We start from the raw sequence: 48,926 nt of genomic DNA, 5'->3' as shown, positions 1-48,926 counted from the left end.
GGGGGCCCCGCGGGCCCCCCCCCCCCCCCCCCCCCCCCGCCCCCTCCCCGCGGGGCGGGGTTTGGGGGCGGGGGCCCCCCCCCCGGGGGGGGGGGGGGGGGGGCGGGGCGGCGCCCGGTGCCCGGCGGAGCCGGGTTCCCTGGGGCTCCGCCCCAGACCCCGCGCCTCAAACGCCGGCGAGGCTGGAATGCCGCCGGAAGGGGCTCGGCGCAGCCGGGCGGGGTCACCAGCCCTGGAGGGGTGGGGAGACGCCCGTCGGCGGTTCGGCCCAGGGGTGGGTCAGGGAGGCCCACACCGCGAAGGCCACCGCGGCGGCGAACAGTACGGCCCAGCCGAACCTCCGCAGCGCCCGCCGCCTCCGCAGCAGCCGCCCGCCCCGAGCCGCGGCACCGGCCGCCAGCCCCGTCGGCACCGGCGGGTACGGGCCCTGCAGGAGCCGCTTGACCTGGGCTTCCTTCCGGTCCGGGATCCCACTCACGCCGCCCCCCGGTTCCGCAGCGCCTCCACGGCCCGGTTGCACAGCACCCGCACCCGCTCCACCGGCATGCCGAGCTGCGCCGCCGTGACCTCCTCCGCGACCCCTTCGTAGAGCCGGAGGACGAGGACGAGCCGCTCCGGCGGGCTCAGCCGGGCGAGCAGGCCGGCGCCGCCGTGGTGGCGCCAGCCGGTCCGGGCGAAGGCGGCGCACAGTTCCTGGCGGGTGAAGTCGTACGGATCGTCCCCGCGCAGCCGCCGCCAGTTCGCGTACGTCCGGGCCAGCGCGCCCGCCAGTAGCCGCCGGGCCGACTCCGGTTCACCGGTGAGCAGGACCGCGACATGCAGGAGACGCCCGGCCGCACCCGCGACGAAGGCTTCGAACTCCGCGTAGGAGCCCGCCTGTTGATCAACTACCCGCATGGTCCACATAGTGCGGGCAGCGGGGCCGCCCAGGTCAAGAGGACGGACGGACTCCGCTCACGAGGCGGGGCCGGCTTCGGCCACCGCCGCCATGAGCTCCGACAGCGACAGGTTGAAGCGCGTCAGCAGACCGGTGAAGGATTCCCGCTCGCCCTCGCTCCAGCCCTCCGTCACCCGAGCCATCAGCTCGCGCCGCGAGGAGCGGACCTCCTCCAACCGGGCCAGCCCCCGCGGGGACAGCGCGAGCACCACGGCCCGCCCGTCCTCGGGGTGCGAGGTCCGCTTGACCAGACCGCCGTCGACCAGCGGCGCGACCTGCCGGGTCACCGTGGAGGAGTCGATCCCCATGCCGCCGGCGAGTGCCTTCACGCCCATCGGGCCTTCCAGGTCGAGCCGGTTGAGCAGCAGGTAGGCGGCGCGGTCCATCGAGTTGCGGGCCTGGCCCACACCGCCCAGACGGGTCTGCTCGGCACGGCGGGCGAAGACCGCCACCTGGTGCTGGAGCGCGTCGAGGAGACCGGCTCCGGCGGGCGCGTCGGGCGCCGCGGGCAGATCGGAATTGGCCGGGGTGGAAGGCATGGCCGTGGGCTCTCTTCGCGTGGGTCCGACAAGGTTGGGGGACAGAGTACGCGGCCGTGCGGCGGCTCGTACGCCTCGTACGAGAACTGATACGGCCGGTTCGGGCCGCCGCCCCGCAGGTGTCCCGGATGGCGAGATATCGCCCCTCCCGCGCGCCCTGCGAGACTGGCGGCATGAACTACCGCGTGCCCCAGCCCGTCCCCCAGGTCATCCTCGACGACATCCGGGGGGCTCAGAAGATGCTCTCCGGCGTCTCCCGGGTCACCGCCATGGAGGGCAGCCGGCACCTGTCCGCACTGACCGGCTCCCCGGTCCACCTCAAGTGCGAGAACCTCCAGCGCACCGGCTCCTTCAAGCTGCGCGGCGCCTACGTGCGCATCGCCGGCCTGCGCCCCGAGCAGCGGGCCGCCGGCGTCGTCGCCGCGAGCGCGGGCAACCACGCGCAGGGCGTGGCGCTGGCCTCCTCCCTCCTCGGGGTCCGCTCGACCGTGTTCATGCCGGTCGGGGCGCCGCTGCCGAAGGTGGCCGCGACCCAGGACTACGGCGCCGACGTGCGGCTGCACGGGCAGGTCGTCGACGAGACCTTCCTGGCCGCCCAGGAGTACGCGGACCGCACCGGCGCGGTGTTCATCCACCCCTTCGACCACCGCGACATCATCGCGGGCCAGGGAACCGTCGGCCTGGAGATCCTGGAGCAGTGCCCGGAGGTGCGGACCATCCTCGTCGGGATCGGCGGCGGCGGTCTCGCGGCCGGTGTCGCGGTCGCCGTGAAGGCGCTGCGGCCGGACGTGCGGGTCATCGGGGTGCAGGCGGCGGGCGCGGCCGCGTACCCGCCCTCGCTCAAGGCCGGGCACCCGATCTCGATCGAGGAACCGATGACGATGGCCGACGGGATCAAGGTCGGCCGCCCCGGCGACGTCCCCTTCAACATCATCGCCGAACTCGTCGACGATGTGCGGACGGTATCCGAGGACGCCCTCTCCAGTGCCCTGCTGCTGTGCCTGGAGCGGGCCAAGCTGGTGGTCGAACCGGCCGGGTGCAGTCCGGTCGCGGCCCTGCTCGCCGAGCCCGAACTGTACGGCGGTGGACCGGTGGTGGCCGTCCTGTCCGGCGGGAACGTCGATCCGCTGCTGCTCCAGCGGATCCTGCGCCATGGCATGGCGGCGGCGGGCCGGTACCTGTCCCTGCGACTGCGCGTGGCCGACCGACCGGGTGCCCTGGCCGGGCTCCTCGCGGTGTTGTCAGTGGTGGATGCGAACGTGTTGGACGTGAGCCATGTGCGGACGGACCCGCGGCTGGGGCTCACGGAGGTGGAGGTGGAACTGCACCTGGAGACGAAGGGCCCGGAGCACTGCGCGGAAGTCGCGCGTTCCCTGCACGGCGCGGGATACAAGGTGATGAGCTAGAGAAGGCACCGAGCTCACCGTCTCCCCGCCTGCCGCTCCGGCCGGACACATCCCCCGTTCGGCCGAGCAGGACCCGCCCGGCGCCCATAGGGTTTGCGTAGAAATGCCCTGAATATCCTGATTCTACTGGCCCGATTCACTGGGAGAATCCATATGCCAGGCGCTATCTACGCCGAAGGTCTGGTCAAGACCTTCGGCGATGTACGGGCTCTCGACGGCGTGGACCTCGATGTCCCCGAAGGCACCGTCCTGGGTCTGCTCGGCCCGAACGGCGCGGGCAAGACCACGGCCGTACGCGTCCTGACCACCCTCCTGCGGCCCGACAGCGGCAAGGCCGTCGTCGCCGGCATGGACGTCCTCAAGCATCCCAACGAAGTCCGCCGCGCCATCGGTCTGTCCGGCCAGTTCGCGGCCGTCGACGAGTACCTGACCGGCCGCGAGAACCTCCAGATGGTCGGCCAGCTCTACCAGATGAAGGCCAAGGCGGCCAAAGCGCGGGCCACCGAACTCCTCGAACGCTTCAACCTCTCCGACGCCGCCGACCGTACGGCGAAGACCTACTCCGGCGGTATGCGCAGGCGCCTGGACCTCGCGGCCGCCCTCGTCGTCAGCCCGCCCGTGATGTTCATGGACGAGCCGACCACCGGACTCGACCCCCGTAACCGCCAGCAACTGTGGGGCATCATCCAGGAACTGGTCGCCGGCGGCACCACCTTGCTGCTGACCACCCAGTACCTGGAGGAGGCCGACCACCTCGCGCACGACATCTGCGTGGTCGACCACGGCAAGGTCATCGCCCGCGGCACCTCCGACCAGCTCAAGGCCCGCACCGGCGGCGAGCGCGTGGAGGTCGTCGTCCACGAGCGGCAACACATTCCCACCGCCCGCGAGGTGCTCGCCGGCTTCGGCAAGGGCGAGACCACCGTCGAGGAACACACCCGCAAGCTGACCGTGCCCGTGTCGGGCGGCGCCAAGCTGCTCGCCGAGGTCATCCGCGAACTCGACGGCCGGGGCATCGAGATCGACGACATCGGCCTGCGCCGCCCCACCCTCGACGACGTGTTCATCTCCCTGACCGGGCACGCGGCCGAGAAGGCCGTGGAGGACAACGACGACGCGCCGGCAGGTCCCGGGGCCAAGGGTCGCAAGGCGGCCCGGAAGGAGGCGGCGAAGTGACCCTCACGTCCCCCGACCTGGGCACCTCCCCGAACGGCGAACTCGCGGCGCCCCGTCCGCGCGGCGGAGTCGTCCAGAGCGTCAACGACTCCCTCGTGATCGCCAAGCGGAACGTCATCCGGCTCAGCCGGATCCCCGAGATGGTGATCTTCGGGCTGATCCAGCCGGTCATGTTCGTGGTGCTGTTCAGCTTCGTCTTCGGCGGCTCGATGATGATCGGCGGCTCGACCAGCGCCAGCGACTACCGGAACTTCCTGATGGCCGGGATCTTCGCCCAGACCGTCACCTTCGCCACGGCGGGCGCGGGCGCGGGCATCGCGGACGACATGCACAAGGGCCTGATCGACCGCTTCCGATCGCTGCCCATGGCCCGCGGCGCCGTCCTGACCGGCCGCACCCTGGCCGACCTGATGCAGACCGCGCTGACCATGGTGGTGCTGGCGATCGTCGCCCTCCTCGTCGGTTGGCGCACCCACACGAGCGCCGGCGAGGTGCTGGCCGGCTTCGGTCTGCTGCTCCTGCTCGGGTACGCCTTCTCCTGGATCGGCGCCCTGATCGGGCTGTCCGTACGGACCCCGGAGGCCGCCACCTCGGGCGGGCTGATCTGGCTGTTCCCCGTCACGTTCATCTCCAACGCGTTCGTCCCCACGGAGAACATGGCGAGCTGGCTCCAGCCCATCGCCGAATGGAACCCCTTCAGCGCCACCGTCCAGGCCTGCCGCGAACTCTTCGGCAACCCGGGCGTGTCCCCGTCCGACGCCTGGCCGATGGTCCACCCCGTCTGGGCCTCACTGATCTGGTCGGCCTTGATCATCTTGGTGTTCCGCACCCTCGCGGTCCGCAAGTACCGCGGAGCGGACGGCTGAGGCCCGCGGCCCCGTACCGATCAGGAACGCGCGATGCCCGGCCGGAAGGGTCCGGCCGGGCATCGCGTGGTCTGTCAGGAAGAAAACGGTGACCGAGGGTGATCAGCCGGTGAAGGGCTTGACGTCCAGGATCTTGACCGAGGCCTTCTTGCCGTTCGGCAGCTCGTACTCGGCGTCCTCGCCGATCGCCTTGCCCATGACGCCGCTGCCCAGCGGGGACTGGGGGGAGTACGTCTCGAAGTCCGAGGACGCGTACTCGCGCGAGGCCAGCAGGAACTCCATGGTGTCGTCCTCGTCGCCGTCGAAGGCGATCTTGACGAGCGTGCCGGGGGCCACCACGCCGTCGGACGCGGGCGCGGTGCCGACCTTGGCGTTCTCCAGGAGCTGCGTGAGCTGGCGGACCCGCAGCTCCTGCTTGCCCTGCTCCTCCTTCGCCGCGTGGTAGCCACCGTTCTCACGCAGGTCGCCCTCCTCGCGGGCGGCTGCGATCTTCGTGGCGATCTCCGTGCGGGCGGGACCAGAGAGGTAGTCCAGCTCCGCCTTCAGCTGGTCGTACGCCGCCTGGGTCAGCCAGGTGACGCTTTCGCTCGTCTGGGTCACGGGTGCTCCTCGTCGGTACAGGGGACTACTGCCGCCAGCGGCGGACGAAACCACGAGCCTAACAATTCGGGAAGAAAAGAGGGAGGACCCCACAGGCTCATTGCCTCGCGGGGCGCGACTTCAATCCTTTTCGGACCTCAGTGGGCGGAAGGCGCCGGCCGGCACCCGACCAGCTCGATCATCGCGGCCCTGCCGGTGGTCTTCAGGGTGACGAGCTCGTCCACCCGCGACGAGCCCTGCGCGAAGGTGAAATCGGCGCGACCCACCTCGGCGTGCTCCTTGTCCTGGGAGCTCAGGGAGCAGACACCGGTGACCGAGGACTCCTTGCGGACCTCCAGGTGCACCTTCACCTCGGTGTCCGAAATCACCTGGAACTTGATCACCTCGGCGCTCACGCTCTGTCCCGCGACGTAGTCCCAACCGATCCAGCCGACCACGCCCAGCAGCACCGCACCCAGCGCCGATCCGATGATCTTGAGCTTCCGGTCCGCACGCTCGTCCGCCGACCGGCCGTACCGGCCCTCGGGCAGTCCCTCGCGCACCGCGCTCATGATCGTTCCTCTCGCCGGGGACGGCTTGGTCACCCCTGGAATTTTCCGCCCCCCAGTTCGGTCACTATAGGAGCTGAGTGTCGCGCCGAATCGCAGAGGATCCTGTTTTGACCGAGCAGCTTCGACTGATGGCCGTCCACGCCCACCCCGACGACGAGTCGAGCAAGGGCGCGGCCACCATGGCCAAGTACGTGTCCGAGGGGGTTCCCGTGCTGGTCGTCACCTGCACCGGTGGCGAGCGCGGCTCGGTCCTGAACCCCAAGCTCCAGGGCGACAAGTACATCGAGGAGAACATCCACGAGGTACGCGCCAAGGAGATGGACGAGGCGCGCGACATCCTCGGCGTCGAGCAGGAGTGGCTCGGCTACGTCGACTCCGGCCTCCCCGAGGGCGACCCGCTGCCCCCGCTGCCCGAGGGCTGCTTCGCGCTCGCGGACGTCCACGAGGCCGCCGGCGAGCTGGTGAAGAAGATCCGTGCCTTCAAGCCGCAGGTCGTCACCACCTACGACGAGAACGGGGGCTACCCGCACCCCGACCACATCATGACCCACACGATCTCCATGCTGGCCTTCGACAGCGCGGCCGACACCGAGAAGTACCCGGAGAGCGAGTACGGCCCGGCCTACCAGCCGCAGAAGCTCTACTACAACCAGGGCTTCAACAAGCCGCGCACCATCGCCCTCCACGAGGCGCTGCTCGCGCGCGGCCTGGAGTCCCCCTACGGGGAGTGGCTGGAGCGGTGGAAGGAGTTCGAGCGCAAGGAGCGGAACCTGACCACCCACGTGCCCTGCGCCGACTTCTTCGAGATCCGTGACAAGGCCCTCATCGCGCACGCCACGCAGATCGACCCGGACGGCGGCTGGTTCCGCGTCCCGATGGACATCCAGAAGGAGGTCTGGCCCACCGAGGAGTACGAGCTGGCGAAGTCGCTCGTCGACACTTCCCTCCCCGAGTCCGACCTCTTCGCGGGCATCCGGGAGAATGCGTAGCTATGAGCGCTACGCAGGCAGCACTGACCCAGCTCCTTCCGCTGGCGGGTGACACCTTCGACAAGAACAAGGTGACGCCCGGCCTCCTCGGCTTCGTCGTCTTCGCGGCCCTCGCCGTCGGCGTGTGGGCCCTGATGAAGTCCATGAACCGGCACATGGGCCGGGTGAACTTCGAGGAGGCCCCGGATCCCGCGGCCCCGGCCGCCCCCGGCACGGACGGCACCCGGGCCCCGTAAGGCGGCTCAGGGACCGGAGCCGGGTCCGGTACGCCCGGCGCCCGTAGGACCCTCGCGCGCGTGCGCCGGCGCCCCGGCCGGGAGAATCGGCGGGGCGGCGGCCGAGGGGGGCGCGGGCCCGACGGTCCGGGCCCCGTGGCCGAGGCGCGGGCCGCCGACCGGGCCCGGGTCGCCTCAGGCCCGCGGGACCCCCATGACCTCCCGCGAGTGCAGGTTCGGCACCAGGCCGAGCCGCCACGCCTGCCAGCCCTCCGCCGGATCCACGCCCCGGCCCAGGATCACCCCGTACGTCTCCAGGCAGTCCTCCAGCCGGCCGTCCCGCGCCGGATGCGGCGCCTGCGCGAGGCGCCCCAGCTCCGCCCGCGCCTCCTCCGGCGCCGCCGGCACCGCGTACGGCAGCATCGTGCACCGCAGGAACCGCGCCCAGTCCTCCCCGCGCCGGTCCCCGTACGCGATGAACAGCCGCACCGCCTCCTCGCACAGCCCCAGCGACTGCGACAGCCGGCCGTTGCCCGCGTCGATCACCGCCAGCTCCAGGCACGTCCACGCCTCGCCGTGCGCCAGACCGATCCGCCGGAAGTCCGCCCGCGCGTCCACCAGCAGTTGACGGGCGAAGCCGGAGTTGCGCAGGTTCCCCGTCTGGGCCGCCCGCTGGTCCCGCGTCACCCGACCCGAATGGTGGCGGGCGTAGGCCAGCCCGTACACGTCCCGCATCCGCGAGAACATCGTCCGCGCCCGCTCCAGCTCCCGTACCGCCTCGTCGCGCTCGCCGCCCACCTCCAGTGCCTGCCCGAGGTAGTACTGCGTCCACGCCTCGCCGCGCGCGTCCTCCGCCTCCCGGTGCCGGGCCAGCGCCTCCCGCAGCCCGTCCACCGCCGGTCCCGGATCACCGTCCACCACCCGGGCCCGGCCCAGCTGCGTCAGCGCCCAGGCCTCACCGCGGTCGTCGCGGGTACGCCCGTACAGGTCCAGGGCCCGTCGCAGCTCCACCTCCGCCGGCTCCACGTCCCCGAACCGCAGGTGCACCTGCCCCAGCTGGAAATGCGCCCACGCCTCCCCGTGCACGCTCTCGCTCTCCCGGTGCAAGGCCAGCGAGGTCTCCAGCAGCCGCGCCGCCTCCGCCAGCCGTGCCCGGTCCCGCTCCACCGCCGCCAGCGCGTGCAGGCCCCAGGCCCGGTCACCCGCCAGCTCCGGCGGCTCCTGCAGCTCCAGCGCCTCCCGGATCCGTACCGCCGCCTCCGGAAGATTGCCCTGGTGGTGCAGCGTGATCCCGAGCGAGATCAGGGCCATCGCCGCCGCGGCCTCCTGATCGGCCTCCATGTACTGGTCCACCACCGAGGCCAGCGTGGTGCGGGCCTTGTCCAGCTCGCCCAGCTGACGCGCCGCGATACCGGTACGCCACTGCACCGACCGCACCAGCCGCCCCTGCTGCCCCTTCAACCCGTTCTGACCCGCCGCGACCACCTGCGTCAGCTCGTCGATCTCACCCAGCCGGTACAGGTCCCCGCGCAACAGACAGAAATCGCACAGCGCGCCCAGCAGATCCAGCACCGCCTGCTGGTCCACGCCCTCCGAATGCCGCAGCGCCGCCGTGATGAAGCTCGACTCGTCGTCCAGCCAGCGCAGCGCCGCGTCCAGCGAGGCGAACCCGTGCACCCCGAACTGGTTCGCCCGCGTCGACATCTTCCCGTCGACCATCCGGATCACCGCGTCCGCCAGCCCCGCGTAGACGCGGATCAGCCGCTCGTGCGCCGCCACGGCCTGCGCCCGGTCCTCGTCCTCCGCCGCCCGCGCCGCCGCGTACGAGCGCACCGCGTCGTGCATCCGGAACCGCTGGCCGCGCACCCGCTCGATCAGCCCGGCCTCCCACAGCTCCTCCAGCGTGCGCAGCGCCGCCGCCTCCGGTACGTCCCCCAGCGCGGCCGCCGCCGCGCCGCCCAGCGAGGCCCGCCCGGCCAGCGGCAGCCGCCGCAGCAACCGCCGGGCGGGCTCGGCCAGCCGCGCGTCCGCCGTCCGCAGCGCCGCCTCCACCGGGTGTGCGGCCGTGCCGTCCGTCAGGGCCCGGCCCTCGCGCGCCGGCGGAGCCAGCAGCCGCAGCGCGAGCGGGAGCCCGCCGCTCAGCTCCACCACGGCGGCCAGGTCCTCCTCGGCCCCGTCCGCGGTGCCCGCCGCGGTGCCCGCCGGTCCCGCCCACGCCGTCCGGAGCAGCTCCGTCGACTCCTCCCGCGCCAACCGCTCCACCGGCAGCTGGTACACCCAGGCCGCCAGGTCGGCCGGCAGCTCCAACGGCTCCCGCGCCGTCACCAGCACCAGGCTCTCGGAACGCTCCGGGACCAGCAGTCGGACCTGCGCCGCGTCCACCGCGTCGTCGAGCAGCACCGTCACCGGCAGTCCCTGCAGATGCTGGTGGTACAGCTCGCCCAGCCGCCGTACCTGCTGCTCCGCCGACGCGCCCTCACGGAACAGCAGCTGCTCGCGCGGCGCACCGAGCCGGTTCATCAGGTGCAACAGCGCCTCCCGCGTGGCCAGCGGCGCGTCCCCGAACGCCTCCCCGGCCGAACCGCCCCGCAGGTCCACCAGGCACGCGCCCCGGAACTGGTCCCGCAGCGCGTGCGCCGCCCGCAGCGCCAGCGTCGTACGCCCCACCCCCGGCTCGCCGTGCAGCACCACCACCACCGGGCGGGTCTCCGTACTCGCCCGCGCCGCCTGCACCCACTGAGCGATCCGCGTCAGCTCCGACCGCCGCCCCGCGAACCCCTCCGCCGGAGCCGGCAGCTGCCCGAAGGAATGCTCGAGCGCGTTGCGCCGCCGCGCCTCCGCACTGCGGTCCGCACCCCGCAACCGCGGAGCCGGGCGCGCCGTCGTCGGCCGGGCCACGGGCCGGGCCGCCCGGGCCGCCGCGGCCACCGCACGCTGCTGCTCCAGGAACGGCCGTATCCCGCGCACCTCCAGCGCCGACAGCCACTGCAGCCTCAACTGCTCGGGACCGCCCGGCCGGCCCCGTTCCCCGGCCCGCCGGTTCGCGGCCGGCAGGTGCAGCGCAGTCACCTTCACCACCGTCGCCACCGCCCCGGAGATCCCCACCACGGCCCCCGCGGTCAGCGCCGTCCCGGCCGCGACACCCAGCGACAGGTCCGCGCCCACGGCGGCGGCCGCGGCCACCGCCGTCACCAGCAACGCCGTGGAGGGATTGCCCCGCCGGAAGGCCTCACCGAGCGACTGGTCCCCGGCCGCCGCCTCGTCCAGAGCCCTTACGTACGCCTCGTACTCGGGCGCCGCACTCGCGGCGAGCGCGTCCAGCGCCTCCCGGCCCCGAGCCAGCAGCGTCGCCCGGTCGATGCCCGCACCCGTGCCCTGCCGCGCCGTGTCGTCCACGGCCCGCTCCAACAGCCGCTCGGCCTCACCGCGATGGCTGTCCCGCATCGGCATCCCCCTCAGAGAGCTCCGGCAACGAGCCCCAAGTGTCCTGCGGGACTCCGCCGAGCGCGAGGGAATCTGAGCTAGTTCAGAGGGAAGTGCGCACTCTCTCCTACAGTCGGGTCGAAATCAGTCAACTGGCATATCCGGAGGGCAATATGACAGCACGTCGCTCACGTACCGCTCTGGCCTCGACCCTGTGCGCGACGGTACTGCTGTCGGCGTCGACCGGTTGCGAACCCCCGCCACCCGCAAGGGGGTTCGTGGCGCGCCACGAAAAACCGGACGAAGCCGACCGCGCCGACGCCGACCTGATCGAGCGCCGCGACCTCCTCCGGCTCGTCACCGCGGACCTCGACGCCTACCTCGACGTCCCCCACCGGATCACGATCGTCGCCCGCTCCTGCGGGGGCGAGGGCAGCGGCTACGACCCCGAGACCCATCGGATCGAGCTCTGCTACGACGACCTGACGGAGGATCGGGAACGGTTCGAGGCAGCCGACGGCCGGCCGGCGGACGAACCCCTCTCCGAGATCGTCCGGGAGACCCTCCACCACGAGGCGGGCCACGCCCTCATCGACGCCCTCGACCTCCCGGTCCGCGACCAGGGCCGAGCCGAGGAGGACGCCGCCGACCGCTTCGCCCAGCTGATGCTCCTGCGCGCCCCGGACGGCGACCACGCCCTGCTGACCGCGGCCCGCGCCTACGACCTCGCGGCGGCCGCCGACCCCACCCCGGACCCCGACGACGAACACGCCCCGGACCCGGCCCGCGCCGAATCCCACCGCTGCGCGGCCTACGGCGCGGCCCCCGCCCGCCACCCGGACTTCGCGACACCGGCCCGCGTGAACTGCCCCCGCACCTGGGCCACCACCCGCGACACCTGGACCGCCGACCTGACCCCGCTGCTGCGGAAGTGACCGACGGCCAGGTGACAAGGCGCACGCGGGACGGTGCGGCAGGATGGGCCCCATGCCGAACCGCCTCGCGAACGAGACCTCCCCCTACCTCCTCCAGCACGCCGACAACCCTGTCGACTGGTGGCCGTGGTCGCCCGAGGCCTTCGCCCAGGCGCGAGAGCGCGGGGTGCCCGTGCACCTCAGCGTCGGCTACGCGAGCTGCCACTGGTGTCACGTGCTCGCCGGCGAGAGCTTCGAGGACGAACCGACCGCCGCCTTCATGAACGAGCACTTCGTCAACATCAAGGTGGACCGCGAGGAGCGCCCGGACGTCGACGCCGTCTACATGGAAGCCGTGCAGGCGGCCACCGGTCAGGGCGGGTGGCCCATGACCGTCTTCATGACCGCCGACGCCGAGCCCTTCTACTTCGGCACCTACTTCCCGCCAGAGCCCCGGCAGGGCATGCCCTCCTTCATGCAGGTGCTCGAAGGCGTACGGGCCGCCTGGGTGGGGCGCCCCGAGGAGGTCGCCGAGGTCGCGCGGCGGATCGTACGGGACCTGGCCGGGCGGGAGTTGGACTACGGCAAGGCCGGGACGCCCGGACCCGAGGAATTGGCCAAGGCCTTGCTCGGGCTGACCCGGGAGTACGACGCCGCGCACGGCGGATTCGGCGGCGCGCCGAAGTTCCCGCCGTCCATGGTCCTGGAGTTCCTGCTGCGCCACCACGCGCGCACCGGGTCCGAGGGCGCCCTCCAGATGGCCGCGGACACCTGCGAGGCGATGGCCCGCGGCGGGATCTACGACCAGCTCGGAGGCGGTTTCGCGCGGTACTCCGTGGACCGCGAGTGGCGCGTTCCGCACTTCGAGAAGATGCTCTACGACAACGCGCTGCTGTGCCGGGTCTACGCCCACCTGTGGCGCGCCACCGGGTCCGACCTCGCACGCCGGGTCGCGCTGGAGACCGCAGACTTCATGGTCCGGGAGCTGCGCACCGACCAGGGCGGGTTCGCCTCCGCGCTCGATGCCGACAGCGAGGACCCGCTGACCGGGGAGCACGTCGAGGGGGCCTACTACGCCTGGACGCCCGCCCAGCTGCGCGAGGTGCTCGGCGAGGCCGACGGGAATCTGGCCGCCGGGTACTTCGGGGTGACCGAGGAGGGGACCTTCGAGCACGGGACGTCCGTGTTGCAGCTGCCCCAGGACGGGCCCGCGGTGGAGGCGGGCCGGCTCGCCGGGATCAAGGAGCGGCTGCTGGCGGCCCGGGGGCGGCGGCCCGCGCCGGGGCGGGACGACAAGATCGTCGCCGCGTGGAACGGGCTGGCGATCGCCGCGCTCGCCGAGTGCGGGGCGTACTTCGAGCGGCCCGACCTGGTGGAGCGGGCGACCGAGGCCGCGGATCTGCTGGTACGCGTGCACATGGACGGCCGGGCGCGGCTGTCGCGCACCAGCAGGGACGGCCAGGTCGGCACCAACGACGGGGTGTTGGAGGACTACGGCGACGTGGCGGAGGGCTTCCTCGCGCTGGCGTCCGTGACCGGCGAGGGGGTCTGGCTGGAGTTCGCCGGATTCCTCGTCGACCTGGTCCTGGACCGGTTCACCGCCGAGGACGGGTCGCTGTACGACACGGCGCACGACGCCGAGAAGCTCATCCGCAGGCCGCAGGATCCGACGGACACGGCCGCCCCCTCGGGGTGGACGGCCGCCGCCGGCGCGCTGCTCTCGTACGCGGCGCACACCGGATCGCAGGCGCACCGTACGGCGGCGGAGCAGGCGCTCGGGGTGGTGCACGCGCTCGGGCCGCGGGTGCCGCGTTTCATCGGACACGGGCTGTCGGTGGCCGAGGCGCTCCTGGACGGGCCGCGCGAGGTGGCGGTCGTGGGCCGTCCCGAGGATCCGGAGCTGGCGCTGCTGCACCGGACCGCGTTGCTGGGGACGGCTCCCGGGGCGGTGGTGGCGGCCGGTCTTCCGCGCGCGGCGGACGGTGGTGGCGGTGAGTTCCCGCTGCTCGCCGAGCGCACGCTCGTGAACGACCTGCCGACGGCGTACGTGTGTCGCCATTTCGTCTGCGCGCGGCCCACGACGGATCCGGTCGAGCTGGCGGAGCAGTTGGGTGCCGCCCGCCCCTGACGCCGGACCGGGCGGCACGACGGGACCCCGCCCCGGCGGGTTCCGGTCGACTCAGTGCTGGTAGGCGGCGAGCGAGATGCCGACGTAGTGGGCCACGAAGGCCGCGAGGGTCAGCGAGTGGAAGACCTCGTGGAAGCCGAAGAAGCGGGGGGAGGGGTTCGGGCGCTTCATGCCGTAGATGACCCCGCCCACGCTGTAGAGCAGGCCGCCGACGATCACCAGGACCAGGACGGCGATCCCGCCGGTGCGCATGAAGTCGGGCAGGAAGAAGACCGCCGCCCAGCCCATGGCGATGTAGCAAGGGGTGTACAGCCAGCGCGGGGCGCCCACCCAGAAGACCCGGAAGGCGATGCCGGCGGCCGCCGCGATCCACACCGCCCACAGCAGGGTCCGCCCGGTGGAGGGCGGGAGCAGTAGGACGGTCAGCGGGGTGTAGGTACCCGCGATGATCAGGAAGATGTTGGCGTGGTCGAGCCGCCGCAGGATGGCCTCGCCGCGCGGCCCCCAGGTGCCGCGGTGGTAGACCGCGCTGACGCCGAAGAGCAGGCAGGCCGTGAGGATGTAGACGCCGCAGGCGACCCGCGCCCGGGTGGAGTCGGTGAACGCCATCAGCGCCAGGCCCGCGACGACCACGGCGGGGAACATTCCGAGGTGCAGCCAGCCGCGCAGCAGCGGCTTCTCCTCCAGGGCGGTCTCGGCCGCCTCCAGAGCTTCGACGACCGGTGTGGCCTCGGCGGCCGGGACGGCTGCGGCATCAGAAGTCATGCGCGCCATGCTACCTACGGGTCCGTAGGTTTCCGTCAGTGGTCTTTACGGAAGATTGACGGACGTGGCAATGCTCACGTGAGAGGCCCTCTGGACATATGCGCACATCCACCGGATGATCAGATGAGTGCGGTCGACACCGGATGAGCGGAGCGCGAAGCGTCCGGGTCGCAGCCCCCACGGGGCCTACACCAAACAAACCCCTCAACAAGGAGCAATCGTGGCGCGCGACAACGCGGCTCCCACCATCCCGACGACTCACCAGGAGCTCATCTCCTGGGTGGACGAGATCGCAGCCCTCACGCAGCCGGACCGTGTCGTCTGGTGCGACGGCTCCGAAGCCGAGTACGAGCGCCTGTGCGAGGAGCTCGTCACCAAGGGAACGTTCAAGAAGCTCGACGAGACGAAGCGCCCGAACTCCTACTACGCCGCCTCCGACCCCTCCGACGTCGCGCGCGTCGAGGACCGTACCTTCATCTGCTCCGAGAAGGAGGAGGACGCGGGCCCGACGAACCACTGGAAGGCTCCTTCCGAGATGAAGGAGATGTTCTCCGGCGAGAAGGGCATCTTCCGCGGCTCCATGAAGGGCCGGACGATGTACGTCGTCCCGTTCTGCATGGGCCCCCTCGGCTCCGAGCTCTCCGCGATCGGCGTCGAGATCACCGACTCCGCCTACGTCGCCGTCGCCATGCGCACCATGACCCGCATGGGCAAGGCCGTCCTCGACGAGCTCGGCACCGACGGGTTCTTCGTCAAGGCCGTCCACACCCTCGGCGCTCCGCTCGCCGAGGGCGAGGCCGACGTGCCGTGGCCCTGCAACACCACCAAGTACATCTCGCACTTCCCGGAGACCCGCGAGATCTGGTCCTACGGATCCGGCTACGGCGGCAACGCCCTCCTCGGCAAGAAGTGCTACGCCCTGCGCATCGCGTCCGTCATGGCCCGCGACGAGGGCTGGCTCGCCGAGCACATGCTGATTCTCAAGCTCACCCCGCCGGCCGGCGAGGGCGAGACCAAATACGTCGCGGCCGCCTTCCCGTCCGCGTGCGGCAAGACCAACCTGGCCATGCTGGAGCCCACGATCTCCGGCTGGACCGTCGAGACCATCGGCGACGACATCGCCTGGATGCGCTTCGGCGAGGACGGTCGCCTCTACGCGATCAACCCCGAGGCCGGCTTCTTCGGCGTCGCGCCCGGCACCGGCGAGCACACCAACGCCAACGCCATGAAGACCATGTACGCGAACACCGTCTTCACCAACGTCGCGCTCACCGACGACGGCGACGTGTGGTGGGAGGGCATGACCGAAGAGGCGCCCGCGCACCTCGTCGACTGGAAGGGCAACGACTGGACTCCGGCCTCGGAGACCCCGGCCGCCCACCCCAACGCCCGCTTCGCCGTCCCGGCCTCCCAGTGCCCGACGATCGCCCCCGAGTGGGAGGACCCCAAGGGCGTCCCGATCTCCGCGATCCTCTTCGGCGGCCGCCGCGCCTCCGCCGTGCCGCTGGTCACCGAGTCCTTCGACTGGAACCACGGCGTCTTCATCGGCTCGAACATCGCCTCCGAGAAGACCGCCGCCGCCGAGGGCAAGGTCGGCGAACTGCGCCGCGACCCCTTCGCCATGCTGCCGTTCTGCGGCTACAACATGGGCGACTACATGGGTCACTGGGTCAAGGTCGGCGCCGACAAGGACCAGGCCAAGCTCCCGAAGATCTACTACGTCAACTGGTTCCGCAAGAACGACGCGGGCAAGTTCGTGTGGCCCGGCTTCGGCGAGAACAGCCGCGTCCTGAAGTGGATCGTCGGCCGCCTCGACGGCACCGCCGAAGGCGTCGAGACCCCCATCGGCATCCTGCCGACCAAGGACTCCCTCGACCTCGACGGCCTGGACCTCCCGGCCGAGGACCTCGACTTCCTCCTCACCGTCGACAAGGAGGTCTGGCGCGAGGAGGCCGCCTTGGTCCCCGAGCACCTCAACACCTACGGCGACCACACTCCCAAGGAGCTGTGGGACCAGTACCACGCACTCGTGGAGCGCCTGGGCTGAGCCAGGACGCGCCCTGAAGAAGGGCCATCGAACGTGGGAGCCCCCGACCAAGCGGCGCCCACCGCTGTGGGAGCCCCCGACCAAGCGGCGCCCACCGCAGCACATGACCGACCTCAGGAGCGTCCGCGCTCCTCCAGGTAGGCCGTGTGCGTCTGCTGACGGCGGACCTCCGCTTCGCGGAGGTCCGCCGTCACTCTTTCCGCCTCCGCGTACAGCAGGTCCAACTGACGCTCCAGGTGGCGCTCCGGGGACTCCCCGCCCGGAGTCAGCCGACTCCACCAACGCGTCCGGCCGTACGTGTCCACACACTCCGGAACGTCCCGCCGGATCGCCCGGGACAGCGCGTGCACCGCCTCCGGCTCGCCGGCCAGGACCTCCGCCACCCAACCCGGCTCCAGCAAGGCCCCGTACAGCTCCGACAGCCCGGCCCACCGGCCTTCCGCCGCCGCCGGCAACTCCACCTCGCCCAGGTACGCACCGAGCCGCGCGAAGTCCGCGCGCAGCGCGCCGATCTCCTCGCTCGGGTCGAAGGGCGGCGGCGCCACCCGCTCCGGCGGGGCGATCAACGCGCCCGCCCCGTACAGCCCGGCGATCACCAGCGGCCAGTACGCGCCCGCCACCCCGGCCAGGGTCAGTCCCAGCCCGACCACCCCGCAGGCGGATCCCGTCAGGTTCTTGCGCGACTCCAGATATCCGAGCATCCGGCGCGCCCTATTGGTAGCCACGGATCTCCTCGAAGGCTCCGGCCGGCGAACGGTTCCCGCCGGTGGCGTCGAAGAGCCGCCCGCCGGTCAGTTCGGTGATGTGGGTGAGCTCCTTGCGGTCCGAGTCCCCGAACAGCACCGCGAAGACCGGCGTCCGCTTCTGCGCGGGCGGCAGGGCCGCGTAGAAGGAGTCGAAGTGCGCGGCCCCGACCCCCTCGGTGTTCTCGCCGTCCGTCATCAGCACGACGGAGGTGAACGCGTCCGCGCCGCCCTTGCCCAGGTGCTGGTACGCCGCCTCCAGACTGTCGTAGATCGCCGTACCCCCGTCCGGCTCCAGCGAGGCCACGTCCCCCCGGATCGCGTCCAGGGCCGGCCCCGGATCGCCGGGTTCGACGACGTGCGTCCGCACCTTCTTCACCTTGGACCCGAAGGGCAGCAACGTCACCTCCTCACGGTCGCGGAACCGCTGCCCGGTACCCGAACTCCCCGAACCCGTCAGATCGGACAGCGCCGCCTTCAGCCGCCCGATCCGGTCCTCCTCCTCCATCGAACCCGAGGTGTCCAGCACGTACACCGTCCGCGAGGGCCGACGCAGCTCGTTCTCGTAACCGGCCAACAGCCCGTCCGCCACCGAACGCGAGCCCGGGAAGGGCAGCTCGCGCCGCTTCTCCGCGTCCAGCCCGGCGGCCGGCGCCACCCCGGCCGCGACCGGGCGGCGGAAGGTCTGCTCGGTGATCGCCTTCTGCGCCTCCGGGCCCCGCAGGTACTCCGTCAGCGCCCGGCCCGAATCCCGCGCCCCGGCCGGGGCCGAGGTCAACAGCGTCAGCGGATAGTGGGCGGTGACCACACCGTCGCGCGGCCGTATCACCGTCAACGGAGCCCCGGCCCCCTTCACGTCCCGGTTCATCGACAGCAGCACCGACTCGTAGTTCACCAGCGCGTCCACGTCCCCGCGCTTGGCATACGCGGACACCAGCCAGCCCGAGGAGCCCGAGGTCAGCTGCTGCCCGGCGAAGAACTCCTTCAGCCGAGGCGTCGCCGCCCGCACGTCCGCGTCGGTCAGCGCCGCCTGCGCGCCCGACAGCCCGGAGGCCACCGACACCAGCGCCGAGAAACCGGAGTTGGACCGCACCGGATCCGTCATCCCGTACGTCAGCTTCCCGGCGGCCACGGCCTCGTGCACCGCCGGCCAGGTGACCTCCCCGGGCTGCCAGCCGAGCCGGGCCAAGGCCTCCGGCCGGACGCCGAGCGCGACCGGCGAGGACATCACCGGGGTCTCGCTGGAGAGCTTCCCGGCCGCCTCCGGCCGCAGCCGCAGGTAGTCGTTGGAGGAGAGCCAGACCGCGTCGTACGTGCCGTCCGCCGCCCCCGAGGCGACCTGCTCGGCGGCGTCCAAGGTCCCCGACCAGGTCAGCTCGACGCTGACGCCGGTGGCGGCCTTCGCGGCCTTCAGGATCGGCTCCATGTCACCGAGCTCGCTGGAGGCCAACACCCGCAGGTGACCCTCCCTGTACTTCGACTCCGTGGGCTCGGCGGGCCCGTCGGCGGTGCAGCCCGTGACGGCCATCAGCCCGGCGAGGGCGAAGCCGATCCAGCACCGCCCGCGCAGGCCCCGCCCGCGCGCGGCGCTCACGGCGCACCGCCTTCCAGGACAACCGCACCGCGGGTCCGCGCGAGGTGCGCCGAGGCGCTCTGCAGCTCACCGGCCAGCGACTCCACCGTCGCCGCCATGTTCTGCGTCGCCTGCACCTTGAACGTGTCGATCGCGTCCAGCGTCCGGTAGATCTGCGCGAAGGCGGTCCGCAGCGTCTCGACGCCCACCGCCGGATCGGCCGCGATCCGCTGGATCTCGCCGCTCTGCGCGGACAGCATCTCCGCGTTGCCCCGGATCAGCTCCTCGGTCGTCCCCCTCAGGGCGTCGACCTGCTCGATCACCTTGCGCTGGTGGTCGAGGGCCGAGGCCAGCATCACGGCGATCCGCAGCGCCGACACGGTGGTGGTGGCGGCCCGGTCCACCCCCTTGATCAGCTCGTCGTTGTTGCGCCGGACCACATCCATCGTCAGGTAGCCCTGCGCGCAGACGGCCAGCTGCGTCAGCAGGTCCTGGTGCTTCTGCCGGACCGGGAAGAGTACGTCCGCGCGCAGCGCGTCGGCCGCACCAGGATCGATGTGCTCCGCCTCGGCGATCCGCTGCTCGACGGCGCTGTCCAGGGCCTCGGTCAGGACCGCGTACTCCTGGAGCCTGCCCATGGTCTCCCACAGGCGGGAGCGTTCGGTGTGCAGCGCCGCGTTGTCGCGGCGCAGTTCGTCCTGGCCGCCGCGCAGCGAGCCCACGATCCTGTTGAGGGTGGCCTGCGAGGAGGCGTACTTCGCCACGTGGTCGCGGAACCTGTTGCCGCCCGGCAGCTTCGCGAGCAGCTTGCGGGCCCCCTTGGCGGGCGTGTCCCGCGGGTCGAGGTCCTCGACCGTGCGCCGCAGCTCCACGAGGGAGCCGGCGACCCGGGCCTGGGCGTCGCCGCCGTCGGAGCCCAGTGAGCGTACGGCCCGCTCCAGCATCCGGTTGGACTGCTGGGCGGCGCTGCGGATGTCGCCGGAGCCGAGGCCGGTCATCTCGCCGATGCGCTGCGCGAACTCGGGGGAGCGGGCGTCGATCGCGGCGAGCGAGCCGACGTACTCCTCGGCCCGGCGGGCCATCTCCTCGCGGACGCCGTCCGGCAGCGGGACCAGCCCCGCGGCCTGCTCCTTGCGTACGGGGGCCACGGGCTCCGGCGGGCTCAGACGGAAGGGCGTGTCCTCGGGCGGTGTCAGCGTCATGGTGTGTCCCCCTGGCCCTTGGCGCGCTGGGCCAGCGCCATCAGGATCTTGACGGTGGGTGTGCCGACCTGGCGGATGCCGGTCAGCCCCGTGTTGAGGTAGGCGGTGTGCGGCGCCGTGGCGGCGGTGAACTCGGCCACGCCCTCCTGCGGGCGGAACCCGCGGAGCACGGCCAGTTCGCGCAGCTTCGGATCGGTGGCGAGGAGGGTGCCCAACTCCTTCGCCTTCTCGGTCAGCGGCACGAAGGTGTGCGCCGAGTTGACGGTGGTGTCCGGGTAGAGCACGACCATGTCGCCCGGGTCCTGCCTCTGCATCAGCAGCGAGGCCACCTGGGACTCGTACACCAGGATCAGCGGCTCGCCACTGCCGCTGATGAAGGCCCGGAAGGGGTCGTCGGTGCTGGGCTCCAGCGCGCCCTGGACGGAGATGAGCTTGTGCATCAGGGGCGCGGTGCGGGCGATGCCGGCGTCGTCGGCGACCACGGTGTCGCCGTTCGCCACGTTGGACGTGGCGGCGAGGAAGAGCGCGCCGGAATTGGAGGAGGCCGGGTCGGTGGTCTTGATGAACACCGTGCCGGTCAGCTCGGCGTGGGCCGCGGAGCCGGGCAGCTGCTGCCAGGTGCGGTCCTCGCCGGAGGCCTTGAGGAACGGACCCATGAGCAGGGTCCCGGAATTCTTGCCGGTCATCCTGGCGAGGCCGTTGGCGGCCAGCACCTCGGCGGCGCCCCGGCGGGCGATGACGACGAGGGGGGAGAAGAACGGCTTGGTCTCCTGGACCCCCTTGAGGCCGGCGGCGGCCGCGACCTCCTTGGCGGGTTCACTGCTGCTGGGGAAGGCGAAGTCGAATTCCTTGAGGGCGAGTTGGTCCATCGCCCAGGAGCCCGAGGTCTCCGTCCGAACGGTGTAGCCCTTGGCTGCAAGGGCCTTGACGACATCGGGGTCGCGGAAGAATTCGGACTTCTCCGAGCCGATGACGCCACGCACGGTCTTCGTTGCCGTGGTTTCTGGGTGATCCTGCCCCTGGAACGCGACGACGTAGAGCACGCCGCCGATCAGGAGGAGGCCCAGGACGATTCCTAGGATGCGTCTCACGGGTGCAGCGTGCTCGCGGAAACCCACATTCCGCGCCAAGTCGGGTGAACGTCAGGTGTCCAGGCGGTCCCACTTCGAAATGCTGTGTGAGCCCTCGGGTGCTGGTGGGCGGGGCGGCGGGCCGGGAGGATCAGGGCATGGCTGTGAGCACGTTGAAATGGCAGGGCTGGCTGGTCGGCCTGGTGGCGGTGGCCGGGCTGCTGGTGTTCGCCCCGCTGGGTCTGTACGTGTGGGCGAGCGGCGGCGACCCGCCGCCGGCGCCGCCGAGGGCTGCGGTGGAGGACGTACGCGTCACCGGCTGCCGCATCGATCCGGCCAGCCGCCGGGTGGTGGCCGCGGTCGAGGCGACGGGGCGGGCCGAGGGCCCCGGCGCGTACGTGGTCACGGTGGAATTCCGCGACCGCGCCGAAGCGGACCCGCGGGGGCGGGCCGCGCAGGCGCTGGTGAAGATCCCGGGCGTGACCCCGGGCGCGACCGAGTACGGGGAAGCGGTCGGCCCGGTGTGGCCGGTGGCGACGGTGCCCTGGTGCGGGGTCGCCGGTGCGGAGTTCGCGCGGACTCCCTGAGCGGATGCCGTGCGCGGGGAGTCGCCACCGGTCCTCACCGTGCGGCGATCAGCCGTTCCTGTTCACCTTGATGACGACGGTGCTGCACACCTTGTCGGCGAAGGTCTGCTTCTTCTCGTCCCACAGCGGCCACAGGTAGCCGATGTAGCAGGCGGCGCCGTCGAGGATGTGGGCCAGCTTGCGGACGAACGCCATGCCGAAGCCGAGCGTGGCCCCGTCGAGCTCGCGGTGCACGCTGATGCCGACGATCTTCTTGCCGAGCGTCTGGCCGGTGGTGCCTTCCCTGTACAGCTGGAAGAAGAACATGCCGAGGAAGTACAGCATGCCGACCAGGCTGAGGACGCCGGCGACCGCGTCGCCCGACTCGTTGCCGGAGAACGCCACGCCGAGACCGGTCAGCGCGTACATCGGACCCGCGATGATCAGTCCGTCGAGCAGGGTCGCGCCCACGCGCAGACCCCAGTGGGCGAGCGGCGGCATCCCCATGCCCGGCATGCCCGGCGCGTGCATCCCCGGCGGCGGGTACGCGCCGTACGGCGACGGGGCCTGCTGCGGGTAGCCGTACTGCGGGGCCGCGCCCTGCGGCGGCTGCTGGGGGTAGCCGTACTGCGGGGGCACGCCCTGCGGGGCCTGCTGCGGGTGGCCCTGCGGAGGCTGCTGGCCGTAAGGGTTGTTCGGGTCGCCGAAGCTCATGGGCGAGTCTCTCCAGAATGCTCGAACGGGGACGAAGCGGAGTGGAGGAGATCGACCATGCGGAGCGGCCTCCCCCGTGCTGCCGCGATCTTTCAGCCATCATCGTGTTCGGAGCACGGGGTTCTGTCCAATTTCCGTCCCTGCCGCAGGCCCACGGGCAAGGAAGGTGGCACCCGATCCGGAGCCTCCGCGGCCCCGGACCGGGGCCGTCTAGAGGGCGCCTGCCAGGTCCGAGGAGTTCAGGGCGGCGGCGTGTGCGTCCATGCGCTCGGCGGCGAGGATCGCGACGGTGGTGTCGGCACGGGACGCGGCGACGAGGAGCGCGCGGGCGGCGAGGTCGTGCGCGCGCCGGTGCAGCACGGCGGTGTCCTCGGGGGAATGGCGCGGCGCACGGGTGGGCTGGTTGCCGCGCAGTCGCGCGACCTGGGCGGCGATCTCGGCGGCGCCCGCTTCGAGTCCGAGCTCGTCGGTGACGGCGAGCAGGGCCGAGAGATGACCGGCGAGCTGGATGTCCAGCGCTTCGCCACGGCTGCTGTGCGGGTAGTCGGCCGGAGTCGCGCCCATGCGGTGGACGACCGGCTTCGTGCGGATCGGCTCGTACATGAGGTGGCCTCCTGCGTGGTCAGGAGACCATCCTACATTGGATTGGTTCTAAAGTTGAGCTGGATCCTGCCGTTGAGGGGTGGGGGGGGGCGGGGGGGGGGCCCCCGGGGGCCCCCCCCCCCCCCCCCAACCGGGTGGTTGGGTGGGGGTTGGTTGCGCGTCCGGGGCCCGGGGCGGGCCGGGGGCGGGGGGGTGGGCGGGGGGGCCCGGGGGGGGGGGGCGGGGGGGGGGGGCGGGGGGCGCGCCCCCCCCCCCCCCCCCCCCCCCCCCCCCCCCCCCCACCGCTCCGCGACTACAACTGGTTGTAGCCGTCGAGGAAGTTGCCGATCCGGGTCACGGCGTCGGCCAGGTCCTTGGCGTTCGGGAGGGTCACGATCCGGAAGTGATCGGGCTCGGGCCAGTTGAAGCCCGTACCGTGCACCACCATGATCTTCTCGGCCCGCAGCAGGTCCAGGACCATCTGCCGGTCGTCCTTGATCTTGTAGACGGACGGGTCCAGCCGCGGGAAGGCGTACAGCGCACCCTTCGGCTTGACGCACGTGACGCCCGGGATCTGGGTGAGCAGGTCGTACGCGACGTTGCGCTGCTCCAGGATCCGCCCGCCGGGCAGGACCAGGTCCTCGATCGACTGCCGGCCGCCGAGCGCCGTGGCCACGGCGTACTGCGAGGGCATGTTCGCGCACAGGCGCATGTTCGCCAGGACCGTGAGGCCCTCGATGTAGCAGCCGGCGTGCTTCTTGGGGCCGCAGACCGCCATCCAGCCGGCCCGATAGCCGGCGACGCGGTAGTTCTTCGAGAGCCCGTTGAAGGTCAGCGTCAGCAGGTCGGGGGCGATGGCGGCGGTGTTGTGGTGCACGGCGCCGTCGTAGAGGATCCGGTCGTAGATCTCGTCCGAGCAGACGACCAGGTTGTGCCGGCGTGCGATGTCCGTGAGCCCGCGCAGCATCTCCTCGTCGTAGACGGCGCCGGTCGGGTTGTTCGGGTTGATGATGACGATCGCCTTGGTGCGATCGGTCACCTTGCGCTCGATGTCGGCGAGGTCGGGCATCCAGTCGGACTGCTCGTCGCAGCGGTAGTGCACGGCCGTGCCGCCGGCGAGGGACACCGAGGCGGTCCACAGCGGGTAGTCCGGTGCGGGGACCAGGACCTCGTCGCCGTCGTCGAGCAGGGCCTGCATCGACATCTGGATCAGCTCGGAGACGCCGTTGCCGAGGTAGATGTCCTCGACGTCCAGGTCGATGCCCTTGGTCTGGTAGTGCTGCATGACCGCGCGGCGCGCGGAGAGCAGCCCCTTCGCGTCACCGTAACCGTGGGCGGTGCCCAGGTTGCGGAGCATGTCCTCAAGGATCTCCGGAGGGCACTCGAAGCCGAAGGCCGCGGGGTTGCCCGTGTTGAGCTTGAGGATGCGATGACCTGCTGCTTCGAGCCGCATCGCCTCTTCGAGCACGGGGCCGCGGATCTCGTAACAGACATTGGCGAGTTTGGTTGACTGGATCACCTGCATGACGGGAGCTTACGGGCCCGGGTGCGAGCTTGACGTGTGTTTTCGAAGAGCGGTCCACGGGGTGGTTTGTCCCATTTCGGGCAATGGGTGGGTGGGGAAGTGGTCCCCCCTTGGAATCCGGGGCCGCGCCCGCGTTCCGACCTGCGGAACGGGTGCGGCGCGGGCCTCTGCGAGCACATGGTGTTGCGCTCGTCACCCCAGGTGGGCGGGTGGATCGGGAGCGACGGGGTAGGCCGCATGAGTACCCCGGATGAGTACGCGCACTCATGTGGCCCCCGACGCCTCGGTGGAGGCTGGGCGCATGAACCAGGGCGAGTGGAAGCCGGCGGACCACCGACGGCGAACCGAACGGGTGGGTGCGGTCGTCGTGGCCGTGGCCGGCGCGCTCATGGCGGCGGGAGCGCTCTTCGTCGCGTTCCTCCTGCTGGTGTACGTGTCCAGCGGCAACTGAGGGAGCGCGAGGCAGTGGTTTTCGTAGTCGGTGACATGGAGATCGCCACGGTCGGCACGGATGGCGACGACCGGGCGATCGAGTTCCTGGTCAGGCCGGAAGGAGTCCTGGAGGAGGCCCGCTTCGCGATCTTCCGCGAACACGACCAGGACTGGGAATCGGCCCGCCTCGCCATCGACCCCCACGCGGGCAGCGTCCCCCTGGCGGCGGTGGAATGGGCGGTGGAATTCGCCCGCGAGTACTTGTGAGGCGGGGCGGGGGTCGGCTGGGCGGGGCGGCTGGGCGGGGTGGGAAGGTCCGGCGGGGGTGTGGTGTGCGGGATCCTGCCGGGGCGGCATCAGGGGTGGGTATGGGGGTTTCCCGTCAGTCCCATCGTCCCTCCGGGTCGGGCCGGTCCCTCAAGGGCGCTCCCTGCGGTCGCGTCGCTTCGCGATGTCGCTGCGCTCCACCCTTGACCGACCGTCCCGCCCCGGAGAAACGAAAGACTGCCGGGAAGCCCCCAAAAGAACGAGCCGGTCGATCCTTTCAGGGGCGGGGACATCACAGAAGCCAAGGCAGGCCCGGGTGGGCGCGGTCCCGAGACGGGCCCGTGGAAAGCCCGCACGGGAGCGCCGGGGCGCGCCCGATCGCTACCCGCTCCTCATCCCTCAGCGTCCGACGACCGTCTGTGGCTGGACATAAGCTGCCCACGCCCCGCAGACGCTTCCCGTCCGAGGCGCCCGCAGGCTGACCGGGCCGGACATAGGCCGCCCAAGACCCATGGATGCTTCCTGTCCGGGGCGTCCGCAGGCTGACCGGGCCGGACATAGGCCGCCCCGGACCCTTGAACGCTTCTCGGTGACCGCGACCGACGCCGTCAGCCGCCGATGAGAGGGGCGGACGGCCGACAGCTCGGCCCATCGGTGGTGGATGCGGGTCAGCGCGAGCCCGGCACCACCAACCCACCCCCAAAGCGGCGCAATAAGGGCAAATCTTCGGCCGTCCGGACCGTCCACGCGCGCTGACCCGCATCCACCACGGAACAGCCGTGCTTCCACGCCCCTGCACCCCGGACGGTCGTCGGACGCCTCGCATGGGGAACGCCCCAGGGGCGTGGGCGGCCTATGTCCAGCCCAAGGCGGTCGTCGGACGCAGGTCGGGCAACGGACCGAGCTCGTGGGCGGCCTATGTCCAGCCCAAGACGGTCGTCGGACGCCGAGAGGTGAGGAGCGCGTAGCGATCGGACGCGCTTCCCCCGACACCGCGCGCTGCTCCCATGGGCCCCGTCTCGGGAACGCCCCCACGCCCGACCGGGTCGGACATCTCTGATCGCCCCGTCCCTATGACCTTGGACCGGCTCGTTCTTTTGGGGGCTTCTCGGCAGTCTTTCGTTTCTCCGGGGCGGGACGGTCGGTCAAGGGTGGCCGTAGGCCATCGCGAAGCGACGCGACGACGAAGGAGGAGCGCCCTTGAGGGACCGGCCCGACCCGGAGGGACGATGGGACTGACGGGAAACCCCCATACCCACCCCTGATGCCGCCCGGCCGGCTTCCGCGCACCACACCCCCGCCGGACCTTTCCACCCCGCCCAGCCGCCCCCGCCCAGCCGCCCCCGCCCAGCCGGCTCCCGCCCCCCGAAGCCCCCGCCCGCCCCCGACCGTCCGTCCTCGCGCGTAGGGTTCCCGCATGAAGGCGCTGCGGATCATCGGCGGGGATGCGACGAGTCCCCAGGCCAAGGGGCCCAAGGTCATCGCACATGTCTGCAACGACCTCGGGGGGTGGGGGAAGGGCTTCGTGCTGGCCGTTTCGAAGCGGTGGGCCGAGCCCGAGGCCGCGTACCGGGCTTGGCATCGGGGGCGTAGCGGGAACGACTTCGGGCTGGGCGCCGTGCAGTTGGTGCGGGTGAAGCCCGATGTGTGGGTGGCCAACATGGTCGGTCAGCGAGGGATGAGGGCCGGGAGCGGGGGGCCGCCCATTCGCTACGACGCCGTGGGGCGCTGCCTCGCCGCGCTCGCCGACCATGCCGTCGAGCTGGGGGCGAGTGTCCACATGCCGCGCATCGGGTGCGGGCTTGCGGGTGGTACGTGGTCGCGGATCGAGCCGCTGATCACCGAGGCGCTCTGTGCGCGGGATGTGGAAGTGACCGTCTACGACCGCGGGTGAGTGGGGCGTTCTCAGTGACCGGCGGCCGGTGCGTGGTGGATCGGCCATGCCGGCGTCGTGATCCTGGGTGCGCGGCGCTTGCGGGTCTGGAAGGTGAGCAGGGCGGCTCCTGAGGCGACCGTCGTGAGGAACGGCAGTGCCGCGGCGGCCAGCTGCCAGGCGACCCCGATGTCCAGGGTGCTCACCAGGGCCGTCACCGGAGCGACAGCGATGATCGACAGCAGTGCGATCCGGGCCTGCAGCGGCAGCTTGCGGCTCGCCGCGACGGTCGCGAGGCCCAGGGCCGCGCTCGCCGTGAGGATCACGGCCAGGCCGATCAGGGCGAGGGCAAGGACGAGGACAGAGCCGACGAGCAGCAGGACCAGGCCCATGTCGTGCCCACCTCCGGTTTCGGGGCAACCCGTCGCGAGGGCAGACGGATCCGTATTCCCGCTGCTCCGGCAGGTTCGCCGGAGCCCATACTGTCAGAGCTGTTGAACGTGTTCAATACAGTCTCCTGTGTCACCCGTAGGCCCTGGTGTCGGCGGTGGGGTCCGGCGGTGGGGGCGTGGCACGATCGCGGGATGCAGTACCGGTACGCCACCGAGGCCGACGCTCCCGCCATGGCCGAGCTCTTCGCCGCCAACCACCACGACGCGCTGACGGAACGGCAGCGGGCGGAACAGGGTTTCGTGCAGGGCCGCTTCGACGTCGGCGCGCTGCGGGCGATGGCCGATGCGCGGGAGCTGCTGGTCGCGGACGACGCCGGCCGGATCGCCGGGCTGCTCGCGCTGTCCGAGCCCGCGACCCTGGCCGACCCGTCGCCGCCGGTCGCGGGCCTGCTCCGGGCGCAGGCGGCGCTGGAGTGGCAGGGGCGTCCGCTGGCCCGGGCGCGCTGGCTGCTCTACGGGCCGGTGGTGGTCGCCGTCGCGTACCGGGGGCGTGGCGTGGCCCGGGCGCTGTTCACCATGGCCGTGGCGGCGGCCTCGGAGCGAGCCGAGGCCGTGGTCGCCTTCATCGAGGCCGGGAACGTGCCGTCCTGGAAGGTGCACGTCGACGGCTTCGGCATGGTCCCGCTGGGCGACTTCGTCGCGGGCGGCCGTACGTACAGCGCGGTCGCCGCGCCGACGCACTAGGCGGCGTCCCGCCGATCGAGCCCGGTCAGCCCACGCGCTCCAGGATCACCAGCGGGATCTCGCGGGGTCGGGCCGCGGCGCGGTCGTCCTCGAACGGCGGCCACAGGGCCGTCATCATCTCCCAGTACACCTCCCGCTCCTGCGGCGTGGCGGTACGCGCCAGCGCCGTGAAGGTGGCGGCCCCGACCTGGAGGCGGACCTCCGGGTGGGCGCTGAGGTTCCGGTACCAGTGGGGGTGGTCCGGGGCGCCGTAGGCGGAGGCCAGGACGATGTGGCGGCCGGCGTCCTCGCAGTAGATCAGCGGGGTGCGGACGGCGCGCCCGCTCGCGCGGTCGAGCGTGCTCAGCAGAAGGGTGGGGACCCCGTGCCAGAGGTGCCCGTCGGATCCCGCGGTGCTCACGTAGGCGCGTACGTGGTCGAGACGTGGGCCCGGTCGCGGGTCGGTGGGGTGGTCCCAGTCGACATCCAGTGCGTGCATTTGCCTGTCCTTAGGGTCGTGTCCCCCTTGCGGCTAACGAGCATGAACGATTCTGGATGCGCCCTGCCCTCACCGGCCCCGGCACCGCCCCCGCACCGGCCCGGACAGCGGTCGGCCCCGCCCCGGGGTGCGACCCCGGGGCGGAGTTCGGCGGCATCCGTATCGCGCCCTACGGCAGATAGCGCTCGATGACCTGCGGGCCCTCCTTCTCGATGAGGCGCCGGGCCTTCTCGATCCGCTCCGGAGTCGGGTCGTGGCCGGTCGCCATCACGAGGTCCTCGGGGTCGTACGGTCGCTCCCCGCCCGTGAAGAGCCGGTCCGACCGTGTGGGCTGCTCGTCGGGTTCACTGACCATCGCGTACCTCCTACGGTTTTCCCCTGGCCCCATGGTCCGACCGCAGCCCCATGAACGCACGTCGACCGCGCGCGGGTCAGACGAGGACCGCCGCCAGCGTGCCGAGCGCGCCGAAGACGGTGAGCAGCGCGCAGATCGACAGGTTCACGACCCGGTGCTCCCAGAAGATCGCGACGAACTCGCGGATGGTGGCGCTCGGCCAGTAGTACTTCGCGGTGGGGGAGCCCAGGACCTGCCCGTTGACATCGGTCTTGCGGGCCAGCATCGCCGCGCGGAAGGCGTGGAAGTTGTTGGTGACCACCACGCACCGGTAGGCGGGGTCGTGCGCCGTCATGATGTCCCGGCTGAAGAGCATGTTCTCCTCGGTCGTGGTGGAGCGGTCCTCCAGTACGACGTGCTGCTCGGGCACCCCCTGCGCGATCAGCCAGTCCGCCATCGCCCGGGCTTCGGAAACCTTCTCGTCCGAGCCCTTGCCGCCCGAGACGAGAAGCACCGGGGGCCGACCGGTCCGGGCCAGCTGGGCCTCGTAGATCTGCTGACCCTTGCGCAGGCGGGAGGCCAGCAGAGGCGGCACGCGGTCACCGCCGACCAGGCCCGAGCCGAGCATGACCACGTGGTCGACGTCGCCGCGCACCTTGATCCGGCCGTAGAGGAAGGCGTAGCCGAGGAAGCAGAAGAAGACGAAGGAGATGTAGCCGGCGACCACGGTGAGTGTTCCCGCGATCCCGCCGAGGAGCGGGGAGCCGACCACGCCGACGAGGGCCAGCAGGGCGATCAGCGCGAAGATCGCGAGGCCCGCGAGCATCGACAGCAGGTTGGCCGGCCGGAATCCCTCCTTGCGGATCATGATCAGGCCGTTGCGGACGAGGAAGATGCCCAGGGCCAGGGTGGCGAACGCCGGTGAGGCGAAGGCGATCACGACGACCGTGACGGCCGCCCAGGTGGGCAGCTTGCCGACCTGGAGGAACAGTGCGGAGAACAAGCTGAGGAAGGTCAGTCCCAGGAGCACGGCGTTGCTGAACCGGCGCCGGTCCCGTCGGACGCTTACGCAGAACGCGAGGAAGAGCAGGGCGGCGAGGGCGAAGGCGACCATGCCGACCATCGTAGATGTCGGATCTACCGAAGATCGCGGGCGGTGCGGCGCACCGAGCGCCCGGCCAGCACGTCCGTCCGGCGCCCGTCGCGCATGACGAAACGCCCGTCGATCAGGACGTGCGGGACGCCGATCGGGGCCGCGCGTGGCCGCTCGTACGTCGATCCGGCCGCGACCGTGTCCGGGTCGAACAGCACGAGGTCGGCGCGGTACCCCACGCGGACCAGGCCCCGGTCGGGCAGCCGCAGGCGCGCCGCGGGCCGGCCGGCCAGATGCGCCACGCACTCCTCCAGGGAGAGCAGGCCGAGTTCGCGGACGTAGTGGCCGAGGTAGTGGGGGAAGGTGCCGTAGGCGCGCGGGTGCGGTTTCGCGCCCTGGAGGATGCCGTCGGAGCCGCCGGTGTGGACGCGGTGGCGCATGATCGCCCGGACGTTCTCCTCGTCCCCCACGTGCTGGAGGATCGTCGGCGCGAGCCGGTCGCCGAGCAGGAGCCGGCGGGCGGTCTCCCAGCCGTCCAGGCGCCTGCCGACGTACGACCCGTGGGCGGGGTCGGCGGTGCCCGAGATCTCGATCGTCGACCAGTCGACGGGGACGCCGTGGCAGCCGTCGGAGCCATCGACCTCCAGCGCGTGGCGGATCCGCTCGGCCTGGGCGTCGTCCCGCAGCCGGGCCAGGACCGCCTCCGGGCCGCCCTCGTTCGCCCAGCTCGGGAGGAGCGCGACGAGGGTGGTGCAGCCGGGGGTGTACGGGTAGCTGTCGAGGGTGATGTCGGCGCCCTCGGCCAGGGCCGCGTCGAGCAGGGCGAGCAACTCGGGGGCCCGGCCCCGGTTCTCGCCGAAGTTCATGGTGGCGTGCGCGAGGTGCAGGGCGCAGTCGGCCTCCCGGGCGAGGGCGACCATCTCGGCGTAGGCGGCGAGCGCGTCGCGACCGTAACTGCGGTGGTGCGGGCAGTAGTAGCCGCCGTACCGGGCCACGACCCGACACAGCTCGGTCAGTTCGGACCCGGTGGCGTACATGCCGGGGGTGTAGGTGAGGCCGGAGGACAGCCCGACTGCGCCCTGGGCCAGGCCGTCGGCGACGAGCCGGCGCATCCGGTCCAGCTCGTCCGCGGTCGCGGGCCGGTCCGCCCAGCCGAGGGCGTACGCGCGGACCGTGCCCTGGGGGACCAGGTAGGCGGCGTTGACGGCCACCCCCCGACCTCCGTGGGCCCGGTCCAGCCGGTCGAGGTACTCGCCGACCGTGCGCCAGTCGAAGTCGATGTCCTCGCCGGGGCCGTTCCAGCCGGCGATGGCGGCCCGCACCTCGCCGAGGGTGCGGTCGTCGACGGGCGCGTACGACAGGCCGTCCTGGCCGAGGACTTCGAGGGTCACGCCCTGCGCGGCCTTCGCGCTGTGGTCCGGGTCGCGGAGCAGGGCGAGGTCGCTGTGGGCGTGCATGTCCACGAAGCCCGGGGCGAGGACGAGTCCGTGCGCGTCGAGGGTGCGGCGCCCGCCGCCCGGGAGCCTGCCGATCTCGGCGATCCGGCCCTCGTGGACAGCGACGTCGGCCGGGTACGAGGGCCCGCCCGTGCCGTCGACGACGCGGGCCCCCCGGATGACCAGGTCCACCGGCCGGCGCCTAGAAGAAGGTGCGCACGTAGTCGGTGACGGTGCCGTCGGCCTCCACGACCGGGATCAGCGGCCACTTCTCGAAGATCGTGCAGGGGTGGGCCATGCCGAGCGAGACCCAGTCACCTACCTCCAGGGTGGTGGCGTCGGCGTCCGTCTCGATCCAGGCGTGCTGGTCGGACAGCTTGGACACCCGGATGCCGGAGGCGGCGCGCTCGACGCCGTCGCGGGCGCTGCGCACGGTGAGCACCTCGGGCAGGCCCAGGTCATAGGCGATGTCGCGCTTGCCCGCGTTGACGAAGGCCTGGTCGGGTGTGGGGCGGGAGACCACCTGGGTCCACAGCCGGAAGGCGGGGACCAGGCCGCCCTCCTCGGGGACGCGGTTGAAGGGGGTCAGGCCCGAGTACCAGCCGTGGTCGTGGGAGACGTACGCGCCGGAGCGCAGCAGCGGCAGCACGGGCAGCGACAGCTCCGGGATCTCCGCGAAGACCTCGGCGACGGCGTCGAACCACTCGCTGCCGCCCGCGCTGACGATGACCTCGTCCAGGCCGGTGCCGGTGAAGTGGCCCTGCTTGTCGAGATCGGCGGCGAGCGCGGTGAGGCGGCGCAGCCAGCCGCGGACGCTGTCGGCGTCGGCGCCGGGCATGGTGGCCTCGTAGCCGGCCACACCGGCCAGGCGCAGGGCGGGGGCCGCGGCGACGGCCTCGGCGACGGCCAGGCATTCCGCGTCGGTACGCAGCCCCGTACGTCCCTCGGCGCCGGCGCCGAGTTCGAGGACGACGTCGATGACGACGCCGTGGTCGTGCAGGGCGGCGTCCATGAGCTCGACCCCGCGGACGGAGTCGACGTAGCAGACGAACCGGAAGTCGGGGTCGGCGGCGAGCTCGTCGGCGACCCAGCGCAGGGCGGGGGCGTCCACGAGCTCGTTGGCCAGGAAGATCCGCCGGATGCCGAACGCCCGGCAGACGTGGGCCTGGTGGGGCATGGCCACGGTGATGCCCCACGCGCCGTGCTCCAGCTGGCGCTGGAAGAGCTGGGGAGCCATGCAGGTCTTGCCGTGCGGCGCGAAGGCGAGGGAGTGGCGGGCGGCGTACGTGCCGAGCGCGGCGAGGTTGTGCTCCAGGGCGTCCGCGTCGAGCGTCAGGACGGGGGTGGTGAAGCCGCCGGTGTACAGATCGCGGCGCTCGGCGGCGAGCCGGCCGACCGTGAGGCCCTGCGTCCGGGCTTCCGGGGGGAGTCCCTTGAACCGGTGGTCCACCGGCTCGTCGGCAAGGTCCTTGACGTGGTCGCTGGCGCTGGCCATGCGGATGCCTCCCGGTTGTGTTGCGTGAGCTGCAACGGTCGTTGCGTGTGCAGCTGCATGCTGTCTAACATCCGGGTGACGACGGGTCAACGTGCGGCGCCGCTGCGGGGGTGCCGCCCCCGAGCCCCCGCGCCGCGAACGCCGGCGAGGCTGGATCTTCCGTACGAGAGGACGAGAGATGAGCCAGTCGGTCGAGAGGGCACTGGGCGTCCTGCCGCTGCTCGCGCGAGGCCCGGCCTCGCTCGGCGAGGTCGCCGACGAGCTCGGCGTGCACAAGAGCACCGCGCTCCGCCTCCTGCGCACCCTGCACGAGCGCGGCTTCGTCTACCGCCGCCCCGACGGCCGCTACCGGCTCGGCGCGCAGTTGTTCGCGCTCGCCGCCGAGGCCATCGAGAACCTGGACGTCCGGGAGATCGCGCACCCCTACCTCGTCGAGCTGAACCGGGCCACCGGGCACACCGTTCACCTCGCCCTCCACCAGGACGACGAGGTCGTGTACGTCGACAAGGTCGACAGCCGCTACCCGGTCCGCATGTACTCCCGCATCGGCAGGCCCGTGCCCCTCACGGTCGCGGCCGTGGCCAAGCTGCTGCTCGCCGACCTGCCCGAGGTCGAGCTCCGGGCCCTCGCCGACCGGATCGAGTACCCCCGCTACACCGCCCGCTCCACCCCGGACGCGGCGGCCTTCCTGCGCGAGCTGGACCTCGTACGGACGCGGGGTTGGGCCACCGATCTCGGGGGGCACGAGGAGTCCATCAACTGCCTCGGGGCGCCCGTGCGCGGGCCGGACGGGCGGGTCGTCGCGGCGCTGTCGGTCTCCGCGCCCGGCGTGGTGGTCCCCGCCGAGGGACTGCTCGAACTGCTGCCGCAGGTGCTGCGTACCGCCGAAGCCATCAGCCAGGACTACTCAGGAACCCAGGAGAGCCCGTGAGCGAGAAGATCGCCGTCACGCCCGACACCCACACCACCCCGCCCGCGAAGTTCTCGCACGGCGTGCGGAAGGGGAACATCCTCCAGGTCGCCGGCCAGGTCGGCTTCCTCCCGCACGTCGAGGGGCAGCCGCCCACCCCCGCCGGGCCGACCCTGCGCGAGCAGACCCTCCAGACGCTGGAGAACGTCCGCTCCGTCCTGGAGGCCGGTGGTGCGCGCTGGGACGACGTGATGATGATCCGCGTCTACCTCACCGACGCCGGGCACTTCGCCGAGATGAACGGCATCTACAACGCCTACTTCGAGGAGCAGGGCCTGAAGGAGGCTCCCGCCGCCCGCACCACGGTGTACGTGGGCCTGCCGGCCGGGCTGCTCATCGAGATCGACGCCCTCGCCGTCCTCGGCTGACGCGGGGCCGAGGTCGGACGCGCGGTCGGAGACGCGGTCGGACGCGCGGGTGGACGCGCGGGTGGGGCGCCCCCCTGGCGGTGGGGCGCCCCTTCTCACACGGTCAGCCGGTCACGGCGTCGCACAGTACTGGGCTTCCTTGCCGATCGAGCGGTACATGCAGTCGGCGTTCTCCAGCAGCTGCAGCACCGCGTCCTTGTTGCGCGCGGTCTCGCGGTCGATGACCTCGTCCGGCGGGTAGAAGCCGCCGCCGCCGCTCTCCGGGTACATCTCGAAGGTGTAGGAGAAGATCTTCTGGTTGCCCCACAGCCAGTCGTCGATCGTCCCGTCGGTGATGTACAGGTCGCTCGACTGCTCCGGCGTGTAGCCGTTGCTCGCCGCCATGCTGGTGCCGATCTTCTTGTAGACGGCGAGGTCGTCGGCGGTCAGGCCCGGGGCGGTGTCGTTGTAGGTGTAGCCGAAGGGCCACAGGACGAGCTCGCTGTAGGTGTGGAAGTCGATGCCGGCCTTGATCTGCTGCTTGCCGCCGACGATCCGGCTGCGGACGAAGTCGGCGACGACCTTGACCTCGGGCGCCGACTCGCCGGCCGCGCCCCGGTAGGTCTCGGAGCTCTTGCTGCTGCTGGAACCGCCGCAGCAGCCGAACTTGTAGTTCCAGTTGCGGTTCTCGTCCGTGCCGACGTAGGAGGAGCCGGCGTTCGGCTGCCGGTTCTTGCGCCAGGACCGGTAGGAGCCGGTGGCGATGTCGTACTCGCCGCCGTCCGGGTTGAGGTCCGGGATGATCCAGATCTCGCGGCCGTTCACCGCGTTCGCGACCCGGGAGTCGCTGCCGTACTTGGAGGTGAACTCCTTGAGCAGGTACAGGGCCATCTCGACGGTCAGGTGCTCCCGCGCGTGCTGGTGGGCGGTGAAGAGCACCTCGGGTTCGGCCTCGTCCGTCGCGACGTTGTCGCTGATCTTGATGGCGAGGAGATCCCGGCCTTGGTACGACTTTCCGATCACCCGCTTGCTCGCGATCGTGGGGTACTGCGCGACGATCTGGTTGATCTCCGCCGTCGCCTCGGCGTAGTTGTGGTACTTCGAGTCCGCCGACGGGAAGTCCATCGGGCTCGCCGCGATACCGGGCAGCGAACGGTCCGGGGGGCCGGGCAGGGGCGTCAGCCGGTAGCCGAGCTCCTTGAGCTTCTTGGCCTGCATGGTGTCGGCGCTGACCACGACCGTGTGGTCGTCCACCTCGTCGATCGAGACGCCCGTACGGAGCAGGGCGGTGCGGTCGGTGGCGGTGGCGGGGCCGTGGATGCGGTATTGGACGATCGCCTCGTCCTGGGTGGCCGTGGAAGGGGTGGGCGGAGGGGAGGCCGTCGCGCTCATGCCGTAGGCGGGTGCGCCCAGCGCGAGCGCCAGCAGGGCCGCCGTGACGGCGGCCCTTCGGCGGGTATGGAGCCGCATGCGTTCTCCTGGGTAGGGAGTGTGGGGGTAGCCGTGCGGACGCGCACAGCGTGCTCTCATGGCATGTCCCGGTCAAGGACACGCTGTGCAGGCCGTACCGATCCGGCCACCCCTACACGTACCGCCTACGGGAGCCCGTGGACCTTGGGACCCACCGAGTTCGACCAAGCGCTACCCGCCTTGGCGTCCCAGTTGGTCGACCAGGTCATGGCGCCCCGCAGCCCCGGGTAGGTCTTCGACGGCTTGAAGGAGCCGCAGTTGGTCCCCCTGGTCAGGCAGTCCAGGGCGTTGTTCACGACGGTCGGGGAGACGTAGCCGCTGCCGGCGCCGCTGGGTGAGGCCGGGACGCCGATGCCCACCTGCGAGGGATCGAGGCCGCCCTCCAGCTGGATGCAGGCCAGCGCGGTGAGGAAGTCCACCGAGCCCTGGGAGTAGACCTTGCCGTCACAGCCGTTCATCGAGCCGCTGTTGTAGTACTGCATGTTGACGACGGTGAGGATGTCCTTGATGTTCAGCGCCGTCTTGAAGTAGCCGCCCTGCGTGGACTGCATGTCGATCGTCTGCGGGGCCATGGTGAGGACGAGCGAGGGGCCGACCTTGGACGACAGCGAGCGCAGGGCCTGCGTCATGTAGGTGGGGTTCAGGCCGTTCTCGAGGTCGATGTCGATGCCGGCGAACCCGTACTCCTGCATCAGGGCGTACGCGGAGTTCGCGAGGTTGTTCGCGGAGGCCGAGTCGTTGACCGAGATGGTCCCCTTCTCCCCGCCGATGGAGAGGATGACCGACTTGCCGGCGGCCTTCTTCGCGGCGATGTCGGCCTTGAACCGGTCGACCGTGTAGCCGCCGAGGCCGGCCGAGTCGAGGTTGAAGGTGATGGCGCCGGGCGTGGTGGTGGCGTCGGCGAAGGAGACGGCGATGATGTCGTACTGCGCCGAGACGTCGGAGATCCTCTGGACGGTCGCGCCGTTGTCGAAGTTCTGCCAGTAGCCGGTCAGGGCGTGCTTCGGAACGCCCGGTCCGGGGCCCGGACCCGGGTCGGTGCCCGTGGTGGTGCCGGTGACCGGGGCGGACTTCGGGCCCTCGCCGGCCGCGTTGTACGCGCTCACCTGGAAGGCGTACGAGGTCGAGGCCGTGAGCCCGGTGATCTGGGCGGAGGCGGCTCCGCCGGTCACGGTCCTCACGCGGACGCCGTCCTGATACACGTAATAGCCGGTGGCCGAGCCGACCGCGTTCCACGAAAGGGTGAGGGCGTTCGCGCTCTGGCCGGAAACGGCCGCCCCGGCCGGGGCCCCGGGGACCGACGGGCCGGGATCCGTGCCGCCTCCACCGTCCGGTCCGAAGACGCTGAACTCGTCGACGACGTAGGCCGACTGGCCGTACCAGCCGTGCGTGTAGACGGTGACCTGGGTGGTGCTGGGGCCGGTGGTGAAGGTGGTGGAGAGCTTCTGCCAGCCGGCGCCCGACCCGGGCGTCCAGGTGGAGACGTCCTGGGTGCCGGTCCCGGTCGCGCCGAGATAGACGTAGCTGCCCTGGACCTGCGTGCTCAGCGTGTACGTCGAGTTCGGCTTGACCGTGACGGTCTGGCTGCAGCGGGCGTTGTCCTGGCCCGCCGGGGTGGCCTTCAGTGCGCCGGATCCGGCGTAGACGGGCGAGGAAATGGAGGCGCCGGTTCCGTCGGTGCAGGACCAGTTGGCCAGACCGGACTCGAAGCCGCCGTTGCGCGCGACGTTCACGTCGGCGGCCTGTGCGGTACCGGCGGCGAGGGCGGACAGGGCGCCCGCGGTCAGGGTGACGGCGATGGGGAGGGCGAGGGAGCGTATGCGGTTCACGTGGGCTCCGGTGGGGGGAGGGGGAGGGCGGAAGGACGGTGGAAGAGGGGTGCGGGAAAAGGCGGACCGAGTGGGGTGGGTCCGACTCAAGGCGTTGGCAGCCAAGTTGGTCCAGACCAATCCTCGTGTCAAGAGTCTTCGCGATGTGGCTTGAAACGGCCCGCCGTGCGATCCCTGTTGTCCGGGTTTCCGCCGGCTGTGACACGTGCTGGTAGCACGGGAATCCGCAAGGCCCTGCCCCGCCAGGGGTGACGCGGATATGGTGCTGGAGCAAGGGGGGAGCGGGTCGATCGGATGCGGTCGCGCAGTGCGGGCGCGGACGCGGGAAGTCCGTGACGACTCCGCGTCGAGTCCGCGTCGGGTCCGTGTCGAGCGCGCGTCGGGTACGTGAAGTGCCCACGGCGTACGGGGCGTACGGGGCGTACGTGGGGGAACGGGGGAATGCGCGTGCCGACCGCCATCGCTGTCACCAGCGCCGATCTGGTACTTCCGGCCCCTGACCGGCACACGCCCGGGGCCGCCTTACTGCACCCGCCCGAGCAACTCGACCTGGAGGCCGCGCTCGCCGAGACGGGCGCCCTGCTGGAGCGGCACGGCCACCTCGTGGCCCTCGTGCCGCCGTGGCTCCCGCGCTCCACCGTCCAGCGCCTGCACACCGTGCGCGCCATCCTGGAAACCGACCGGATCGCGCTCCTCGGAATCGATCTCCCGCCGCTGGGAACGGCTCTGCTGGCGCGTCAGCTGCGCCAGCTCAGCGTGTGCGACTTCAGCCCCGGAATCATCGCCTCCGCGGCCCGGCTGCTGTCGCACTACATCTACGCGGGCGCCCTGCTGGGCTCGGTCGCCAAACTCGACCGGGTCCGGGTGCCGGTCGGCCTCGGGGCCCATGCCCGGTCCTGGTCGCCGAGCGCGCAGTTCGCCGTCATGGCCCACCCGAAACCGCACCTCGCGAAGCTGGGCGCGAGCCCGCAGGGCGCGCACGGCCCCCGCGGCGCCGTGCTGCCCGCCGGCCCCGAGTTCGTCACACACCTCACCTTCGCCCGCGGTCAGCTCACCTCCGACTGGGTCACGGCCGAACTGGCCCCCGCCTGGCAGGTCCAGGGCGTCCTGGAGAACCCGCTGCCGGCCTCGTCCCCCGGCTGGTGGGGCACCCCGAAGCTCGTCGAGTTCGCCGCCGGCATCCCGGACCTGTCCGTGCTCTACCAACTGGTCGCCTCGGTCCGTCGGGAGGAGTGCCGCTGGTGCGGCCTCGAACTCATCGGCGACCGCTGCGGCTTCTGCGCGGCGCCGCTCACCGCACCGCCGCCGTCCGCACCCGCGAGCACCGCCCGTTCCAGACCCTGATCACTCGAACGCACGAATGAATGAAGAACGGCGAGGTAGGTAAGGCCCATGAACTCACGCCAGCGCCGCGGCGTCATCCTGCTGCTCCTCTCGGTCCTGTGCGCACTGGGCGCCTTCGCCGGAGTCCTCGTGGTGATCGGCGACGTCAATTCCAAGGTCGGCGCCGAGGTCGTCGCGTACCGGGCCAAGGGCGACATAGCCCCGTACAGCCCGCTGTCGGCCGGGCAGTTCGAGGAGGTCAGGATCCCCAAGAGGTGGCTGTCCGACACCGCGGTCTCCGACCTCGGCGCGCTCAAGGACAAGATCGCGCTCACCACGCTGAAGAAGGGCTCGCTGCTCCAGGCGGACATGTTCGTCGACCGGCCGCAGCTGCAGCCCGGTGAGCAGGAGATCGCCATCATGATCGACGCGGCCACGGGCGTGGCCGGGAAGATCACCTCCGGCGCCAAGGTCAACATCCTCGCCACCTTCAAGGGCGCCAAGGACACCGACCCCTCGCGGTCGGTGATCATCGTCGCCAACGCCCGGGTCCTGGGCGTCGGCAAGCTCACCGCCCTGGACAAGGACAGCGACCGCAAGGGCCCCGCCGAAGCCGTTCCGATCACCTTCGCCCTGAGCACCAAGGACACCCAGCGCGTCGCGTACGCCGAGTCCTTCGCGGAGCACGTACGCCTGGCCCTGGTGGCCCCCGGCACCGACTCGGCGCCCACCCCGGGCGACCGCACGTACACCCTCGACGGGGACAGGTGAGGCCCGGATGACCACCCGAATCCTCCCCGCGGTCGGCGACCCGGACGCCGCACGCGCCATCGTGACACTGCTCAGCCAGCTCCCGGCCGCCGAGCCGGCCGCCCCCGTCCCGGACGCGACCACGCTCCTGGACACCCTCGCCCGGCTGGCCGCCGACTCCATCGACGAACTCCCCGAGGTCGTCCTCGTCCACGAGCGGATCGGTCCGGTCCCCGCCCTGGAACTCATCCGGGAGGTCGCCCTGCGCTTCCCGGCGGTGGGCGTCGTCCTGGTCTCCTCGGACGCCGGCCCCGGGCTCTTCTCCGCCGCCATGGACTCGGGCGCCCGCGGCCTGATCGGCCTCCCGCTCTCCTACGAGGAGCTCGCGGCCCGCGTCCAGGCCGCCGCCCAGTGGTCCGTGGGCGTACGCCGCCACCTCGGCGGCGGCGCCTCCGCCGACGTCTTCACCGGTCCGGGCGGCCGGGTCGTCACGGTCACCGGAGCCAAGGGCGGCGTGGGCACCACCTTCACGGCCGTGCAGTTCGCGCTGGCCGCGGCCGCCTCCGGGCGGCGTACCGCACTGGTGGACCTGGACCTCCAGGCGGGCGACGTGGGCTCGTACCTCGACGTGCAGTTCCGGCGCTCGGTCGCGGACCTCGCCGGGATCCAGGACATCTCGCCCCGGGTCCTCCAGGACGCCGTCTACGACGACGCCTCGGGCCTGGCGCTGCTGCTGGCCCCGGCCGACGGGGAGCGCGGCGAGGAGGTCGACGACCGGGCCGCCCGGCACATCGTCGGAGCCCTGCGCAGCCGCTACGAACTCGTCGTCGTCGACTGCGGCACCCAGGTCACCGGGGCCAACGCGGCCGTCGTGGAGATGGCGGACGTGGCGGTGCTGGTCACCACCCCGGACGTGGTCGCGGTGCGGGCGGCGAAGCGGATGGTCCGGATGTGGGAACGGCTCCAGGTGCGCAAGGCGGAGGACACCGCGATGGTCGTCAACCGCTGGAGCAAGCACACGGAGATCCAGCCCGCCCTGATCGAGAAGATCACCAAGACCCGCGCCACCCGCACCCCGGTCCCGGCCGCGTTCAAGGAACTCCAGGCCGTGGTCGACGCGGGCCGCGTCCAGGACCTCGACAACCGCTCGACGGTCAAACAGGCCCTGTGGACCCTGGCCGGCGAACTCGGCCTCCTGTCGACCCCGGACCCCACCCCGACCACCACCACCGGCCCGGGCGCCTCGCTCGCGGTCCGCGCGTCGGGCCCGGTGGCCCGCCTGCGCCGCGGCCGGGAGGGCTGACGCGTGCCCGCCCGCAGACCGGGCCGCGGGGACCGGGGCCAGGTGGCGATCGAGTTCGTGGGCACGGTGCCGCTGATCCTGCTGCTGGTGGCGGCGGTGTGGGAGTGCGTACTGATCGGCTACGCGTTCTCCCTGGCGGGCAACGCGGCGGACGAGGCGGCGCGGGCGGGGGCGGTGAAGGGCGATGACGCCTGTGTCGCGGCTGCGAAGGAGCACATCGGGGAGTCGTGGGGCCTCGAGGTGCATTGCGGTACGTCCGGGGACATCTACCGGGCGAAGGTCAGCCTGGGCGTCCCGATCCTCTTCCCCGGCCTCAGCTTCGACCGGATCGAAGGCCGTGGCGGCGCGGCGCTGGAGAAGGAGGCGAAGTGACATGAGGCGACGCTTCCGCTCCGACCGGGGTCAAGTGGCCCTCGAATACATCGGCTTCGTGCCCATCCTGCTCTTCGTCGCGCTGTGCGGGATCCAGCTGGGCTGGGTGGCGTACGTCCACGAGCAGGCGGACACGGCCGCGCGCACGGCGGCGCGGGTGGAGGCCCAACACCCGGGCCGTGGCGAGGCGGCGGGTGTGGCGGCCGTCAGGGAAGGAATCGGAGCTGACGTCAAGGTGAGCACGACGGACGACGCCGTCACCGCCGTCGCCACCATCAAGATCAACGCGATCATCCCCGGACTCGACATCTCCGACGCCAAGGCAACGGCAGTCATGCCCAACGACGACCCGAAGGTGACCGGACCATGAGCCTGCGTTCCCGGGTCAACACACCGGACGACCACCACAACTCCCGCGAGGACGGCCGGCTGGTCTCCTCCTACCGCGCGAAGCTGCTGGAGGAGATCGACCTCGCCGAGATGTCCGCGCTCGCGCCCGCCGAGCGCAGGGCGCGCCTGGAGCGCGTACTCGGCCACATCATCAGCCGCGAAGGCCCCGTACTCTCCACGGTGGAGCGCGCCCAACTGATCCGTCGCGTCGTCGACGAGGCCCTCGGGCTCGGCGTCCTGGAACCGCTCCTCGAAGACGCCTCGATCTCCGAGATCATGGTCAACGGCCCCGACCACATCTACGTGGAGCGCGCCGGCCGGGTCGAACAGCTCCCCATCCGCTTCGCCTCGCACGAACAGCTCATGCAGACCATCGAACGCATCGTCTCCACCGTCAACCGGCGCGTGGACGAGGCCAATCCGATGGTCGACGCACGCCTGCCCAGCGGCGAGCGCGTCAACGTCATCATCCCGCCGCTCTCCCTGACCGGCGCCACCCTCACCATCCGCCGCTTCCCGCGCGCCTTCACGCTGCACGAGATGATCGCCCTCGGTTCGCTCGACGAGCAGATGCTGATCCTGCTGTCCGGGCTGGTCGGCGCGAAGATGAACGTGATCGTCTCCGGAGCCACCGGCACCGGCAAGACCACCCTCCTCAACGCCCTCTCCGGCCTGATTCCGGAGGGCGAACGCATCATCACCATCGAGGACTCGGCCGAACTCCAGCTCCAGCAGGCCCACGTCATCCGCCTCGAATCGCGGCCCGCGAACGTGGAGGGCAAGGGCCAGATCACCATCCGCGACCTCGTACGCAACTCCCTACGCATGCGCCCCGACCGCATCATCGTCGGCGAGGTCCGCGGTGGCGAGACCCTCGACATGCTCCAGGCGATGTCCACCGGTCACGACGGCTCGCTGGCCACCGTCCACGCCAACAGCTCCTCGGACGCGCTGATGCGTCTGCAGACCCTCGCCTCCATGTCGGAGGTCGAGATCCCCTTCGAGGCGCTCCAGGACCAGATCAACAGCGCGGTGAACGTCATCGTCCAGCTGACCCGGTTCGGCGACGGCTCGCGCCGCATCACCGAGATCTCCGTCCTCGAATCGCACGGCCGCGAACCCTTCCGGATCACCACGGTCTGCCGCTTCGGGGCGCAGCCGATGCGGGCGGACGGTCGCGTCCACGGCTACTTCGAGTACTACCCGCTGCCCCGCCGGATCGCCGAGCGCCTCTACATGAACAACCAGCCCATCCCGCAGGCCTTCGGTGTCGCACCCGAGGACCCCCTGACCGCCCGCATCACCCGGACCGCCCTGTGAACCCACTGATCCTCACCACCCTCGGCGCCACGCTGCTCGCCTGCGTACTCGTCGTCGCCGGCCTCCAGGCGTACCTCGCCGGGCGCGCCCAGCGGGCCGCACTGATCGAGCGGCTCTCGGCGAGCGGCCTACCGGAGCCCCTGGGCCGTCGGCGCCGTTTCCCGACGGTCGACCGGCGGCTGCGCAGGACGAAACTCGGCCGCCGTATCGAGCTGAAACTGGCGACCACCGGCCTGGACCTCACGCCCGGCGAGTTCTTCGTCTACATGCTGGCGTCGATCGCGGGAGTCTGGCTCATCGCGTCCTCCCTCCTCGCGCCCTTCTTCGGCCCGGTGGCCGGTGCGATCGGCGTCTGGGCGGCGAACGCCTTCCTCAACTGGCAGCGTGCGCGGCGTACGGAGCGATTCATCAACCAGCTGCCCGACCTGGCTCGCATCCTCGCCAACGCCACCCAGGCCGGCCTGGCCCTGCGTACGGCCATCGGGATCGCGGCCGAGGAACTAGAGGCCCCGGCCGGCGAGGAGCTGGGGCGCGTCGCCGACCGCCTCGCCGTGGGCCACTCCATCGAGGAATCCCTGGGGGAGCTGACGGAACGCCTCCCGTCCCGTGAACTCGTCGTCCTGGTCTCCACCCTCGTCCTGTCGGCCCGGGCGGGCGGCGCGATCGTGGACAGCCTGCGCAACCTCACGGTGACACTGGAGCAGCGCAAGGAGACCCGTCGCGAGATCCGCACCCAGCTGTCCCAGGTGACGGTGACGGCCTACCTCGTACCGTCCATCGGCCTCGGCTCACTGCTCCTGGTCGACATGATGATGCCGGGTGCCCTGGACCGGATGACGGGCGCGTTCATCGGCCAGACGGCCGTACTCATCGCCCTCGGTCTCTTCGCCCTCGGATTCATCCTCATCCGCCGCCTGTCGAAGATCGACGTGTGAGGGGGCGGACGGGACGATGATCGGACTCCTTCTCGCACTGGCCGTGGCCCTGTCCGTCCTCGGCGCGTTCCAGGGCATCCGCCTCTACCGCGCGGACGTGAAACTGCCCACGGACCTCGCGCTCGCCCTGGAGGTCGGAGCCACCCGCACGACGGCGGTCGGCTCCCTCGTCGACCGCATGGGCATCCGCTGGGCCCCCGCGGTCCTGCGCCTCATGGGCCCGGCCCGGGTGTCACGCAAGCGCCGCCAGATCGACATGGCGGGCAACCCGGCCGGTCTGACGATCGACCGGTACGCGGCGCGGCGAGCGGTGTACGGGGCCCTGGGCGCCCTGGGTGCCTTCTCGATGCTGATCAACGGCCAGTTGGTCGTCGCCCTGCTCATGGTGGCCTTCGGGCTCTTCTGGATCGAGGTCGGCCTGTGGTCGGCCATCCGGATCCGCCGCGACCACATCGAACGCACCCTGCCCGACTTCCTGGACGTACTCGCGGTCGTCGTCAGCGCCGGACTGGGCTTCCGGCAGGCGCTGGCCCGGGTGGCGGACAAGTACGAGGGGCCGTGGGCGGACGAGATCCGCATCACGCTCCAGCAGATGGACATGGGCGTCAGCCGCCGCGAGGCGTTCGACGAGCTGCGGCGACGCAATGACAGCGAACAGGTCGCGCAGTTCGTCACGGCCCTCCAACAGGGCGAGGAGCTCGGCTCGCCGATCGTCGAGACCCTGATCGCGATCGCCGAGGACATGCGCCGCACGGACGCCCAGAACGCCCGCAGGCGTGCCGCACGGGCCATCCCCAAGGCGACGTTCGCCGTGACCATGTTCATGTTGCCGGGCACGCTCATCCTGCTCGTGTGCGGCTTCGTGTACGGCGCGAACGTCGACTTCGGCGCGCTCTTCGGGGGTGGCTGAGCCGTGGCCCGGCTGAGCGTGCTCATCGCCGACGGCAACCCGGTCATCAGGGCAGGTCTGGCGGCGCTGCTGCGCACGGCCGAGGACCTCGACGTCGTCGCCCAGGCGGCGGACGGCCGCGAGGCACTGAGCCTGACCCGCCGGCACGCGCCGGACGTGATCCTGCTGGACGTCCGGATGCCGGGGGTGGACGGTATCTCGGCGCTGCCGCACCTGGTGCAGCTGGCTCCCGTACTGATGCTGACGTACAGCAGGGAAGCCGAAATCATCTGCGAGGCACTGCTGTTGGGCGCCGGCGGCTACCTCGTGCACGGCGAGTTCACGACGGACGACCTGCTGAGGGCGGTACGAGACGCCCCGCTGGGCCGCCCCCACTTCACCCCGACGGCGGCGAGCGCTCTCCTCACGGAACTCCGGACCTCTTCGCATCCGCAACGATCTGTGGCACAGTCTTCGGAGCGGATGCACAACTCTGTTGTCTTCGGGCTGAGTTCCCGGGAGGTGGAGATCATGGATCTGATCGCGTCCGGGATGAGCAATCAGCAGATCGCGGCCGCCTGCTTCATCAGCGAGAAGACGGTCAAGAACCACATCAACCGCATCTTCGCGAAGCTCCGGAGCGCCACCCGAAGCGAGGCGATAGCCCGCTGGCTGGGAACCGCCCGTCCAGGAGTGACCGGTCATGGGTAGACAGAGTGCGCAGTGGGTCCGTAATTGGGCCCCGGGACCCTTGGTGACGACCGGTGACTCGCCGTACCGTCCGCAGATCGACACCGGTACCGGCCCGGGAGGGAACCCCCATGTCACAGAACACGCTGCTGAAGGCCGCCGTGGAGGCACGGATCAGGGTGAGCGGCTGGACGGACACGGCCGTGACGAGGCTCCGCAAGCGCCACGCGAACCTCGACCGCGGCCAGACCGCCTTCGAGTACCTGGGCATCATCCTGGTGGTCGTGGTGATCATCGGCGCGATCATCGGTACGGGCATCGGTCAGGCCATCACCACCAAGATCACTGCGGCCGTCGCGAGTATCACAGCAGGAAAATGACATGGCGTCGGTTCGGCGGCGACCGCGGTCAGGCATTCCCCATCTACGTCGTAGTCATTGCGGGTCTTCTCTTTGCCGCTCTGGCGTACTTCACCATCGGCAAGGCGGGGATCGTCCGTAGCAACGCGCAAGGAGCTGCGGACGCGGCCGCGCTCGCCGCCGCCCGCGAGGCCAGAGACACCCTGGTGCCCGGTATCGACCTGACGGCCCTCTCCCCGGAGGAGTGGGAGCAGGTCCTGCTGGGCAATCGATTCGACTTGTCCAGCGCCGCTTGTGGGGCAGCGCACGACTTTGCTGCACTGAATGACGCGACGGTGGAGTGCGACGCGTCGGGGACCCGGTTCAGCGTCCGGTCGACGACGAACGGAACGGTCGGGGACTCCGTCGTTCCCGGGACGAGTGGGAAGCACGGAGCAGCGGACGCGACAGCGGAGATCGTTCCTCGTTGCCACGTCCGACCCGGGGAGTCGGGAAGCGGTGACGGCTCGACGCCTACGGCACCCGGCCCGATCAAGTTCTCCTGCGACAAAGGGGTCGTCGTGGACTACAACCCCGCCCGACCGCGCCCTTGGCGTTCGCTGGCTGCGGCCCTGTTCGACATACGCCTGATCGACTGACGACCGAGAGACAAGGAAGCCAAGTACATGAGTGTTCGGCGGCGCGCGGCCCACGGGAAGGCGGCTGTGGGGATGGTGGCGGTCCTGGCCCTTGCCCTGACCGGGTGTGGGGGCGAAGGGAAGTCCGACAAGCCCGCTGCGTCGTCGTCGGCGAAGCCGCAGGGCGGCGGCGAGACGTCTTCGTCCGGAGCGACGAAGACCACGGGCGCCCCGGCGCCGCAAGTCCTCGCTACGGTGAACGGTGAGGCGAACATGGTACTGACGATCAACAAGGCCGTCCGGGACGCCGGAGGGTTCCTCACCGTCGAAGGCCAGTTGAAGAACACCGGCAGCGCCGCGTACGTGAACACCGCGCCGTGGCGCGGAAACGAGCTGAACGCCAGTGGCGTATCCGTAGCCGGTGTGACCCTTGTCGACAAGGTCGGCAAGAAGAGGTACTACGTGCTCCGAGACACCGATGGCCGGTGCCTGTGTACGACCGGGCTAAACATCATCGAAGCCGGCCAGACCATGCCGTTCTTCGCGCAGTTCCCCGCTCCGCCGGCCACCACCGCCGAGGTGGACCTCAGCCTCCCCACCTTCGCCACGACGACCGTCAAACTCTCCGGGTGACCTCATGACCAAACGCCACCGCGTCCTTGCCGCTACGGCTGTCGTCGGGCTCGTCATCGCCGGCGTTCAAGCAGTCGGTGTGGCGGCAGCCCACGCCGACGACGTCAAGCCGTCCGTACCCCCCGGCACCGAACCCTCCGCCGCCGCACCCGTGCAGATCGACTCCGACGCGCCCGGACTCAAGATTCCCCAGGGTGGAACCCTCGCTCCGATCAAGGTGCTGGACATCGCCGAGGTCGTCGAAGACCTCGGTGGGGAGCAGCGGCGGCAGGAGACCAATCAGACCGTCATGATGGCGCTGCAGTCGGAGGTGTTGTTCCCCGAGAACAGTGCCGTCTTCAACGCGCAGGCCGCCGCCCGGATCCAGGCCATCGCCAACGAGATCAACACGCAGAAGGCCACCCGCATCCGCGTCTTCGGTTTCACCGACGACCAGGGCAGCTACGAGCACGGCAAGGAGCTGTCCAAGCAGCGCGCCGATGCCGTGCAGGCCGAGCTGGCCAAGACCGTCACCAATCCCGGTGTCGTCTTCGATGTGCGCGGCTACAGCGAGGACTACCCCATCGCCGACAACAGCACCGAAGAAGGCCGCAAGAAGAACCGCCGTGTCGAGATCACCTTCCCCCGCAGCTCGGGTGGCTGACCGCTCCGCCCACCCCCTGCCGCGTATCGCCGCACCGGCGAGGACTGCGGCGGGCGGTCGGAGTCGTGTCCTCGGGGGCCGGCAGGCAGGTGGCGGGCCTTGCTCGCTTGACGCCCCGGATCAGCCGGCCAGCCGTCGCGCAGGCGCCAGGGAAGCGGTACCTCGGGTACCTCGGCGCCCGCTGCACGGCGATGCGGTGCATGGCGGCCGTGGTGCACTCAGCCGGCGGGGCCTGAGGGCCGTGTGCCTCGGCCGGGTCGCCCGTGCTTGTCCGCCGGGCTCGACCAGCCGGTCGGAGTGCCGCGAGTGCCGCGGCGGAGGCGGCCCCGGGAGGCTTCCACGATCGTGCCCAGGGCGAGCGACTGGGTCAGTACGCACAGGACGAGCTCCGTGATGAACAGCCACGTCGCGGGCTCGCCGTTCCCGAGGGCCGCGCCGTGCGCCAGTCCCACGAGCAGGAACAGCGGGAACGCTCACAAGGCGGGCAGGACCCATACGAGGCCGGGGTCCGGGGCGAACAGCGTGACGGCCGTCGCGAAGGCCACCGCGGCGGCGACGAGGCCCAGGTAGATCAGCGAAGCCGGGTTCGCGAAGGTCAGGCGGACGAGCGTGCGAGCGGGCATCGGTTCCCCCGGGGTGTGTGGACTCCCTCCATGATCGGGAGTCTTCCGGGGTGCGAGGGATCCGGCCCCTCCCCTGTCGGGGCCGGATCCGTGCCCCCGCTCAGCCGAACTGGCCCGGCTGGTAGTCGCCCGCCGGCTGCTGGACGATCACGTTCAAGCGGTTGTAGGCGTTGATCAGGGCGATAAGGGAGACCAGTGCCGCCAGTTGGTCCTCGTCGTAGTGCTTGGCCGCTTCGGCCCACGCCTCGTCCGTGACGCCGCCGGCCGCGTCGGCGATGCGCGTGCCCTGCTCGGTCAGCTCCAGGGCCGCCCGCTCGGCTTCGGTGAACACCTTGGCCTCGCGCCAGGCGGCGACCAGGTTGAGCCGTACCGCGTCCTCCCCGGCGTG

52 protein-coding genes (1 of these 52 running past the window's edge) are annotated in these 48,926 nt (G+C 71.4%); 28 read left to right on the top strand and 24 right to left on the bottom strand.

The genetic code is table 11. The annotated features are described in order from the left end of the window. Positions 1-223: 223 nt before the first annotated feature. The 3 genes from ACGFYY_RS03135 to ACGFYY_RS03125 are packed head-to-tail and all read right to left on the bottom strand — an operon-like array spanning position 224 to position 1,476. A complete protein-coding gene (locus tag ACGFYY_RS03135) occupies positions 224-478 on the bottom strand; it encodes a hypothetical protein (RefSeq protein ID WP_365280714.1) in 255 nt (84 codons plus the stop codon). After that, the gene (locus ACGFYY_RS03130) at positions 475-897 is read right to left on the bottom strand and encodes a sigma factor-like helix-turn-helix DNA-binding protein (protein ID WP_393706740.1); all 423 of its coding nucleotides are present in this window, start codon (positions 895-897) and stop codon (positions 475-477) included. The genes ACGFYY_RS03135 and ACGFYY_RS03130 overlap by 4 nt, the downstream gene beginning before the upstream one ends. Before the next feature lie 57 nt (positions 898-954). Further along, positions 955-1,476: a MarR family transcriptional regulator gene (locus ACGFYY_RS03125; RefSeq protein WP_365280708.1), complete on the bottom strand. Its 522-nt coding sequence runs from the start codon at positions 1,474-1,476 to the stop codon at positions 955-957. 173 nt (positions 1,477-1,649) lie between these two features. On the opposite strand from ACGFYY_RS03125, the gene ilvA reads away from it, so the two are divergent. From ilvA to ACGFYY_RS03110, 3 genes are all read left to right on the top strand, one after another. Continuing rightward, positions 1,650-2,882, top strand: coding sequence for a threonine ammonia-lyase (gene ilvA / locus ACGFYY_RS03120; protein WP_393706739.1), 1,233 nt, complete (start codon positions 1,650-1,652; stop codon positions 2,880-2,882). Between the two features lie 153 nt (positions 2,883-3,035). Next, a complete protein-coding gene (locus ACGFYY_RS03115; RefSeq protein WP_393706738.1) occupies positions 3,036-4,058 on the top strand; it encodes an ATP-binding cassette domain-containing protein in 1,023 nt (340 codons plus the stop codon). Next, complete coding sequence (locus ACGFYY_RS03110; RefSeq protein WP_393706737.1) at positions 4,055-4,924, top strand: ABC transporter permease; 870 nt, start codon at positions 4,055-4,057, stop codon at positions 4,922-4,924. The genes ACGFYY_RS03115 and ACGFYY_RS03110 overlap by 4 nt, the downstream gene beginning before the upstream one ends. A 102-nt stretch (positions 4,925-5,026) precedes the next feature. Here ACGFYY_RS03110 and greA read toward each other — a convergent pair whose 3' ends face one another. Together greA and ACGFYY_RS03100 are read right to left on the bottom strand one after the other, a co-directional pair. Then, positions 5,027-5,524: a transcription elongation factor GreA gene (gene greA / locus ACGFYY_RS03105; RefSeq protein ID WP_030765152.1), complete on the bottom strand. Its 498-nt coding sequence runs from the start codon at positions 5,522-5,524 to the stop codon at positions 5,027-5,029. A gap of 137 nt (positions 5,525-5,661) precedes the next feature. Next, entirely contained in the window at positions 5,662-6,075 is a 414-nt protein-coding gene (locus tag ACGFYY_RS03100; RefSeq protein ID WP_393706736.1) for a DUF4307 domain-containing protein, read from the bottom strand. Positions 6,076-6,182: 107 nt separating this feature from the next. On the opposite strand from ACGFYY_RS03100, the gene mca reads away from it, so the two are divergent. After that, entirely contained in the window at positions 6,183-7,064 is an 882-nt protein-coding gene (mca, locus tag ACGFYY_RS03095) for a mycothiol conjugate amidase Mca (RefSeq protein WP_030765146.1), read from the top strand. Positions 7,065-7,066: 2 nt separating this feature from the next. Next, entirely contained in the window at positions 7,067-7,300 is a 234-nt protein-coding gene (locus ACGFYY_RS03090) for a hypothetical protein (RefSeq protein ID WP_266380780.1), read from the top strand. A 174-nt stretch (positions 7,301-7,474) separates the two neighbouring features. On the opposite strand, the gene ACGFYY_RS03085 is transcribed toward ACGFYY_RS03090, so the two are convergent. Further along, positions 7,475-10,723, bottom strand: a complete 3,249-nt coding sequence (locus ACGFYY_RS03085; RefSeq protein ID WP_393706735.1) for a tetratricopeptide repeat protein — start codon at positions 10,721-10,723, stop codon at positions 7,475-7,477. 257 nt (positions 10,724-10,980) lie between these two features. On the opposite strand from ACGFYY_RS03085, the gene ACGFYY_RS03080 reads away from it, so the two are divergent. Together ACGFYY_RS03080 and ACGFYY_RS03075 are read left to right on the top strand one after the other, a co-directional pair. Then, positions 10,981-11,637, top strand: coding sequence for a DUF4344 domain-containing metallopeptidase (locus ACGFYY_RS03080; RefSeq protein ID WP_393706734.1), 657 nt, complete (start codon positions 10,981-10,983; stop codon positions 11,635-11,637). A gap of 52 nt (positions 11,638-11,689) precedes the next feature. Beyond that, on the top strand, positions 11,690-13,744 hold the full coding sequence (locus ACGFYY_RS03075; protein WP_393706733.1) for a thioredoxin domain-containing protein: 2,055 nt from the start codon (positions 11,690-11,692) through the stop codon (positions 13,742-13,744). A 51-nt stretch (positions 13,745-13,795) separates the two neighbouring features. Here the strand turns inward: ACGFYY_RS03075 and ACGFYY_RS03070 are convergent, their stop codons facing one another. Next, entirely contained in the window at positions 13,796-14,509 is a 714-nt protein-coding gene (locus ACGFYY_RS03070; protein ID WP_393706732.1) for a hemolysin III family protein, read from the bottom strand. 220 nt (positions 14,510-14,729) lie between these two features. Between ACGFYY_RS03070 and ACGFYY_RS03065 the strand changes: the two genes are divergently transcribed. Beyond that, complete coding sequence (locus ACGFYY_RS03065; protein WP_365278811.1) at positions 14,730-16,556, top strand: phosphoenolpyruvate carboxykinase (GTP); 1,827 nt, start codon at positions 14,730-14,732, stop codon at positions 16,554-16,556. A gap of 113 nt (positions 16,557-16,669) precedes the next feature. Here the strand turns inward: ACGFYY_RS03065 and ACGFYY_RS03060 are convergent, their stop codons facing one another. The 4 genes from ACGFYY_RS03060 to ACGFYY_RS03045 form a co-directional block, all read right to left on the bottom strand. Continuing rightward, entirely contained in the window at positions 16,670-17,281 is a 612-nt protein-coding gene (locus ACGFYY_RS03060; protein ID WP_393706731.1) for a hypothetical protein, read from the bottom strand. Further along, positions 17,268-18,827: a substrate-binding domain-containing protein gene (locus tag ACGFYY_RS03055; RefSeq protein WP_393706841.1), complete on the bottom strand. Its 1,560-nt coding sequence runs from the start codon at positions 18,825-18,827 to the stop codon at positions 17,268-17,270. The genes ACGFYY_RS03060 and ACGFYY_RS03055 overlap by 14 nt, the downstream gene beginning before the upstream one ends. Before the next feature lie 62 nt (positions 18,828-18,889). Beyond that, entirely contained in the window at positions 18,890-20,074 is a 1,185-nt protein-coding gene (locus tag ACGFYY_RS03050; RefSeq protein ID WP_393706730.1) for a toxic anion resistance protein, read from the bottom strand. Continuing rightward, positions 20,071-21,165 carry a hypothetical protein gene (locus tag ACGFYY_RS03045; RefSeq protein WP_393706729.1) on the bottom strand — a complete coding sequence of 365 codons (1,095 nt, stop codon included), beginning with the start codon at positions 21,163-21,165 and terminating at the stop codon, positions 20,071-20,073. Before ACGFYY_RS03045 ends, ACGFYY_RS03050 begins: the two co-directional genes overlap by 4 nt. 137 nt (positions 21,166-21,302) lie before the next feature. Between ACGFYY_RS03045 and ACGFYY_RS03040 the strand changes: the two genes are divergently transcribed. Continuing rightward, positions 21,303-21,731, top strand: coding sequence for a hypothetical protein (locus ACGFYY_RS03040; RefSeq protein ID WP_393706728.1), 429 nt, complete (start codon positions 21,303-21,305; stop codon positions 21,729-21,731). 48 nt (positions 21,732-21,779) lie between these two features. Here the strand turns inward: ACGFYY_RS03040 and ACGFYY_RS03035 are convergent, their stop codons facing one another. From ACGFYY_RS03035 to ACGFYY_RS03025, 3 genes are all read right to left on the bottom strand, one after another. Next, positions 21,780-22,424, bottom strand: coding sequence for an RDD family protein (locus ACGFYY_RS03035; protein ID WP_393706726.1), 645 nt, complete (start codon positions 22,422-22,424; stop codon positions 21,780-21,782). 210 nt (positions 22,425-22,634) lie between these two features. Continuing rightward, positions 22,635-23,027: a hypothetical protein gene (locus ACGFYY_RS03030; RefSeq protein ID WP_365278795.1), complete on the bottom strand. Its 393-nt coding sequence runs from the start codon at positions 23,025-23,027 to the stop codon at positions 22,635-22,637. A gap of 292 nt (positions 23,028-23,319) precedes the next feature. Next, positions 23,320-24,531 carry a pyridoxal phosphate-dependent aminotransferase gene (locus ACGFYY_RS03025; RefSeq protein WP_365278792.1) on the bottom strand — a complete coding sequence of 404 codons (1,212 nt, stop codon included), beginning with the start codon at positions 24,529-24,531 and terminating at the stop codon, positions 23,320-23,322. Between the two features lie 250 nt (positions 24,532-24,781). Between ACGFYY_RS03025 and ACGFYY_RS03020 the strand changes: the two genes are divergently transcribed. The 3 genes from ACGFYY_RS03020 to ACGFYY_RS03010 all read left to right on the top strand — a co-directional run bounded on the left by ACGFYY_RS03020 (position 24,782) and on the right by ACGFYY_RS03010 (position 27,124). After that, positions 24,782-24,982, top strand: coding sequence for a hypothetical protein (locus ACGFYY_RS03020; RefSeq protein WP_393706725.1), 201 nt, complete (start codon positions 24,782-24,784; stop codon positions 24,980-24,982). A gap of 14 nt (positions 24,983-24,996) precedes the next feature. Continuing rightward, on the top strand, positions 24,997-25,230 hold the full coding sequence (locus ACGFYY_RS03015; protein ID WP_158711812.1) for a hypothetical protein: 234 nt from the start codon (positions 24,997-24,999) through the stop codon (positions 25,228-25,230). A 1,417-nt stretch (positions 25,231-26,647) separates the two neighbouring features. Next, the gene (locus ACGFYY_RS03010; protein ID WP_393706724.1) at positions 26,648-27,124 is read left to right on the top strand and encodes a macro domain-containing protein; all 477 of its coding nucleotides are present in this window, start codon (positions 26,648-26,650) and stop codon (positions 27,122-27,124) included. A gap of 11 nt (positions 27,125-27,135) precedes the next feature. On the opposite strand, the gene ACGFYY_RS03005 is transcribed toward ACGFYY_RS03010, so the two are convergent. Then, positions 27,136-27,495 carry a hypothetical protein gene (locus ACGFYY_RS03005; RefSeq protein WP_393706723.1) on the bottom strand — a complete coding sequence of 120 codons (360 nt, stop codon included), beginning with the start codon at positions 27,493-27,495 and terminating at the stop codon, positions 27,136-27,138. 192 nt (positions 27,496-27,687) lie between these two features. Between ACGFYY_RS03005 and ACGFYY_RS03000 the strand changes: the two genes are divergently transcribed. Next, positions 27,688-28,239 (top strand): GNAT family N-acetyltransferase, encoded by a 552-nt coding sequence (locus ACGFYY_RS03000; RefSeq protein WP_365273347.1) that lies wholly within the window; start codon positions 27,688-27,690, stop codon positions 28,237-28,239. Between the two features lie 25 nt (positions 28,240-28,264). On the opposite strand, the gene ACGFYY_RS02995 is transcribed toward ACGFYY_RS03000, so the two are convergent. The 5 genes from ACGFYY_RS02995 to ACGFYY_RS02975 all read right to left on the bottom strand — a co-directional run bounded on the left by ACGFYY_RS02995 (position 28,265) and on the right by ACGFYY_RS02975 (position 33,075). After that, on the bottom strand, positions 28,265-28,717 hold the full coding sequence (locus tag ACGFYY_RS02995) for a nitroreductase/quinone reductase family protein (RefSeq protein ID WP_365273350.1): 453 nt from the start codon (positions 28,715-28,717) through the stop codon (positions 28,265-28,267). Between the two features lie 169 nt (positions 28,718-28,886). After that, complete coding sequence (locus tag ACGFYY_RS02990; RefSeq protein WP_365273353.1) at positions 28,887-29,072, bottom strand: hypothetical protein; 186 nt, start codon at positions 29,070-29,072, stop codon at positions 28,887-28,889. A 76-nt stretch (positions 29,073-29,148) separates the two neighbouring features. Next, a complete protein-coding gene (locus ACGFYY_RS02985; protein ID WP_393706722.1) occupies positions 29,149-30,165 on the bottom strand; it encodes a YdcF family protein in 1,017 nt (338 codons plus the stop codon). A 23-nt stretch (positions 30,166-30,188) separates the two neighbouring features. After that, a complete protein-coding gene (locus ACGFYY_RS02980; RefSeq protein WP_393706721.1) occupies positions 30,189-31,772 on the bottom strand; it encodes an amidohydrolase family protein in 1,584 nt (527 codons plus the stop codon). A 10-nt stretch (positions 31,773-31,782) separates the two neighbouring features. After that, on the bottom strand, positions 31,783-33,075 hold the full coding sequence (locus ACGFYY_RS02975) for an alanine racemase (RefSeq protein ID WP_393706720.1): 1,293 nt from the start codon (positions 33,073-33,075) through the stop codon (positions 31,783-31,785). A gap of 178 nt (positions 33,076-33,253) precedes the next feature. Between ACGFYY_RS02975 and ACGFYY_RS02970 the strand changes: the two genes are divergently transcribed. After that, the gene (locus ACGFYY_RS02970; protein ID WP_393706719.1) at positions 33,254-34,006 is read left to right on the top strand and encodes an IclR family transcriptional regulator; all 753 of its coding nucleotides are present in this window, start codon (positions 33,254-33,256) and stop codon (positions 34,004-34,006) included. Beyond that, the gene (locus ACGFYY_RS02965; RefSeq protein WP_393706718.1) at positions 34,003-34,413 is read left to right on the top strand and encodes a RidA family protein; all 411 of its coding nucleotides are present in this window, start codon (positions 34,003-34,005) and stop codon (positions 34,411-34,413) included. The genes ACGFYY_RS02970 and ACGFYY_RS02965 overlap by 4 nt, the downstream gene beginning before the upstream one ends. A 111-nt stretch (positions 34,414-34,524) precedes the next feature. Here the strand turns inward: ACGFYY_RS02965 and ACGFYY_RS02960 are convergent, their stop codons facing one another. Together ACGFYY_RS02960 and ACGFYY_RS02955 are read right to left on the bottom strand one after the other, a co-directional pair. Then, entirely contained in the window at positions 34,525-35,862 is a 1,338-nt protein-coding gene (locus tag ACGFYY_RS02960) for a M14 family metallopeptidase (protein ID WP_365273369.1), read from the bottom strand. Positions 35,863-35,987: 125 nt separating this feature from the next. Next, positions 35,988-37,691, bottom strand: a complete 1,704-nt coding sequence (locus ACGFYY_RS02955) for a chitinase (protein WP_393706717.1) — start codon at positions 37,689-37,691, stop codon at positions 35,988-35,990. 441 nt (positions 37,692-38,132) lie between these two features. Here ACGFYY_RS02955 and ACGFYY_RS02950 point away from each other — a divergent pair, with 441 nt between their 5' ends. From ACGFYY_RS02950 to ACGFYY_RS02890, 13 genes are all read left to right on the top strand, one after another. Beyond that, positions 38,133-39,035, top strand: coding sequence for a hypothetical protein (locus ACGFYY_RS02950; RefSeq protein WP_365273375.1), 903 nt, complete (start codon positions 38,133-38,135; stop codon positions 39,033-39,035). Positions 39,036-39,083: 48 nt separating this feature from the next. After that, complete coding sequence (gene cpaB / locus ACGFYY_RS02945) at positions 39,084-39,785, top strand: Flp pilus assembly protein CpaB (RefSeq protein ID WP_365273378.1); 702 nt, start codon at positions 39,084-39,086, stop codon at positions 39,783-39,785. Between the two features lie 7 nt (positions 39,786-39,792). Beyond that, positions 39,793-41,067: a CpaE family protein gene (locus tag ACGFYY_RS02940; protein ID WP_393706716.1), complete on the top strand. Its 1,275-nt coding sequence runs from the start codon at positions 39,793-39,795 to the stop codon at positions 41,065-41,067. A gap of 3 nt (positions 41,068-41,070) precedes the next feature. Beyond that, entirely contained in the window at positions 41,071-41,439 is a 369-nt protein-coding gene (locus ACGFYY_RS02935; protein ID WP_393706715.1) for a TadE/TadG family type IV pilus assembly protein, read from the top strand. Position 41,440: 1 nt separating this feature from the next. Then, positions 41,441-41,809: a TadE/TadG family type IV pilus assembly protein gene (locus tag ACGFYY_RS02930; protein WP_365273387.1), complete on the top strand. Its 369-nt coding sequence runs from the start codon at positions 41,441-41,443 to the stop codon at positions 41,807-41,809. Continuing rightward, positions 41,806-43,149, top strand: coding sequence for a CpaF family protein (locus tag ACGFYY_RS02925; protein WP_393706714.1), 1,344 nt, complete (start codon positions 41,806-41,808; stop codon positions 43,147-43,149). The genes ACGFYY_RS02930 and ACGFYY_RS02925 overlap by 4 nt, the downstream gene beginning before the upstream one ends. After that, a complete protein-coding gene (locus tag ACGFYY_RS02920) occupies positions 43,146-44,084 on the top strand; it encodes a type II secretion system F family protein (RefSeq protein ID WP_393706713.1) in 939 nt (312 codons plus the stop codon). Before ACGFYY_RS02925 ends, ACGFYY_RS02920 begins: the two co-directional genes overlap by 4 nt. A gap of 19 nt (positions 44,085-44,103) precedes the next feature. Beyond that, positions 44,104-44,994 carry a DUF5936 domain-containing protein gene (locus ACGFYY_RS02915; RefSeq protein ID WP_365273443.1) on the top strand — a complete coding sequence of 297 codons (891 nt, stop codon included), beginning with the start codon at positions 44,104-44,106 and terminating at the stop codon, positions 44,992-44,994. Positions 44,995-44,997: 3 nt separating this feature from the next. Continuing rightward, on the top strand, positions 44,998-45,684 hold the full coding sequence (locus ACGFYY_RS02910; RefSeq protein ID WP_393706712.1) for a response regulator: 687 nt from the start codon (positions 44,998-45,000) through the stop codon (positions 45,682-45,684). Positions 45,685-45,794: 110 nt separating this feature from the next. After that, positions 45,795-46,043 carry a hypothetical protein gene (locus ACGFYY_RS02905; RefSeq protein ID WP_365273396.1) on the top strand — a complete coding sequence of 83 codons (249 nt, stop codon included), beginning with the start codon at positions 45,795-45,797 and terminating at the stop codon, positions 46,041-46,043. After that, the gene (locus ACGFYY_RS02900) at positions 46,040-46,660 is read left to right on the top strand and encodes a pilus assembly protein TadG-related protein (RefSeq protein ID WP_393706711.1); all 621 of its coding nucleotides are present in this window, start codon (positions 46,040-46,042) and stop codon (positions 46,658-46,660) included. The genes ACGFYY_RS02905 and ACGFYY_RS02900 overlap by 4 nt, the downstream gene beginning before the upstream one ends. Before the next feature lie 27 nt (positions 46,661-46,687). Next, on the top strand, positions 46,688-47,272 hold the full coding sequence (locus tag ACGFYY_RS02895) for a hypothetical protein (protein WP_393706710.1): 585 nt from the start codon (positions 46,688-46,690) through the stop codon (positions 47,270-47,272). 4 nt (positions 47,273-47,276) lie between these two features. After that, positions 47,277-47,915, top strand: coding sequence for an OmpA family protein (locus ACGFYY_RS02890; RefSeq protein WP_365273404.1), 639 nt, complete (start codon positions 47,277-47,279; stop codon positions 47,913-47,915). Positions 47,916-48,388: 473 nt separating this feature from the next. On the opposite strand, the gene ACGFYY_RS02885 is transcribed toward ACGFYY_RS02890, so the two are convergent. Both ACGFYY_RS02885 and ACGFYY_RS02880 read right to left on the bottom strand, forming a co-directional pair. Then, positions 48,389-48,538, bottom strand: coding sequence for an SCO4225 family membrane protein (locus tag ACGFYY_RS02885; protein ID WP_393706709.1), 150 nt, complete (start codon positions 48,536-48,538; stop codon positions 48,389-48,391). Between the two features lie 100 nt (positions 48,539-48,638). Beyond that, positions 48,639-48,926: the 3' portion of a carboxymuconolactone decarboxylase family protein gene (locus ACGFYY_RS02880; RefSeq protein WP_365273410.1), read on the bottom strand. Its footprint extends 186 nt past the window's final position; 288 of the gene's 474 nt are visible here — the last part of the coding sequence; its start codon lies beyond the right edge, outside the window; the stop codon is at positions 48,639-48,641.

Source organism: Streptomyces sp. NPDC048331 (assembly GCF_043201215.1).
In the GTDB taxonomy this organism is placed as follows: Bacteria; Actinomycetota; Actinomycetes; order Streptomycetales; family Streptomycetaceae; genus Streptomyces.
This window is presented reverse-complemented; position numbering and strand designations above follow the sequence as displayed.

Excerpts from the sequence above, each read along its gene's own strand:
- ACGFYY_RS03130 (WP_393706740.1), bottom strand. The coding sequence starts at position 897 with ATGCGGGTAGTTGATCAACAGGCGGGCTCCTACGCGGAGTTCGAAGCC.
- ACGFYY_RS03125 (WP_365280708.1), bottom strand. The coding sequence starts at position 1,476 with ATGCCTTCCACCCCGGCCAATTCCGATCTGCCCGCGGCGCCCGACGCG.
- ilvA (WP_393706739.1), top strand. The coding sequence starts at position 1,650 with ATGAACTACCGCGTGCCCCAGCCCGTCCCCCAGGTCATCCTCGACGAC.
- ACGFYY_RS03115 (WP_393706738.1), top strand. The coding sequence starts at position 3,036 with ATGCCAGGCGCTATCTACGCCGAAGGTCTGGTCAAGACCTTCGGCGAT.
- ACGFYY_RS03100 (WP_393706736.1), bottom strand. The coding sequence starts at position 6,075 with ATGAGCGCGGTGCGCGAGGGACTGCCCGAGGGCCGGTACGGCCGGTCG.
- ACGFYY_RS03090 (WP_266380780.1), top strand. The coding sequence starts at position 7,067 with ATGAGCGCTACGCAGGCAGCACTGACCCAGCTCCTTCCGCTGGCGGGT.
- ACGFYY_RS03085 (WP_393706735.1), bottom strand. The coding sequence starts at position 10,723 with ATGCGGGACAGCCATCGCGGTGAGGCCGAGCGGCTGTTGGAGCGGGCC.
- ACGFYY_RS03075 (WP_393706733.1), top strand. The coding sequence starts at position 11,690 with ATGCCGAACCGCCTCGCGAACGAGACCTCCCCCTACCTCCTCCAGCAC.
- ACGFYY_RS03070 (WP_393706732.1), bottom strand. The coding sequence starts at position 14,509 with ATGACTTCTGATGCCGCAGCCGTCCCGGCCGCCGAGGCCACACCGGTC.
- ACGFYY_RS03055 (WP_393706841.1), bottom strand. The coding sequence starts at position 18,827 with ATGGCCGTCACGGGCTGCACCGCCGACGGGCCCGCCGAGCCCACGGAG.
- ACGFYY_RS03050 (WP_393706730.1), bottom strand. The coding sequence starts at position 20,074 with ATGACGCTGACACCGCCCGAGGACACGCCCTTCCGTCTGAGCCCGCCG.
- ACGFYY_RS03040 (WP_393706728.1), top strand. The coding sequence starts at position 21,303 with ATGGCTGTGAGCACGTTGAAATGGCAGGGCTGGCTGGTCGGCCTGGTG.
- ACGFYY_RS03035 (WP_393706726.1), bottom strand. The coding sequence starts at position 22,424 with ATGAGCTTCGGCGACCCGAACAACCCTTACGGCCAGCAGCCTCCGCAG.
- ACGFYY_RS03030 (WP_365278795.1), bottom strand. The coding sequence starts at position 23,027 with ATGTACGAGCCGATCCGCACGAAGCCGGTCGTCCACCGCATGGGCGCG.
- ACGFYY_RS03025 (WP_365278792.1), bottom strand. The coding sequence starts at position 24,531 with ATGCAGGTGATCCAGTCAACCAAACTCGCCAATGTCTGTTACGAGATC.
- ACGFYY_RS03020 (WP_393706725.1), top strand. The coding sequence starts at position 24,782 with ATGAGTACGCGCACTCATGTGGCCCCCGACGCCTCGGTGGAGGCTGGG.
- ACGFYY_RS03010 (WP_393706724.1), top strand. The coding sequence starts at position 26,648 with ATGAAGGCGCTGCGGATCATCGGCGGGGATGCGACGAGTCCCCAGGCC.
- ACGFYY_RS03005 (WP_393706723.1), bottom strand. The coding sequence starts at position 27,495 with ATGGGCCTGGTCCTGCTGCTCGTCGGCTCTGTCCTCGTCCTTGCCCTC.
- ACGFYY_RS03000 (WP_365273347.1), top strand. The coding sequence starts at position 27,688 with ATGCAGTACCGGTACGCCACCGAGGCCGACGCTCCCGCCATGGCCGAG.
- ACGFYY_RS02995 (WP_365273350.1), bottom strand. The coding sequence starts at position 28,717 with ATGCACGCACTGGATGTCGACTGGGACCACCCCACCGACCCGCGACCG.
- ACGFYY_RS02990 (WP_365273353.1), bottom strand. The coding sequence starts at position 29,072 with ATGGTCAGTGAACCCGACGAGCAGCCCACACGGTCGGACCGGCTCTTC.
- ACGFYY_RS02985 (WP_393706722.1), bottom strand. The coding sequence starts at position 30,165 with ATGGTCGCCTTCGCCCTCGCCGCCCTGCTCTTCCTCGCGTTCTGCGTA.
- ACGFYY_RS02975 (WP_393706720.1), bottom strand. The coding sequence starts at position 33,075 with ATGGCCAGCGCCAGCGACCACGTCAAGGACCTTGCCGACGAGCCGGTG.
- ACGFYY_RS02970 (WP_393706719.1), top strand. The coding sequence starts at position 33,254 with ATGAGCCAGTCGGTCGAGAGGGCACTGGGCGTCCTGCCGCTGCTCGCG.
- ACGFYY_RS02960 (WP_365273369.1), bottom strand. The coding sequence starts at position 35,862 with ATGCGGCTCCATACCCGCCGAAGGGCCGCCGTCACGGCGGCCCTGCTG.
- ACGFYY_RS02950 (WP_365273375.1), top strand. The coding sequence starts at position 38,133 with ATGCGCGTGCCGACCGCCATCGCTGTCACCAGCGCCGATCTGGTACTT.
- cpaB (WP_365273378.1), top strand. The coding sequence starts at position 39,084 with ATGAACTCACGCCAGCGCCGCGGCGTCATCCTGCTGCTCCTCTCGGTC.
- ACGFYY_RS02940 (WP_393706716.1), top strand. The coding sequence starts at position 39,793 with ATGACCACCCGAATCCTCCCCGCGGTCGGCGACCCGGACGCCGCACGC.
- ACGFYY_RS02930 (WP_365273387.1), top strand. The coding sequence starts at position 41,441 with ATGAGGCGACGCTTCCGCTCCGACCGGGGTCAAGTGGCCCTCGAATAC.
- ACGFYY_RS02925 (WP_393706714.1), top strand. The coding sequence starts at position 41,806 with ATGAGCCTGCGTTCCCGGGTCAACACACCGGACGACCACCACAACTCC.
- ACGFYY_RS02905 (WP_365273396.1), top strand. The coding sequence starts at position 45,795 with ATGTCACAGAACACGCTGCTGAAGGCCGCCGTGGAGGCACGGATCAGG.
- ACGFYY_RS02900 (WP_393706711.1), top strand. The coding sequence starts at position 46,040 with ATGACATGGCGTCGGTTCGGCGGCGACCGCGGTCAGGCATTCCCCATC.
- ACGFYY_RS02895 (WP_393706710.1), top strand. The coding sequence starts at position 46,688 with ATGAGTGTTCGGCGGCGCGCGGCCCACGGGAAGGCGGCTGTGGGGATG.
- ACGFYY_RS02890 (WP_365273404.1), top strand. The coding sequence starts at position 47,277 with ATGACCAAACGCCACCGCGTCCTTGCCGCTACGGCTGTCGTCGGGCTC.
- ACGFYY_RS02885 (WP_393706709.1), bottom strand. The coding sequence starts at position 48,538 with ATGCCCGCTCGCACGCTCGTCCGCCTGACCTTCGCGAACCCGGCTTCG.